Origin of the sequence: Planctomonas psychrotolerans (genome assembly GCF_008642235.1) — a bacterium.
Classification (GTDB): Bacteria; Actinomycetota; Actinomycetes; order Actinomycetales; family Microbacteriaceae; genus Planctomonas; species Planctomonas psychrotolerans.
The window spans coordinates 228631-286301 of sequence record NZ_SJEV01000002.1 but is presented as its reverse complement, the minus strand read 5'-3'; the positions used below and the strand labels follow the sequence as shown (position 1 = coordinate 286301).

Annotated in this window: 51 protein-coding genes and 1 pseudogene (2 of these 52 only partly in view); 33 read left to right on the top strand and 19 right to left on the bottom strand. The window is 68.2% G+C overall.

Going from position 1 to position 57671, the window contains the following annotated elements:
* From polA to rpsA, 5 genes are all read left to right on the top strand, one after another.
* A protein-coding gene (polA, locus tag EY822_RS14615; RefSeq protein WP_150309184.1) for a DNA polymerase I crosses the window boundary here: on the top strand, window positions 1-2333 show its 3' portion. Its footprint begins 352 nt before the window's first position; only the last 2333 of its 2685 coding nucleotides appear in the window; its start codon lies off the left edge, out of view; the stop codon is at window positions 2331-2333.
* A complete protein-coding gene (locus tag EY822_RS14610; RefSeq protein WP_150309183.1) occupies window positions 2333-2779 on the top strand; it encodes a PTS sugar transporter subunit IIA in 447 nt (148 codons plus the stop codon). The genes polA and EY822_RS14610 overlap by 1 nt, the downstream gene beginning before the upstream one ends.
* Before the next feature lie 44 nt (window positions 2780-2823).
* On the top strand, window positions 2824-4500 hold the full coding sequence (locus EY822_RS14605; RefSeq protein WP_150309182.1) for a DUF885 domain-containing protein: 1677 nt from the start codon (window positions 2824-2826) through the stop codon (window positions 4498-4500).
* Window positions 4497-5873, top strand: coding sequence for an LLM class flavin-dependent oxidoreductase (locus tag EY822_RS14600; RefSeq protein ID WP_227497376.1), 1377 nt, complete (start codon window positions 4497-4499; stop codon window positions 5871-5873). The genes EY822_RS14605 and EY822_RS14600 overlap by 4 nt, the downstream gene beginning before the upstream one ends.
* Before the next feature lie 385 nt (window positions 5874-6258).
* Window positions 6259-7716, top strand: a complete 1458-nt coding sequence (gene rpsA / locus EY822_RS14595; RefSeq protein WP_150309181.1) for a 30S ribosomal protein S1 — start codon at window positions 6259-6261, stop codon at window positions 7714-7716.
* Between the two features lie 148 nt (window positions 7717-7864).
* Here the strand turns inward: rpsA and EY822_RS14590 are convergent, their stop codons facing one another.
* Window positions 7865-8473: a DUF4126 domain-containing protein gene (locus tag EY822_RS14590; protein WP_150309180.1), complete on the bottom strand. Its 609-nt coding sequence runs from the start codon at window positions 8471-8473 to the stop codon at window positions 7865-7867.
* 69 nt (window positions 8474-8542) lie between these two features.
* On the opposite strand from EY822_RS14590, the gene coaE reads away from it, so the two are divergent.
* The 12 genes from coaE (at window position 8543) to EY822_RS14530 (ending at window position 22886) form a co-directional block, all read left to right on the top strand.
* Window positions 8543-9151 (top strand): dephospho-CoA kinase, encoded by a 609-nt coding sequence (gene coaE, locus EY822_RS14585; RefSeq protein ID WP_150309179.1) that lies wholly within the window; start codon window positions 8543-8545, stop codon window positions 9149-9151.
* A 176-nt stretch (window positions 9152-9327) separates the two neighbouring features.
* Window positions 9328-11394, top strand: coding sequence for an excinuclease ABC subunit UvrB (uvrB, locus tag EY822_RS14580; RefSeq protein WP_150309178.1), 2067 nt, complete (start codon window positions 9328-9330; stop codon window positions 11392-11394).
* Between the two features lie 62 nt (window positions 11395-11456).
* Window positions 11457-14354: an excinuclease ABC subunit UvrA gene (uvrA, locus tag EY822_RS14575; protein WP_150309177.1), complete on the top strand. Its 2898-nt coding sequence runs from the start codon at window positions 11457-11459 to the stop codon at window positions 14352-14354.
* A gap of 5 nt (window positions 14355-14359) precedes the next feature.
* Window positions 14360-16375, top strand: coding sequence for an excinuclease ABC subunit UvrC (gene uvrC, locus EY822_RS14570; RefSeq protein WP_150309176.1), 2016 nt, complete (start codon window positions 14360-14362; stop codon window positions 16373-16375).
* Window positions 16376-16379: 4 nt separating this feature from the next.
* Window positions 16380-17255, top strand: coding sequence for an RNase adapter RapZ (rapZ, locus tag EY822_RS14565; RefSeq protein WP_150309175.1), 876 nt, complete (start codon window positions 16380-16382; stop codon window positions 17253-17255).
* A gap of 28 nt (window positions 17256-17283) precedes the next feature.
* Window positions 17284-18261 carry a DNA-binding protein WhiA gene (gene whiA, locus EY822_RS14560; protein ID WP_150309174.1) on the top strand — a complete coding sequence of 326 codons (978 nt, stop codon included), beginning with the start codon at window positions 17284-17286 and terminating at the stop codon, window positions 18259-18261.
* A 92-nt stretch (window positions 18262-18353) separates the two neighbouring features.
* Window positions 18354-18980, top strand: coding sequence for a superoxide dismutase (locus EY822_RS14555; RefSeq protein ID WP_150309173.1), 627 nt, complete (start codon window positions 18354-18356; stop codon window positions 18978-18980).
* Between the two features lie 90 nt (window positions 18981-19070).
* On the top strand, window positions 19071-20078 hold the full coding sequence (gap, locus tag EY822_RS14550) for a type I glyceraldehyde-3-phosphate dehydrogenase (RefSeq protein ID WP_150309172.1): 1008 nt from the start codon (window positions 19071-19073) through the stop codon (window positions 20076-20078).
* A 10-nt stretch (window positions 20079-20088) separates the two neighbouring features.
* Window positions 20089-21306, top strand: a complete 1218-nt coding sequence (locus tag EY822_RS14545) for a phosphoglycerate kinase (protein ID WP_150309171.1) — start codon at window positions 20089-20091, stop codon at window positions 21304-21306.
* A complete protein-coding gene (gene tpiA / locus EY822_RS14540) occupies window positions 21303-22097 on the top strand; it encodes a triose-phosphate isomerase (protein WP_150309170.1) in 795 nt (264 codons plus the stop codon). The genes EY822_RS14545 and tpiA overlap by 4 nt, the downstream gene beginning before the upstream one ends.
* Window positions 22098-22196: 99 nt before the next feature.
* Window positions 22197-22448, top strand: coding sequence for a preprotein translocase subunit SecG (secG, locus tag EY822_RS14535; RefSeq protein WP_150309169.1), 252 nt, complete (start codon window positions 22197-22199; stop codon window positions 22446-22448).
* Window positions 22449-22517: 69 nt separating this feature from the next.
* A complete protein-coding gene (locus tag EY822_RS14530; protein ID WP_150309168.1) occupies window positions 22518-22886 on the top strand; it encodes an RNA polymerase-binding protein RbpA in 369 nt (122 codons plus the stop codon).
* Between the two features lie 270 nt (window positions 22887-23156).
* Here the strand turns inward: EY822_RS14530 and pgl are convergent, their stop codons facing one another.
* The 6 genes and pseudogenes from pgl to tkt all read right to left on the bottom strand — a co-directional run bounded on the left by pgl (window position 23157) and on the right by tkt (window position 30402).
* A complete protein-coding gene (pgl, locus tag EY822_RS14525; protein WP_227497375.1) occupies window positions 23157-23717 on the bottom strand; it encodes a 6-phosphogluconolactonase in 561 nt (186 codons plus the stop codon).
* A pseudogene (locus tag EY822_RS14520) lies at window positions 23671-23952 on the bottom strand (glucose-6-phosphate dehydrogenase assembly protein OpcA); the annotation flags it as partial. The gene pgl and the pseudogene EY822_RS14520, both read right to left, overlap by 47 nt.
* The gene (gene zwf, locus EY822_RS14515; protein ID WP_150309166.1) at window positions 23949-25490 is read right to left on the bottom strand and encodes a glucose-6-phosphate dehydrogenase; all 1542 of its coding nucleotides are present in this window, start codon (window positions 25488-25490) and stop codon (window positions 23949-23951) included. The pseudogene EY822_RS14520 and the gene zwf, both read right to left, overlap by 4 nt.
* A gap of 54 nt (window positions 25491-25544) precedes the next feature.
* Window positions 25545-27143 (bottom strand): glucose-6-phosphate isomerase, encoded by a 1599-nt coding sequence (locus EY822_RS14510; RefSeq protein WP_150309165.1) that lies wholly within the window; start codon window positions 27141-27143, stop codon window positions 25545-25547.
* Window positions 27140-28252: a transaldolase gene (gene tal, locus EY822_RS14505; protein ID WP_150309164.1), complete on the bottom strand. Its 1113-nt coding sequence runs from the start codon at window positions 28250-28252 to the stop codon at window positions 27140-27142. Before tal ends, EY822_RS14510 begins: the two co-directional genes overlap by 4 nt.
* A 56-nt stretch (window positions 28253-28308) precedes the next feature.
* The gene (gene tkt, locus EY822_RS14500; protein WP_150309163.1) at window positions 28309-30402 is read right to left on the bottom strand and encodes a transketolase; all 2094 of its coding nucleotides are present in this window, start codon (window positions 30400-30402) and stop codon (window positions 28309-28311) included.
* 263 nt (window positions 30403-30665) lie between these two features.
* Here tkt and EY822_RS14495 point away from each other — a divergent pair, with 263 nt between their 5' ends.
* A complete protein-coding gene (locus EY822_RS14495; protein ID WP_150309162.1) occupies window positions 30666-31589 on the top strand; it encodes a heme o synthase in 924 nt (307 codons plus the stop codon).
* Window positions 31590-31990: 401 nt separating this feature from the next.
* Here the strand turns inward: EY822_RS14495 and EY822_RS14490 are convergent, their stop codons facing one another.
* Entirely contained in the window at window positions 31991-33001 is a 1011-nt protein-coding gene (locus EY822_RS14490; protein WP_150309161.1) for a COX15/CtaA family protein, read from the bottom strand.
* A 274-nt stretch (window positions 33002-33275) separates the two neighbouring features.
* On the opposite strand from EY822_RS14490, the gene sufB reads away from it, so the two are divergent.
* The 5 genes from sufB to EY822_RS14465 are packed head-to-tail and all read left to right on the top strand — an operon-like array spanning window position 33276 to window position 37427.
* On the top strand, window positions 33276-34694 hold the full coding sequence (gene sufB, locus EY822_RS14485) for a Fe-S cluster assembly protein SufB (RefSeq protein ID WP_150309160.1): 1419 nt from the start codon (window positions 33276-33278) through the stop codon (window positions 34692-34694).
* A 35-nt stretch (window positions 34695-34729) separates the two neighbouring features.
* Complete coding sequence (sufD, locus tag EY822_RS14480) at window positions 34730-35998, top strand: Fe-S cluster assembly protein SufD (protein WP_150309159.1); 1269 nt, start codon at window positions 34730-34732, stop codon at window positions 35996-35998.
* On the top strand, window positions 35995-36315 hold the full coding sequence (locus tag EY822_RS14475; RefSeq protein ID WP_150309158.1) for a non-heme iron oxygenase ferredoxin subunit: 321 nt from the start codon (window positions 35995-35997) through the stop codon (window positions 36313-36315). Before sufD ends, EY822_RS14475 begins: the two co-directional genes overlap by 4 nt.
* A gap of 7 nt (window positions 36316-36322) precedes the next feature.
* Complete coding sequence (sufC, locus tag EY822_RS14470) at window positions 36323-37087, top strand: Fe-S cluster assembly ATPase SufC (RefSeq protein ID WP_150309157.1); 765 nt, start codon at window positions 36323-36325, stop codon at window positions 37085-37087.
* Between the two features lie 10 nt (window positions 37088-37097).
* On the top strand, window positions 37098-37427 hold the full coding sequence (locus EY822_RS14465; protein ID WP_150309156.1) for a metal-sulfur cluster assembly factor: 330 nt from the start codon (window positions 37098-37100) through the stop codon (window positions 37425-37427).
* Window positions 37428-37569: 142 nt separating this feature from the next.
* Here the strand turns inward: EY822_RS14465 and EY822_RS14460 are convergent, their stop codons facing one another.
* Window positions 37570-38187 (bottom strand): biotin transporter BioY, encoded by a 618-nt coding sequence (locus EY822_RS14460; protein WP_150309155.1) that lies wholly within the window; start codon window positions 38185-38187, stop codon window positions 37570-37572.
* A 137-nt stretch (window positions 38188-38324) separates the two neighbouring features.
* Between EY822_RS14460 and EY822_RS14455 the strand changes: the two genes are divergently transcribed.
* Window positions 38325-39923: an ABC-F family ATP-binding cassette domain-containing protein gene (locus EY822_RS14455; protein ID WP_150309154.1), complete on the top strand. Its 1599-nt coding sequence runs from the start codon at window positions 38325-38327 to the stop codon at window positions 39921-39923.
* A 145-nt stretch (window positions 39924-40068) separates the two neighbouring features.
* Here the strand turns inward: EY822_RS14455 and EY822_RS14450 are convergent, their stop codons facing one another.
* The 3 genes from EY822_RS14450 to EY822_RS14440 are packed head-to-tail and all read right to left on the bottom strand — an operon-like array spanning window position 40069 to window position 41470.
* Window positions 40069-40908 carry an SURF1 family cytochrome oxidase biogenesis protein gene (locus tag EY822_RS14450; RefSeq protein ID WP_150309153.1) on the bottom strand — a complete coding sequence of 280 codons (840 nt, stop codon included), beginning with the start codon at window positions 40906-40908 and terminating at the stop codon, window positions 40069-40071.
* Window positions 40905-41138: a hypothetical protein gene (locus tag EY822_RS14445; RefSeq protein WP_150309152.1), complete on the bottom strand. Its 234-nt coding sequence runs from the start codon at window positions 41136-41138 to the stop codon at window positions 40905-40907. The genes EY822_RS14450 and EY822_RS14445 overlap by 4 nt, the downstream gene beginning before the upstream one ends.
* Window positions 41135-41470, bottom strand: coding sequence for a DUF3099 domain-containing protein (locus EY822_RS14440; protein ID WP_264674013.1), 336 nt, complete (start codon window positions 41468-41470; stop codon window positions 41135-41137). The genes EY822_RS14445 and EY822_RS14440 overlap by 4 nt, the downstream gene beginning before the upstream one ends.
* 116 nt (window positions 41471-41586) lie before the next feature.
* On the opposite strand from EY822_RS14440, the gene fabG reads away from it, so the two are divergent.
* Both fabG and EY822_RS14430 read left to right on the top strand, forming a co-directional pair.
* Complete coding sequence (fabG, locus tag EY822_RS14435; RefSeq protein WP_150309150.1) at window positions 41587-42297, top strand: 3-oxoacyl-ACP reductase FabG; 711 nt, start codon at window positions 41587-41589, stop codon at window positions 42295-42297.
* A gap of 12 nt (window positions 42298-42309) precedes the next feature.
* Window positions 42310-43224 (top strand): phosphotransferase enzyme family protein, encoded by a 915-nt coding sequence (locus EY822_RS14430; RefSeq protein ID WP_227497374.1) that lies wholly within the window; start codon window positions 42310-42312, stop codon window positions 43222-43224.
* Between the two features lie 46 nt (window positions 43225-43270).
* On the opposite strand, the gene serB is transcribed toward EY822_RS14430, so the two are convergent.
* The gene (gene serB, locus EY822_RS14425) at window positions 43271-43924 is read right to left on the bottom strand and encodes a phosphoserine phosphatase SerB (protein ID WP_150309308.1); all 654 of its coding nucleotides are present in this window, start codon (window positions 43922-43924) and stop codon (window positions 43271-43273) included.
* An 11-nt stretch (window positions 43925-43935) separates the two neighbouring features.
* Window positions 43936-45177: a glucose-1-phosphate adenylyltransferase gene (locus tag EY822_RS14420; RefSeq protein ID WP_150309149.1), complete on the bottom strand. Its 1242-nt coding sequence runs from the start codon at window positions 45175-45177 to the stop codon at window positions 43936-43938.
* Between the two features lie 48 nt (window positions 45178-45225).
* On the opposite strand from EY822_RS14420, the gene glgA reads away from it, so the two are divergent.
* From glgA to EY822_RS14405, 3 genes are all read left to right on the top strand, one after another.
* Window positions 45226-46410, top strand: a complete 1185-nt coding sequence (gene glgA / locus EY822_RS14415) for a glycogen synthase (RefSeq protein ID WP_150309148.1) — start codon at window positions 45226-45228, stop codon at window positions 46408-46410.
* Between the two features lie 22 nt (window positions 46411-46432).
* The gene (locus tag EY822_RS14410) at window positions 46433-47215 is read left to right on the top strand and encodes an ABC transporter ATP-binding protein (protein WP_150309147.1); all 783 of its coding nucleotides are present in this window, start codon (window positions 46433-46435) and stop codon (window positions 47213-47215) included.
* 88 nt (window positions 47216-47303) lie between these two features.
* A complete protein-coding gene (locus EY822_RS14405; RefSeq protein ID WP_150309146.1) occupies window positions 47304-47555 on the top strand; it encodes a type B 50S ribosomal protein L31 in 252 nt (83 codons plus the stop codon).
* Window positions 47556-47676: 121 nt separating this feature from the next.
* On the opposite strand, the gene EY822_RS14400 is transcribed toward EY822_RS14405, so the two are convergent.
* The 3 genes from EY822_RS14400 to treS all read right to left on the bottom strand — a co-directional run bounded on the left by EY822_RS14400 (window position 47677) and on the right by treS (window position 52191).
* Window positions 47677-49623 (bottom strand): PKD domain-containing protein, encoded by a 1947-nt coding sequence (locus tag EY822_RS14400; protein ID WP_227497373.1) that lies wholly within the window; start codon window positions 49621-49623, stop codon window positions 47677-47679.
* Window positions 49624-49770: 147 nt separating this feature from the next.
* Entirely contained in the window at window positions 49771-50466 is a 696-nt protein-coding gene (locus EY822_RS14395) for a 3'-5' exonuclease (protein ID WP_150309144.1), read from the bottom strand.
* Window positions 50467-50475: 9 nt separating this feature from the next.
* Window positions 50476-52191 carry a maltose alpha-D-glucosyltransferase gene (gene treS, locus EY822_RS14390; RefSeq protein ID WP_150309143.1) on the bottom strand — a complete coding sequence of 572 codons (1716 nt, stop codon included), beginning with the start codon at window positions 52189-52191 and terminating at the stop codon, window positions 50476-50478.
* A 141-nt stretch (window positions 52192-52332) separates the two neighbouring features.
* On the opposite strand from treS, the gene EY822_RS14385 reads away from it, so the two are divergent.
* Both EY822_RS14385 and EY822_RS14380 read left to right on the top strand, forming a co-directional pair.
* Window positions 52333-53232, top strand: a complete 900-nt coding sequence (locus tag EY822_RS14385; RefSeq protein WP_150309142.1) for an alpha/beta fold hydrolase — start codon at window positions 52333-52335, stop codon at window positions 53230-53232.
* Window positions 53229-54317: a glycosyltransferase family 4 protein gene (locus EY822_RS14380; protein ID WP_150309141.1), complete on the top strand. Its 1089-nt coding sequence runs from the start codon at window positions 53229-53231 to the stop codon at window positions 54315-54317. Before EY822_RS14385 ends, EY822_RS14380 begins: the two co-directional genes overlap by 4 nt.
* Here EY822_RS14380 and EY822_RS14375 read toward each other — a convergent pair.
* Window positions 54314-54919 (bottom strand): histidine phosphatase family protein, encoded by a 606-nt coding sequence (locus tag EY822_RS14375; protein ID WP_150309140.1) that lies wholly within the window; start codon window positions 54917-54919, stop codon window positions 54314-54316. The two genes, EY822_RS14380 and EY822_RS14375, sit on opposite strands and share 4 nt — an antisense overlap.
* Window positions 54916-55776, bottom strand: a complete 861-nt coding sequence (locus EY822_RS14370; RefSeq protein ID WP_150309139.1) for a Sir2 family NAD-dependent protein deacetylase — start codon at window positions 55774-55776, stop codon at window positions 54916-54918. The genes EY822_RS14375 and EY822_RS14370 overlap by 4 nt, the downstream gene beginning before the upstream one ends.
* Window positions 55777-55878: 102 nt before the next feature.
* Here EY822_RS14370 and EY822_RS14365 point away from each other — a divergent pair, with 102 nt between their 5' ends.
* Window positions 55879-56694, top strand: coding sequence for a TrmH family RNA methyltransferase (locus EY822_RS14365; protein WP_150309138.1), 816 nt, complete (start codon window positions 55879-55881; stop codon window positions 56692-56694).
* A 9-nt stretch (window positions 56695-56703) separates the two neighbouring features.
* A protein-coding gene (locus tag EY822_RS14360) for a D-alanyl-D-alanine carboxypeptidase family protein (RefSeq protein WP_227497372.1) crosses the window boundary here: on the top strand, window positions 56704-57671 show its 5' portion. 280 nt of this gene lie beyond the right edge of the window; the window shows 968 of its 1248 coding nt (coding positions 1-968); it begins with the start codon at window positions 56704-56706; the stop codon falls past the right edge of the window.

Below are 57671 nucleotides of genomic sequence, written 5' to 3'. Positions count from 1 at the left end.
ACATCCTCGCCACCCTCGCCACGAAGGGACGCGAGCAGGGCTACCGGGTGCTCGTCGTCTCTGGCGACCGCGACACCATCCAGCTCGTCAACGACGACGTGACGCTGCTCTACCCGTCGGCCATGGGCGTGTCCCAGCTCACCCGCTACGACGCCGCGAAGGTGTTCGAGAAGTACGGGGTGGCGCCCGAGCAGTATCCGGACATCGCCGCCCTGGTGGGGGAGACGAGCGACAACCTCCCCGGCGTCGACAAGGTCGGCCCGAAGACCGCCGCCAAGTGGCTCACCCAGTACGGCAGCCTGGATGCCGTGCTCGAGCGCCGCGACGAGATCGGCGGCAAGGTCGGCGAGAACCTGCGCGCGCAGGCCGAGAACGTGGTGCGCAACCGCAAACTCAACCGCCTGCTCGTAGACGTCGAGCTGCCGGTCGGCCCGGACGACCTCGAGCGCCGCCCGATCGACGAGCCCGCCCTGCGCGAGATCTTCGGACGTCTTGAGTTCAAGACGCTGCTCGACCGCGTGCTGAAGCTCGAGGGCGCGGAGGAGTCCGTATCCAGCGCATCGACGGTCGAATCGCCGGTGAACGAGGACGTCACCGCGCGCACGCCGCATCCGGCGACGCAGACGCTGCTCGACGAGGAACTCGAGAAGTGGCTCACTCGATCGGCGGCAGCCACGCCGAACGGTCTCGGTCTCACCGTCGAGGTGCTCGACGGCCGCGCCGTGGGCTTCGGTGTCGCGAGCGCCACCGAGGCGGTGACACTGCCGTGGACGCCCGGACGCGCGGACTACGCGCCGTTCGAACGGTGGCTCGCCAGCGACGCCCCGAAGGTGATGAGCGACGCCAAGTATCAGGTGAAAGCCATGATCCGGTCGGAACTCGATTTCGCCGGCCTCGCCTTCGACGCCCACGTCGCGGGGTGGCTGCTGCGCCCCGGCACGCCCGACAAGACCCTCGCCGCCCTCGTGTCCCGCCACCTCAACGAGGACCTGCCGCAGCCCGACGCCAACCAGCTGCTGCAGCTCGACGACGTGCTCACCGCGCCCCTCGAGGCGTGGTTCACCCTCCGGGTGGCCGACGCCATGCGCGCGGAGTTCGACGAGAAGACCCTGTCGGTGCTCACCGACCTCGAACTGCCGATCATCGGCGTGCTCGCCCGCATGGAACTCCGCGGCGTGACCATCGATCGCCCCGGTCTCGCCGACCTCTCCGCCTCGCTCGCCGAGCGGATCTCCGATCTCGCCGCCCGCGCGTACGCCGAGGTGGGCCGCGAGCTGAACCTCGGATCGCCGAAGCAGCTGCAGGAAGTGCTCTTCGACCAGCTCGGCATGCCCAAGACCCGGGCGAACAAGACCGGCTTCTCCACGGATGCCGGTGCTCTCGCCGACCTGCAGGCGAGCCACCCGCATCCCTTCCTCGACCTGCTGCTCGAGCACCGCGACAAGAGCAAGCTCCGCCAGATCATCGAGACCCTCGAGCGGTCCATCGGCACCGACGAACGCATCCACACCAGCTACGTGCAGACCGGCACGAGCACCGGACGCATCTCGTCCACGGATCCGAACCTGCAGAACATCCCGATCCGCACCGAGGAGGGACGGCGCATCCGCACCACCTTCCGGGTGGGCGAGGGCTACGAGACTCTCCTCACGGCCGACTACTCGCAGATCGAGATGCGGATCATGGCGCACCTCTCCGGCGATGCGGGCCTCATCGAGGCGTTCCGGAGCGGTGAGGACCTGCACCGGTTCGTCGGGTCCCGCATCTTCCGGGTCGACCCGGCCGACGTGACGTCGGAGATGCGCAGCAAGGTCAAGGCGATGTCCTACGGTCTGGCATACGGACTCAGCGCGTTCGGCCTCTCGAAGCAGTTGCGCATCGAGTCGGGCGAGGCGAAGCAGTTGATGACCGACTACTTCACCCGGTTCGGCGCCGTGCGCGACTACCTCCGCAACGTGGTGGAGCAGGCGCGCGACGACGGCTACACCGAGACCATCTTCGGACGGCGGCGCCCGTTCCCCGAGCTGAAGAGCCCGAACCGCGTGCTGCGCGACAACGCCGAACGGGCCGCGCTCAACGCGCCGATCCAGGGCTCGGCGGCCGACATCATGAAGTTCGCGATGATGCGCATCGAAGCCGACTTCGCGCAGCAGGGCCTCGAGTCGCGCATGCTCATGCAGGTGCACGACGAGCTCGTCTTCGAGGTGAAGGCGGGGGAGTGGGATGCGGTCGAGGCCGTGGTGACCGACCGAATGGCGCACGCCGCGGAACTGACCGTACCGCTCGACGTGCAGGTGGGCCGCGGCTCCAATTGGGACGAGGCGGCCCACTGATGGCGACGCACCTCGGCGCCCTGCTCCACCGGGAGTCGGTCCAGCTCGATGCGCGGGCCGACGACCGGCTCGACGCGGTGCGGCAGGCCGGTGCCGCGCTCGTGGCCGCGGGCGCCGTCGAGGAGTCCTACGTCGACTCCATGCTGCGGCGGGAGAAGACGGTCTCGACCTACGTGGGCGAGGGCATCGCCCTGCCGCACGGCACGATCTCGGGCAAGGGCGCCGTGCTGGAGGATGCACTCATTGTGCTGCGCTTCCCCGACGGCGTGGACTGGAACGGCGAGACGGTCACGGTGGTCATCGGCATCGCCGCGGCCGAGGGCAGGCACATCGCGCTGCTCGCGCGCCTCGCCGACATCCTCCTCGACGAGACCCATGCGAGCCGGCTGCGCCGGGCGGAAACGGTGGACGACGTGCTCGCCGTGCTGGGCACCGAAAGCTCCTGACCCGGCCGTGTCGAGACGAGGGCGGGGCGAATAGTCTGGATCGCATGACCGGTTCCGACACCCCACGCACCCCCACGCCCATCGACGCGATCGCCGACGCATGGGTCGATACGCTTCTCGACCTGACACCGGAGCTGCGCGTATACCTCGGCCGGCCCGGCCGCGAGGGGGAGTACAGCGACTACTCGCCCGCCGGCGCCGAGCGGCGGACCGAGGAGTCGAAGCGGGTGCTCACCGATCTCGACGCGGCGACGCCCCAGGACGGGGTCGACGAGGTGACGAAGGCGGACCTGCGGCGCGACCTGCAGCTCGGGCTCGACCAGAACGCCGCCGGCTTTCCGCTGCGGGATCTGAACGTCATCGCGTCGCCCGCGCAGGAGATCCGCGAGATCTTCGACCTCATGGCCACCGGCTCCGAATCCGACTGGGTGCACATCGCCACCCGCCTCGACAACGTTCCCGGCGCCGTGGCCGGCTACATCGAGACGCTTCGGGAGGGCATCCGCACCGGAACCACACCCGCCAAGCGACAGGTACGCGAGGTGGCCGCGCAGGCCCGCAAGCACGCGGCCGGAAACGGGTTCTTCGATTCCTTCACCACCGGCGCCGCCGCGAGCGACGGGGAACTGCCCGACTCGCTCCGCGCCGACCTCGCCTCGGGTGCGGGCAGGTCGAGGGAGGCCTACGACGCGCTCGCGGGGTTCCTCGAGTCGGAGCTCGAACCGGCAGCACGCGAGGACGATGCCGTCGGACGGGACCACTACGCTCTCGCCTCCCAGAGCTTCCTCGGCGCCACGATCGACCTCGACGAGACCTACGAGTGGGGCATCGAGGAGCTCGCTCGCATGGTGGCCGAGCAGGAGGCCATCGCCCGGGAGATCCTGCCGGGCGCTTCCGTGCTGGAGGCGATCGAGTACCTCGACAACGATCCGAGCCGCAAACTGCACGGCACCGACGCGCTGCAGCGGTGGATGCAGGAGACCAGCGATCGCTCGGTGGAGGAGCTCGGGCGCACCTCGTTCGACATCCCGGAGGAGATCCGCGCGCTGGAGTGCAGGATCGCGCCCACCCAGGAGGGCGGCATCTACTACACCGGGCCCGCCGACGACTTCTCCCGTCCGGGCCGGATGTGGTGGTCGGTTCCCGAGGGCGTGACCGAGTTCGACACCTGGCGCGAACTCACGACCGTGTACCACGAGGGCGTCCCCGGTCACCACCTGCAGATCGGTCAGGCCACCTACAACAAGTCCCGCCTCAACAGCTGGCGACGCATCGCCGGCACGTCCGGCCACGCCGAGGGTTGGGCGCTCTACGCTGAGCGGCTCATGCAGCAGCTGGGCTACCTCGACGACCCCGCCGATCGGCTCGGCATGCTCGACGGCCAGCGGATGCGCGCCGCCCGTGTGGTGCTCGACATCGGAGTGCACCTGCGGAAGCCCCGACCCGACGGGAACGGCACCTGGGATGCCGCCTACGCGCTCGACTTCCTGCGCAGCAACGTGAACATGAACGACGGCTTCGTGCGCTTCGAGGTGAACCGCTACCTCGGCTGGCCGGGACAGGCGCCCTCGTACAAGGTGGGGCAGCGGATCTGGGAGCAGCTGCGCGACGACTACGAACGTCGCGCCGGTGCCGACTTCGACATCAAGGAGTTCCACCGCCGTGCCCTCGACCTCGGCGGCGTCGGCCTCGACACGCTGCGGTCGGCGCTCGCAGCGTGACGCGCCCGCTCAGCTTCAACCTGTTCGAGATGAACACGGTGGGGCACATCTCGCACGGCATGTGGCGTGCACCGGGCAACACCAGATCGCGGTACACCGATCTCGACTTCTGGACCGACGAGGCCCGGCTGCTCGAGGAAGGCCTGTTCGACGCGGTGTTCCTGGCCGACGTGCTCGGCGCATACGACGGGTACCGCGACGGACCGGAGACCGCCCTGCGCGAGGCCGTGCAGATCCCGAACAACGACCCGCTGCTCGTGATCCCCGCCATGGCGGCCGTGACCACGCGTCTCGGGTTCGTGGCGACGTTCTCCACCACCTACGAGCCGCCGTTCCCCTTCGCCCGCCGCGCCAGCACGCTCGACCACCTCACGAAGGGCCGGTTCGGCTGGAACGTGGTCACCTCCTACCTGCCGAACGCCGCCCGCAACTTCGGTCTCGCCGACGAGCTGAGCCACGCGGAACGCTACGCGCGGGCGGACGAGTACCTCGACGTGCTGTACCAGCTCTGGGAGGGGTCGTGGGCGGATGACGCCGTGCGCCGGGACGCGGACCGCGGCGTCTACAGCGATCCGGATCGGGTGCGCCGCATCGACCACGACGGGACGTACTTCCGTGTCGCCGGTCCTCACCTTTCCGAGCCGTCGGCCCAGCGCACTCCGGTGATCTATCAGGCGGGCAGTTCGCCCGCCGGTCGCGCGTTCGCGGCGAAGCACGCCGAGGCGGTCTTCGTCGGCGGGTCGTCGCTGGGCGACTTCGCCGCGAGCATCGCCGACATCAAGGGCCTCGCGGAACGGAACGGCCGCGGACCCGACGCGGTGCGCACCCTCGGGAGCGCCGTGCTCATCGCCGGCAGAACGCGGTCGGAGGCCGAGCGCCGCGCCGCCGAGTACGAGACTCTCGCGAGTGCCGAGGGGTACCTCGCCCACGCGGGTGGCGGCAGCGGGATCGACCTCGCCGCGTATCCGCCCGAGACGCCGATGTCCGACGTCCTGGCGAGCATCGGCGCCGGGCGCGACGCCTCCACGGCGGCCCGCTACGCGCCGGGATCCACCGTCGGCGACGCGCTCCGGGCCGTGACGCGGTTCGACCGCGGACCGTTCTTCGCGATGGGCACCGGCGACGACATCGCCGACGCGATCGATGGCTGGGTGCGCGACACCGGCATCGACGGATTCAATCTCCGCCAGTTCACCACGCCGGGCACCGTCGAGAACTTCGTGGAGTACGTCGTGCCCGCGTTGCAGGAGCGCGGCCTCTACCGCACGGCGTACGAGCCGGGCACGCTGCGCGAGCGACTGTTCGGCGAGGGCGTCGCGCGGCTGCCCGCGGCCCACCCCGGTGCCGCCCACCGCCGGCCCGCCACTCCCTGACGCCCCCGCGGTCTCTGCGGGGCCTGAGCTCGTCGAAGGGCCGTGACGTCGGTTCGCGTCCCTTCGACAGGCTCAGGGACCGTGGGCCGTGACGTCGCCTGGCGCTTGCGGTGCCCATACGGTCCCTGAGCTCGTCGAAGGGACGTGACGCCGCCTTGCGTCCCTTCGACAGGCTCAGGGACCGTGGGCCGTGACGTGTGACGTCGGTTTGGGTCCCTTCGACAGGCTCAGGGACCGTGCCGCGACTGGCGCGGTGTTGCAGCGGACGATAGACTTGAGAGTCGCAATTCTGCGGCATTCCTATTCGCCGTCACGGCGGAAGCATCCCCCAAGCACGATCCCGCTCGTGACCAACGACCATGTCCATCCTGGAGTAACCACTTTTATGACAATCGTAACGACCGACAAGGCGCTCAAGCAGGTAGCCGTGAACGACATCGGCTCCGCAGAAGACTTCCTCGCCGCGGTCGAAAAGACTATGAAGTTCTTCAACGACGGAGACCTCATCGAGGGCACCGTTGTGAAGATCGACCGTGACGAGGTGCTCCTCGATGTCGGTTACAAGACCGAGGGCGTCATCCCCTCCCGCGAACTCTCCATCAAGCATGACGTAGACCCGAGCGAGGTTGTTCAGGTCGGCGACAGCGTCGAGGCTCTCGTTCTCCAGAAGGAGGACAAGGAGGGCCGGCTCATCCTGTCCAAGAAGCGCGCGCAGTACGAGCGCGCCTGGGGTGACGTCGAGAAGATCAAGGAGTCCGATGGCGTCGTCACCGGCTCGGTCATCGAGGTCGTCAAGGGTGGACTCATCGTCGACATCGGCCTCCGCGGCTTCCTCCCTGCGTCGCTCATCGAGCTGCGCCGCGTCCGCGACCTCACGCCGTACCTCGGCCAGGAGATCGAGGCCAAGATCCTCGAGCTCGACAAGAACCGCAACAACGTAGTGCTGTCTCGTCGTGCCCTGCTGGAGCAGACGCAGTCCGAGAGCCGTTCGACGTTCCTCAACAACCTGCACAAGGGCCAGGTTCGCAAGGGTGTCGTGTCGTCGATCGTCAACTTCGGTGCGTTCGTCGACCTGGGCGGCGTAGACGGGCTCGTCCACGTCTCCGAGCTCAGCTGGAAGCACATCGAGCACGCCAGCGAGGTCGTCGAGGTGGGCCAGGAAGTCACTGTCGAGATTCTCGAGGTCGACCTTGAGCGCGAGCGCGTGTCGCTGTCGCTCAAGGCCACTCAGGAGGACCCGTGGCAGGTCTTCGCCCGCACGCACGCCATCGGGCAGGTCGCGCCGGGTAAGGTCACCAAGCTCGTTCCGTTCGGTGCGTTCGTTCGCGTCGCCGACGGCATCGAGGGCCTCGTGCACATCTCCGAGCTGTCGGGCAAGCACGTCGAGCTCGCCGAGCAGGTCGTCTCCGTCGCCGACGAGGTGTTCGTCAAGGTCATCGACATCGACCTCGAGCGTCGCCGTATCTCGCTGAGCCTCAAGCAGGCCAACGAGGGCGTGGACCCCGAGGGCACCGAGTTCGACCCGGCGCTCTACGGAATGCTCACCGAGTACGACGACCAGGGGAACTACAAGTACCCCGAGGGCTTCGACCCGGAGACCAACGAGTGGAAGGAAGGCTTCGAGAGCCAGCGCGAGAAGTGGGAGCAGGACTACGCTGCAGCCCAGGCTCGCTGGGAAGCCCACAAGAAGCAGGTCGCCTCGGCGTCCGAGGTCGAGAGCTTCGAGTCCGTCGCCTCGTCCGCTTCCAGCTCCGCTCCGTCGAGCGACGCCGGCGGTGCGGGAACCCTCGCCGACGACGAGTCGCTCGCGGCTCTGCGCGAGCGTCTCTCGAGCAACAGCTAGTTCCACCAGCATCACGGCACCGGCCGGGCTCCTTCGGGGGTCCGGCCGTTGCCGTCTGCCCGGTTGTCGCGGTTGAGCGGTGGAGCACTGCCTGCGGTCGGCGCGACGCGCGGTGCGCTTCGGTACAGCGGCGCAGGACGGAGGACGGTCAGGCGACCCGCGTCGCGACCGTGCGGCCGGCCCGCCGGCGCCGCAGCGCGCGAACGCCGAGCACGGCGACCACGATCAGCGCGGGGACGGCGATCACCACGAGGATGGGCACGACCAGGCCGAGGAAGGCGAGCAGAACGCTCGCGACATCCTCCGCCGCACTGACGACCGGGGCGGCGATGCCCGCGGTCACCGCGTTGAGCACCGGCCGCACCGACATCTTGATGAGGTGAACGCCGAGCGCGAGGAGGGCACCGACGGCGATCGGCACCCACGAGTCCGACGCGAAGAACTCGGCCGGATCCGTCACGGCGACGGTCTCCGCCGACGACCCCGAACCGAACACGAGACCACCGGATGCCGGTCGCACGAGCGTCTGGATCCAGTCGTTGACCGTGTCCACCGCGGGGATCTTGTCGGCCACGAACTCGATGACCAGCAGCACGGCGACGATGCCGAGCACCCACTCGTTCTCGAGCCACGCCCACCCACTGGGCAGCGACACCACATCGAGGAAGCGGGCGGCGAGACCCAGCGCGAGCAACGGGATGTACGCGTTCAGTCCGGCGGCCGCGGCCAGCCCCGTCCCGGTGAGTATCTCGAGCATCGGCATCCCTTCGCGGTTCGATGCTACGCGAGCGGCACAGGCGAGTCGGGCGCGGAATAGCATGGACGCGTGTTCCTCATCGGGCTGACGGGCGGTATCGCCGCGGGCAAGTCGGCGGTCGCCTCCCGGTTGGCCGAGCACGGCGCCGTGCACATCGACGCCGACGTGCTGGCCCGTGAGGTGGTGGAGCCCGGCACACCCGCGCTCCGTCGGATCGCCGAGGAGTTCGGCTCCGACGTGCTCACCGAGGACGGAGCGCTCGACCGCCGTGCGCTCGGCGATATCGTGTTCGCCGACGCGGGTCTGCGTGAGGTGCTGAACTCGATCACCCACCCTGCGGTGCGGGAGCGCACGCGCGAACTGATCGCAGAAGCGACCGCCGCGAACCCCCGCGCCCGCATCGTCTACGACGTGCCGCTCCTCGTGGAGGCCGCCGTCGACCACCCGTTCGACGCGATCGTGGTCGTGCACGCCACCGACCGCGTGCGGCTCGACCGTCTGGTGCGGTTGCGCGGAATGTCGCCGGGGGAGGCAGGACGGCGGATCGCGGCACAGGCCTCCGAAGAGGAGCGCCTGACCATCGCCGACGTCGTCATCGACGCCAACGGATCACTCGAGGAGACGCTCGCCCAGACCGATGCGTTCTGGTCGAGCATCCCGCGTTCCGCCTCGAGCTGATGCGGAACACACGTTGCGTTCGGCCTGAAGCTGCGTTCGGCCTGAAGCTGCGTTCGGCCTGAAGCTGCGTTCAGCCTGAAGCTGCGTTCAGCCTGAAGCTGCGTTCAGCCTGAAGCTGCGTTCAGCCTGAAGCTGAAAGGGGCTCGGATGTCGGTGGTCCCGCTTAAACTCGAAGCATGCAACCCACCCGCTCCGTTCACCCCTTCGAGGTTGTCAGCGAGTACACGCCGAGCGGTGACCAGCCGCACGCGATAGCCGAGCTCGCCGGTCACATCAACGCGGGCGAGACCGACGTGGTGCTGCTCGGGGCCACCGGAACCGGTAAGTCGGCGACCACGGCGTGGCTGATCGAGGCGGTGCAACGGCCGACCCTCGTGCTCGCCCACAACAAGACGCTGGCGGCCCAGCTCGCGACCGAGTTCCGTGAACTGCTGCCGAACAACGCGGTCGAGTACTTCGTCTCGTACTACGACTACTACCAGCCCGAGGCCTACGTTCCGCAGACCGACACCTTCATCGAGAAGGACTCGTCGATCAACGCGGAGGTGGAGCGCCTCCGCCACTCGACCACCAACTCGCTGCTGAGCCGCCGCGACGTTGTCGTGGTCTCCACGGTGTCGTGCATCTACGGCCTCGGCGCCCCCGTGCAGTACCTCAACGCGATGATGGCGCTGCAGGTGGGTCAGCGGGTCAACCGCGACGACCTCATCCGCAAATTCGTGTCGATGCAGTACCAGCGCAACGACGTGGACTTCTCCCGCGGCAACTTCCGCGTGCGCGGCGACACCATCGAGATCATTCCGATGTACGAGGAGCTCGCGATCCGCATCGAGATGTTCGGTGACGAGATCGAGGGCCTGTACACGCTGCATCCGCTCACCGGCGATATCGTGCGCAAGATGGACTCCGTGTCGGTGTTCCCCGGCTCGCACTACGTCGCGGAGCGCGACGTGATGAACCGGGCGATCGGCACCATCTCGATCGAGCTCGAGGAGCGGCTGAAGGTGCTGGAGCGCGAGGGCAAGCTGCTCGAGGCGCAGCGCCTCCGCATGCGCACGAACTTCGACATCGAGATGATGCAGCAGATCGGCTTCTGCTCCGGGATCGAGAACTACTCCCGGCACATCGATGCCCGCGGGCCGGGCGAGGCCCCGCACTGCCTGCTCGACTACTTCCCGGATGACTTCCTCGTCGTCATCGACGAGTCGCACGTGACGGTGCCGCAGATCGGAGCGATGTACGAGGGCGACTCCTCCCGCAAGCGCACTCTCGTGGATCACGGGTTCCGGCTCCCCAGTGCCCTCGACAACCGTCCGCTGAAGTGGAACGAGTTCAAGGAGCGGGTCGGCCAGACGGTGTACCTCTCCGCCACCCCCGGGAGGTACGAGCTCGGCATCACCGACTCGGTCGTCGAGCAGATCATCCGCCCGACCGGGCTCATCGACCCGCAGATCGTCGTCAAGCCCACCAAGGGGCAGATCGACGACCTGCTCGAGGAGATCACGAAGCGCACCGAGAAGGACGAGCGCATCCTCGTCACCACCCTCACGAAGAAGATGGCGGAGGAGCTCACCGACTTCCTCGCCGAGGCGGGTGTGCGCGTGCGCTACCTGCACTCCGACGTCGACACCCTGCGTCGGGTCGAGCTGCTGTCCGAGCTCCGCACCGGCGTGTACGACGTGCTGGTCGGCATCAACCTGCTCCGCGAGGGGCTCGACCTTCCCGAGGTGTCGCTCGTCGCCATCCTCGACGCCGACAAGGAGGGCTTCCTCCGGTCGTCCACCTCCCTGATCCAGACCATCGGGCGCGCGGCCCGCAACGTGTCGGGCGAGGTGCACATGTACGCCGACGTGCTGACCGATTCCATGCAGCGGGCGATCGAGGAGACCGACCGACGCCGCGAGAAGCAGGTGGCCTACAACCTCGAGCGCGGGGTCGACCCGCAGCCGCTCCGCAAGAAGATCGCCGACATCACCGACGCGCTCGCCCGGGAGGGAGCCGACACGAAGGAGCTGCTCGACGGTCGGCAGGGCGGCAAGCGCTCGCCCACGCCGAACCTGCGCCGCGAGGGCAGGGCGGCGTCCGGCGCCAACGAACTGGAGTCGATCATCCGCGACCTCAACGACCAGATGCTGCAGGCCGCGGCCGAGCTGAAGTTCGAGCTCGCCGGGCGCCTCCGCGACGAGTTGGGCGACCTGAAGAAGGAGCTGCGGCAGATGGAGAAGGCCGGTCACCTGGCTTAGCGACCGTCGCGCTCATCTGCCGGCGAGGGCCCCGGTTACGCCCTCGGGGAACCCGCCGGGGAATGTCGGGGGTGCCGCCTAAGATTCATAGAGTGTCAATTTCCGAGGTAGATGCGTCTGCCAAGCTCAGTGTCCGCGGTGCCCGAGTCCACAATCTCCACAACGTCGACCTCGATATTCCGCGGGACTCCCTCGTGGTGTTCACAGGACTGTCCGGCTCCGGCAAGTCGTCCCTCGCCTTCGACACCATCTTCGCCGAGGGCCAGCGCCGCTACGTGGAGTCGCTCTCGGCCTACGCCCGCCAGTTTCTCGGGCAGGTCGATCGCCCCGACGTCGACTTCATCGAGGGCCTGAGCCCTGCGGTGTCGATCGACCAGAAGTCGACGAACCGCAACCCCCGCTCCACGGTCGGCACGATCACCGAGATCTACGACTACATGCGTCTGCTCTGGGCGCGCATCGGCGTGCCGCACTGCCCGGTCTGCGGAGAGGTCATCAGCAAGCAGACGGTGCAGCAGATCGCCGACCAGCTCATGGAACTGGAAGCCGGTACCCGCTACCAGGTGATGAGCCCCGTCGTGTCGCAGAAGAAGGGCGAGTTCGTCGACCTCTTCAAGGAGCTCGCCTCCACCGGGTACTCCCGCGCGGTGGTCGACGGATCCGTGGTGCAGCTGAGCGACCCGCCCGTCCTCAAGAAGCAGTTCAAGCACGACATCGCGGTGGTGGTCGACCGCCTCGTCGCCGGACCGGATGTGCTCGGCCGGCTCACCGACTCGCTGGAGACCGCGCTGCGCCTCACCGACGGTGTGGTGGCGATCGACTTCGTCGACGTGGACGGCCCGGCCGGGCTCCGCACCTACTCGGAGAAGCTGTCCTGCCCCAACGACCACCCGCTGCAGCTCTCCGAGGTCGAGCCGCGGACCTTCTCCTTCAACGCGCCGTTCGGTGCCTGCCCGGAGTGCTCCGGCCTCGGCACGCGGATGTCGGTCGACCAGGACCTGCTGATCGGCGACGAGAACCTCAGCATCAAGAACGGCGTCATCCTGCCCTGGACCACGCAGGGCAAGGGCCTCTTCAACTACTACGAGAAGCTGCTCGCGGGTCTCGCCCGCGACCTGAAGTTCTCGCTGTCGACCCCGTGGAAGAAGCTCGACCCCTCCGTGCAGGAGGCGGTGCTGCGCGGCGACAACTTCGAGGTGCAGGTGCGCTGGAAGAACCGCTTCGGGCGCGAGATGACCTACTCGTCCGGTTTCGAGGGCGTCATGCCGTACATCGAGCGCCAGTACGCCCAGGCGGAGACCGACAGCCAGCGCCAGCGCTGGTCGGAGTACCTGCGGGAGATCCCGTGCCACGTCTGCGACGGACGCCGGCTGAAGCCCGAGGTGCTCGCCGTGCTGATCCACGGCACCAACATCGCGGAGGTCGCCGAGCTCAGCCTCACCGATGCGCAGGCTTTCATGGCGCAGCTCGAGCTGACCGACCGGGAAGCGACCATTGCGGCGCAGGTGCTGCGGGAGATCCGGGTGCGCCTCGACTTCCTCATCGAGGTGGGGCTCAACTACCTCAACCTGTCCCGCGCGGCGGCGACCCTCTCCGGCGGGGAAGCCCAACGCATCCGCCTCGCCACCCAGATCGGGTCCGGGCTCACCGGCGTGCTCTACGTGCTCGACGAGCCGAGCATCGGCCTGCACCAGAGGGACAACCGCCGTCTCATCGAGACCCTGGTGAAGCTGCGCGACCTCGGCAACACGCTCATCGTGGTCGAGCACGACGAGGACACCATCCGCACCGCCGACTGGATCGTCGACATCGGCCCCGGTGCCGGTGTCAACGGGGGCACGGTCGTGCACTCGGGGTCCTACGACGACCTCGTGCAGAACGAGCGATCGCTCACCGGCGACTACCTCGCCGGTCGCCGCTCGATCGAGATGCCCGCGAAGCGGCGGAAGATCGACAAGAAGCGGCAGATCCAGGTGGTGGGCGCCCGCGCCAACAACCTCAAGGACGTCACCGTCTCGTTCCCGCTCGGCACCCTGACCGCCGTCACCGGTGTGAGCGGGTCGGGCAAGTCGTCGCTCGTCAACGACATCCTGTACCGGGTGCTCGCCAACCAGTTGAACGGCGCCCGCAAGGTGCCGGGCAAGCACTCCCGGGTCACCGGGCTCGAGAATCTCGACAAGGTGGTGCACGTCGACCAGAACCCGATCGGCCGCACCCCGCGATCGAACCCGGCGACCTACACCGGCGTCTTCGACAAGATCCGCAACCTGTTCGCCGAGACGGCGGAGGCCAAGGTGCGGGGGTATCTCCCCGGCCGGTTCAGCTTCAACGTCAAGGGCGGGCGCTGCGAGGCGTGCTCGGGTGACGGAACCATCAAGATCGAGATGAACTTCCTCCCCGATGTCTACGTGGCCTGCGAGGTGTGCGGGGGAGCGCGCTACAACCGCGAGACCCTGGGCATCCACTACAAGGGCAAGAACATCGCCGAGGTGCTCGACATGCCGATCTCCGAAGCGGCCGACTTCTTCGAACCCATCTCGTCGATCCACCGCTTCATGAAGACCCTCGTCGACGTGGGCCTCGGCTACGTACGGCTGGGGCAGAGCGCCACCACCCTGTCGGGCGGAGAGGCGCAGCGCGTCAAGCTCTCCACCGAGCTGCAGCGGCGGTCGAACGGGCGCAGCGTGTACGTGCTCGACGAGCCGACCACGGGCCTGCACTTCGAGGATGTGCGCAAGCTCCTGCTGGTGCTCGGCGGGCTCGTCGACAAGGGAAACACCGTCGTGGTCATCGAGCACAACCTCGACGTGATCAAGTCGGCGGATTGGCTCATCGACATGGGTCCGGAGGGCGGGGCCGGTGGTGGCACCGTGCTCGCGACGGGCACACCGGAACAGCTCGCGAAGGTCGAGGCCAGTCACACCGGCACGTTCCTTCGCGAGGTGCTGGAGCAGCGCTAGCCGACATGGCGAACACCGTCTCCTACCGCCCGAAACCCGGCGAGATCCCCACCGACCCCGGCGTGTACCGGTTCCGCGATGCTCAGGGCCGCGTGCTCTACGTGGGGAAGGCGAACAACCTCCGCGCCCGACTCAGCAACTACTTCGCGCCGCTGCCGAGCCTGCACGAGCGGACGCGACGCATGGTGACCACGGCCAGCAGCGTCGAGTGGACCGTGGTGGCGAGCGAGTTCGAGGCGCTCCAACTCGAGTTCACCTGGATCAAGGAGTTCGACCCGCCCTTCAACGTGCGGTTCCGCGACGACAAGTCGTACCCGTATCTCGCCGTGACCCTCGGCGAACCCGTGCCGCGGGTCTTCGTCACCCGCAATCGCAAGATCAAGGGCGCCCGGTATTTCGGGCCGTACACGAAGGTATGGGCGATCCGGGAGACGGTGGACTCCATGCTCAAGGTGTTCCCGATGCGCAGTTGCACCGAGGCCACCTACAAGCGGGCGCAGCAGACGAACCGCCCGTGCCTCCTCGGCGACATCGGCCGGTGCGCTGCGCCGTGCGTGAACCGCGTGTCGGTGGACGAGCACCGGTCCATCGCGAACGACTTCGTCAGCTTCATGGCCGGCAACGACAGCACCTACATCACGCGCCTCGGGAAGCGGATGCGAGCCGCGTCCGACGAGCAGGACTACGAGGCCGCCGCGCGCTACCGCGACAGCATCGGGGCGCTCGAGGCGGCGCTCAGCAAGACCGCCGTGGTGTTCAACGACCGCGTCGACGCCGACGTGTTCGGAATCGCGGCGGACGAACTCGCGGCCGCGGTGCACCAGTTCCTCGTGCGCGGCGGGCGCATCCGCGGAACCCGCACGTGGGTCGTCGACAAGGAACTCGACATCGGCATCGGCGAGCTGGTGGAGACGGTGCTGCACAACGCCTACGACGAGGACTCCTACCCGCCTCGGGAGATTCTCGTGCCGGAGCTGCCCGAGGACGCCGCCGATCTCGAGAAGTGGCTGACGGAACGCCGACGCGAGGGCATCCGCGAGGAGCCGCGCGGCCCCGGCCGGGTGTCGCTCGGCGCCGTCGACCTGCGGGTGGCGCAGCGCGGGGACAAGAAGGCCCTCGCTGCGACGGCCGCGACGAACGCGCAGCACTCGCTGATGCTCTACAAGACCCGCCGCAGCTCGGACTTCGTCGCCCGGTCGCAGGCCCTCGCCGACATTCAGGAGGCGCTCGGCATGACCGAGGCGCCCCTCCGCATGGAGTGCTTCGACGTGTCGCACCTCAGCGGGACGAACATCGTCGCGTCGATGGTGGTGTTCGAGGACGGCCTCCCCCGCAAGGATCAGTACCGGCGCTTCAGCATCCCGGAGTCCACCGACGACACCGAGTCGATTCACCAGGTGCTCACCCGCCGCCTCGCCTACCTCGGAACCGAGCCCCAGCGCTCGGAGGAGGATCTGGCCGTCAAGAAGTTCTCCTACAGCCCGAACCTGCTGATCGTGGACGGCGGCCAGCCGCAGGTGCAGGCCGCGGCGCGCGCCCTCCGAGAATCGGGCGTCACCGGCATCCAACTGGCCGGCATCGCCAAGCGCCTCGAAGAGATCTGGCTGCCCGACAGCGACTACCCCGTCATCCTGCCGCGCAACAGCGACGCCCTGTTCCTCATCCAGCGCATCCGGGACGAGGCGCACCGCTTCGCGATCACCTACCAGCGCAGCCGGCGCAAGCGCGACATCGGGTCGCAGCTCAGCGAGATCCACGGGCTCGGACCGTCGCGCGTGCAACGACTGCTGAAGCACTTCGGGTCGGTGTCCCGGTTGAAGGCCGCCGGCCTCGACGACATCGCCTCGGTGCGCACCATCGGACCCGCCCTCGCCCGTGTGGTCTACGACAGCCTGCACGACGATCCGCGCGACTCCGACGGAGGCGCCTCCACTGTCGGGAACGACGGCAGCGGTGCGACCGACGAGTACGCGTCCGAACTAAGCTTGAACGGTCCCAGCGGCCCCGAACCGAAGGCGTGACTGCATGAATGCGGAGTCCGACCAACACCAGGTGCTGATCGTCACCGGAATGTCCGGAGCGGGCAGGTCCACCGTCGGCAACGCGCTCGAGGATCTCGGCTGGTACGTCGTCGACAACCTCCCGCCGCAGATGCTGCGCCCCCTCGTGGACCTGAGCGGCCGGGCGGGGGACACCCTGCCCAAGATCGCGGCTGTCGTCGACGTGCGCGGCGGTGACTTCTTCCTCGACCTCCGGGACATCGTGCAGAGCCTCCGCGGCGGCACCGAATTGCGCATGCTCTTCCTCGAGGCGACCGACGCTGCGCTCGTCCGCCGGTTCGAGCAGGTGCGCCGCCCGCACCCGCTGCAGGGCAACGGAACGCTGCTCGACGGCATCTCGGCGGAGCGGGAGCGGATGGTGGAGATCCGCGAGTCGAGCGACATCATCATCGACACGTCCGAACTGAACATCCACCAGCTCGCGACGAAGATCACCGAGGAGTTCAGCGCGGTCGACGAGGCCGGAGTGCGCGTCACGCTCTTGAGCTTCGGATTCAAGTACGGGCTGCCTACCGACGTCGACATGGTCGCCGACATGCGGTTCCTCCCGAACCCGTTCTGGGTGCAGGAGCTCCGCGCGCACAACGGCACCGACCCCGAGGTCAGCGACTACGTGCTCGGCCAGGAGGGCGCCGCCGAGTTCGTCGAACTGTACGGCCGCGCGCTCGATCCGGTGCTCGCCGGCTACCAGCGCGAGAACAAGAGACACGCTACGATCGCCATTGGTTGCACGGGGGGAAAGCACCGTTCCGTTGCCGTCGCCGAGGAGCTCGCGAAGCATCTGCGCGCCCTCCCGGGAGTGGCCGTGAGCGTGAAGCACCGCGATCTCGGACGCGAATGACTCCGCGAAGCGCAAGGGAGAATGTGGATTGGCTCTGACAGCCGACGTCAAGGACGAACTGGCCCGGATCGAGGTCAGCAAGACCACGGTTCGCGCCGCCGAACTGGCGACCATCCTCCGCTTCTCCGGCGGCCTCCACCTCATCTCCGGGCGCATCGCCGTGGAGTCCGAACTCGACACGGCGCAACTCGCCCGACGGGTGCGCAAGGACCTCGCCGAGCTCTACGGGGTGCGCAGCGACATCTCGGTGATCGCCGCGTCCGGGCTCCGCCGCACCAACCACTATCTCGTTCGTGTGCTCGAGGGGGAGACGCTCGCCCGCCAGACCGGGCTGCTCGACGCGCGTCGTCGCCCGATCCGCGGCCTCCCGAATCGTCTGACGACCGGATCGCGTGAGGAGATCGCCGCCGTCTGGCGCGGCGCATTCCTCGCCGCGGGCTCGCTGACCGACCCGGGACGATCCGCCGCCCTCGAGGTCGTGTCGCCCGGAAACGAGGCGGCCATGGCGCTCGTGGGCGCAGCGGGGCGACTGCAGATCGCGGCCAAGGCCCGCGAGGTGCGCGGTGTGCACCGCGTCGTCATCCGCGACGGCGAGTCCATCAGCGCGATGCTCGTGCACATGGGCGCCTCCGCGAGCGTCGCGTCCTGGGACGAGATGCGTCAGCGCCGCGAGGTTCGCGCGACCGCGAACCGGCTCGTCAACTTCGACGACGCGAACCTGCGCCGCTCGGCGCAGGCCGCCGTCGCCGCCTGCGCCCGCGTCGACCGCGCCATGGAGATCCTCGGCGAGGACATCCCCGACCACCTCCGCTACGCGGGGGAGCTTCGCCTCACGTTCCGCGATGCGAGCCTCGACGAGCTCGGCCACCACTCCGACCCGCCGATGACCAAGGACGCCGTCGCCGGACGCATCCGCCGGCTGCTCGCCATGGCCGACAAGAAGGCCGCCGATCTCGGCATCCCGGGCACCGATGCGAACCTCCCGCCCGACCTCGATGACGTGTGACCCGGTACGCCGGGAGCGCTCGGGTCTAGACTCGGAAGGTCACTGCGGGACCGGCAGTGTGCCGGCTTTCGTCCCGATAGAGGAGATATTCAATGGCTGACTACACGCTCATCGACCTGCCCTACGACTACTCGGCGCTCGAGCCGAACATCAGCGGTCGCATCATGGAACTGCACCACGACAAGCACCACAAGACCTACGTGGACGGCGCCAACACCGCACTCGCCAAGCTCGCCGAAGCCCGCGACAGCGAAGACTTCACCTACGTGAACAAGCTCGAGAAGGACCTCGCCTTCAACCTCTCCGGCCACGTGAACCACACGGTGTTCTGGAACAACCTCTCGCCCGACGGTGGCGACAAGCCCGACGGCGAGCTGGGAGCGGCGATCGACGAGTTCTTCGGCTCGTTCGACAAGTTCCGCGGCCACTTCACCGCCAACGCGCTCGGCATCCAGGGTTCCGGCTGGTCGATTCTGGCTTGGGATTCCCTCGGCCAGAAGCTCATCATCGAGCAGCTCTACGACCACCAGGGCAACATGGCCACCGGAACGGTGCCCCTCCTCATGCTCGACATGTGGGAGCACGCGTTCTACCTCGACTACGTGAACGTGAAGGCCGACTACGTCAAGGCGTTCTGGAACATCACCAACTGGTCCGACGTCTCGGCTCGCTTCGTCGCGGCCCGCGAGAAGACGAACGGCCTGCTGCTACTGTCGTAGCGCGCTCGTCGCGGGGACCCGACACGGGTCCCCGCACCCTCTCTACCCCGTCATCCGCGTCTTCCGACGCCACGAAGTAACTGGAGCACTGTGTCAGTCAAGATCGGAATCAACGGCTTCGGCCGCATCGGCCGCAACTACTTCCGGGCCGCACTGGCCAAGGGGAGCGACCTCGAGATCGTCGCCGTCAACGACCTCACCGACAACAAGGCGCTCGCGCACCTCCTGAAGTACGACTCCATCACCGGCCGACTCGACGCGACCGTCGAGCTCGAGGGTGACTCCATCGTCGTCAACGGCAAGCCGATCAAGGTGCTCGAGGAGCGCGACCCGGCCAACCTGCCGTGGGGCGAACTCGGCGTCGACATCGTGATCGAGTCCACCGGTCGTTTCACCAAGTCCGCCGACGCCCGCAAGCACATCGAGGCCGGCGCCAAGAAGGTACTTGTGTCGGCTCCCGCCACGGGCGACGACGTGGCGACGCTCGTGCTCGGCGTGAACGAGGGCACCTACGACCCCGCCACGCACGACGTCATCTCCAACGCGTCCTGCACCACCAACTGCCTCGCGCCGCTCGCCAAGGTGTTCATGGACGAGTTCGGCATCGAGCGCGGACTGATGACCACGGTGCACGCCTACACCGCGGACCAGAACCTGCAGGACGGCCCGCACAGCGACCTCCGCCGTGCGCGCGCCGCTGCGCTGAACATCATCCCCACGTCGACGGGTGCCGCCAAGGCGCTCGGCCTCGTCATCCCCGAACTCGTCGGCAAGCTCGACGGCTACGCCCTGCGCGTGCCGGTGCCGACCGGTTCCATCACCGACCTCACGATCGAGACCTCCGCGTCCGTCACCGTCGAGCAGGTCAACGCTGCCTACAAGGCCGCCGCCGAGGGACCCCTCAAGGGCGTCCTCAAGTACACCGAGGACCCGATCGTCTCGAGCGACATCGCCGGTGACCCGCACTCCTGCATCTTCGACGCCGGGCTCACCAAGGTGATCGGCACCCAGGTGAAGGTGGGCGGCTGGTACGACAACGAGTGGGGATACTCGAACCGCCTCGTCGACCTCACCGAGTACGTGGCCGAGCGCCTCTAACCGCCGACCCGTGGCCCTCCGCACGCTCGACTCGCTCGGGTCGCTGTCCGGCAAGCGCATCCTGGTGCGCTGCGACCTCAACGTCCCGATGAAGGGGGGCGCGATCACCGACGATGGTCGGGTTCGCGCCTCCCTCCGCACGATCAATACCCTGCTCAACGCCGGCGCGCAGGTGATCGTGCTCTCGCACCTCGGTCGCCCCGACGGGGCACCCGATCCGCAGTACAGCCTCGCCCCGGTGGCGCAGCGGCTCTCCGAGCTGCTCGGCAAGCGCGTCACCTTCGCCTCGGACACCGTGGGCGGAGCTGCCGAAGCCGAGGTGAACCGCCTCACCAACGGCGACGTGCTGGTGCTCGAGAACCTCCGGTTCAACCCGGAGGAGACGAGCAAGGACGAGAACGAGCGGCGCGGGTTCGCCCAGAAGCTCGCCGACTACGCCGATGCCTTCGTGTCCGACGGGTTCGGTGTGGTGCACCGCAAGCAGGCGAGCGTGTACGAACTCGCCACGCTGTTGCCGAGCGCCGCCGGCCTCCTCATCGCGTCGGAACTCGGCGTGCTCGAACGGCTCACCAGCACGCCCGAGCGGCCCTATACGGTGGTGCTCGGCGGCTCGAAGGTCTCCGACAAGCTCGGCGTCATCGAGCACCTGCTGCCGAAGGTGGACTCGCTACTCATCGGTGGAGGAATGCTGTTCACGTTCCTCGCCGCGCAGGGGCACAGTGTGGGCAAGAGCCTGCTCGAGTCCGACCAAATCGAGGCCGTCCGCGGTTACCTCGAGGCGGCCGACCGGCACGGGGTGCGCATCGTGCTGCCCACCGACATCGTGATGGCGAGCGAGTTCGGCGCGAAGGCGAAGACCGCCGTGCGACCCGCGGACTCGCTCGAGGACACCCCGTTCGGCGACTCCGGTCTCGGACTCGACATCGGACCGGACAGCGCCGCGGCCTTCGCGGAGATCATCCGCTCGTCGAAGACGGTGTTCTGGAACGGCCCCATGGGCGTCTTCGAGCTGGAGCCGTTCGCCGACGGCACCAGACGGATCGCCGAGGCCCTCACCGAGGTGGACGGCCTCAGCGTGGTCGGCGGCGGCGACTCCGCCGCCGCGGTGCGCGCGCTCGACTTTTCGGACGACCGTTTCGGTCACATATCGACGGGTGGGGGTGCGAGCCTCGAATTCCTCGAGGGCAAGCGCCTGCCCGGACTGGAGATCCTCGGATGGCAAGCATGACCGACGGCGCAGGCCGCACCCCGCTCATCGCCGGCAACTGGAAGATGAACCTCGATCACCTCCAGGCGATCGCGTTCGTGCAGAAGCTCGCGTGGAGCCTCAAGGACGCGCGGCACGACTTCGCGGCCGTCGAGGTCGCCGTCTTCCCGCCGTTCACCGATCTCCGTTCCGTGCAGACCCTCATCGCGGCCGACAAGCTCCCGCTGGAGTACGGTGCGCAGGACATCTCGGAACACGACTCCGGCGCGTACACCGGAGAGGTCTCGGGCGCACTGATCTCGGCGCTCGAGTGCCGCTACGTGCTGATCGGCCACAGCGAGCGACGCACCCTGCACGCCGAGACGGACGAGCAGGTCGCGGCGAAGGTCGACGCGGCGCTCCGCAACGACCTGGTACCGATCATCTGCGTGGGCGAGACGTCGGAGGACCTCGAGAAGCACGGCCCGAGTGCCGTGCCGGTCGCGCAGCTCCGGGCGGCACTGGCCGGGGTCACGACCGCCGCGGACATCGTCGTCGCCTACGAGCCCGTGTGGGCCATCGGCTCCGGTCAGGCGGCAACCCCCGATCAGGCCGAGCAGGTCGCCGCCCAGCTCCGCAGCACCCTCGCCGAGCTGCTCGGAGCGGATGTCGCCGGCAAGACCCGCATCCTGTACGGCGGATCGGTGAAGGCCAACAACATCGCCGGGTTCATGCGCGAGCCGAACGTGGACGGCGCCCTCGTCGGCGGCGCGAGCCTCGACCTCACCGAATTCGCCAGCATCGTACGCTTCCGCAACCACGTCGGGGTGTAGCTCGGGCCGCGCGCCGCGTGACCGGCGTGCGCACGTTTGTTATGATCGATGACGGTCCCCGTGGCCTCCGACTGTTCACAGCTTTTCGAAAGGCCCCGTGTGGAAATCCTTCAGGTGATCGTGCAAGTGATGCTCGGTGTCACGAGCCTCCTGCTCACCATGCTGATTCTGCTGCACCGCGGCCGCGGCGGAGGGTTGTCCGACATGTTCGGTGGCGGCGTCACCTCCAACCTCGGCGCCTCGGGAGTCGCAGAACGCAACCTGAACCGCATCACGGTGATCCTCGGCCTGGTCTGGATCACCTGCATCGTCGTCCTCGGCCTCATCACCAAGTTCGACGCCGGGGTCTGACCCTTTCCCACAGGGGCGCAGACCGCACCTTTCGACAACCAACCCGACTAGCACAATAGAGGACTTTCAATGGCATCTGGAGGAAGCGCGATCCGCGGATCGCGAGTGGGCGCTGGCCCCATGGGCGAGCAGGACCGCGGCTACCACGCGGAGCGCATCACGGTCTCGTACTGGGACGCACTCGGTAACGAGACCGTGCGTCACTTCGCCGCCAACCTGCCCGAGGAGGAGATCCCCGAGACGATCGACTCGCCGCAGTCGGGTCTCCCCGCCGGCCGTGACCGCGAGAACCCGCCGTCGGTCGCCAAGCTGGAGCCGTACAAGACGCACCTCGCGTACGTGAAGGAACGACGCACCGAGGAAGAGGCTGCCCAGCTGCTCGAGGAAGCCCTTCAGCAGCTCCGCGCCCGTCGCGGCAAGCTGAGCGCGCAGAACTAGACGCGACCCGAACGACGAAGAGCCCCGACCGCACTGCGGTCGGGGCTCTTTCACATAACGAGCACGGTGCCTGAGCTCGTCTCAGAGACGCACCGATACGGTCCCTGAGCTCGTCGAAGGGGCGCGCCCCACGGTCCCTAGACCTGTCGAAGGGGCACACCCCACGGTCCCTGAGCCTGTCGAAGGGGCGTAAGCGATCTCCCTTCGACAAGCTCAGGGAGCGTGGTGCAGCTCAGGGAGCGTGGTGCAGCTCAAGGAGCGTGAAGCGGCTCAGTACGCGCTGAGGAAGAGGTTTTCGGGCACGTCGGCCGCGGCTTCGCGGTCCACGAAGAAGACGGTGCGCTTGCGGCCCTTCACGCCCGCGACAGGCACGCCCGCGCGGTCGGCGCCGGCCAGTGCCAGACCGAGAGCGGAGGCCTTGTCGGGGCCCGCGAGGACCATCCACACCCGCTGCGATGCGTTGATCACCGGCAGGGTGAGGCTGATGCGCTCCGGCGGCGGCTTCGGCGAGTCCGCGACCGCGAGCACGGTTTCGTCCTTCACGTTCACGCTGTCGTGGTCGGGGAACAGGGACGCGATGTGCCCATCCGGGCCGACGCCCAGGATGGTGATGTCGAAACGCGGTGCGGCGAAGTCGCCGTCGGAGTGTTCCGCGAGCTCGGCGGCGTACGTCCGCGCCGCCTCCTCGAGGGTCTGCCCGTCGTCGGTCGACGGCATCGGATGCACGTTCTCGTCCGGCACATCGATGTGTCGCAGCAGCGCCTCGCGCGCCTGCCCCTCGTTGCGCTCCGGCGTCACCGCCGACGCGGATCTCGGCGTCGAGCCGGGCACGGGAACCAGCCGCGGAGTGATCGCCGCTCAGGTCGCTCGACACCACAATGACCCGCATGGGGTGCTCGCGGGACGCGTCGTTGGCGGCCTCGATCGCTTCCTCCTCGCTCCCGAGGGAGGTGGAGATCACGAGGGTGAGCACGCGACCCAGAGCGACGGCTCCGCCCTCCTCGCGGATCTTGACGAGGGTCTTCGAGATCTTACTGGTGGTCGTGTTGGGCAGGTCAACTCTCATGGTCGCCTCCAGGTTCTTCCGTCGCGGGCGAGAAGGTCATCGGCGGAGGGCGGCCCCCAGGTACCGGGCCGGTACTGCTCGAGCGGACCCTGCTCCGCCCAGAACTCCTCGATCGGATCGAGGATCTTCCACGACAGTTCGACCTCGCGGTGCCGGGGGAACAGGGGCGGATCGCCGAGCAGAACGTCGAGAATGAGGCGTTCGTACGCCTCGGGGCTGGCCTCGGTGAACGCGTGCCCGTACCCGAAGTCCATGGTCACGTCACGCACCTGCATCCCGGCGCCGGGCACCTTCGATCCGAACCGGATCGTCACGCCCTCGTCGGGCTGCACCCGGATCACGAGGGCGTTCTGCCCGAGCTGCGACGTCTGGCTCTCGGCGAACAGATGCTGGGGGGCCCGCTTGAACACCACGGCGATCTCGGTGACCCGGCGACCGAGGCGCTTGCCCGCGCGCAGGTAGAACGGCACACCGGTCCAGCGGCGGGTGCCGATGTCGAGTCGCATCGCTGCGTAAGTCTCCGTCGTGGACTCGGGGTTCATCCCCTCCTCCTCGAGGAACCCGATGACGGACTCGCCACCCTGCCAGCCGGACGAGTACTGGCCGCGCGCGGTGGCCGTCGACAGGTCCTTCGGCAGGCGCACCGCGGAAAGCACCTTCTCCTTCTCGTCGCGCAGGGCCTCGGCGTCGAACGACACCGGTTCCTCCATCGCGGTGAGGGCGAGAAGCTGCAGCAGGTGGTTCTGGATGACATCGCGGGCGGCGCCGATGCCGTCGTAGTACCCGGCTCGGCCGCCGACGCCGATGTCCTCCGCCATGGTGATCTGCACGTGATCGACGTAATTCGCGTTCCAGATGGGCTCGTAGAGCTGGTTGGCGAAGCGCAGAGCGAGGATGTTCTGCACCGTCTCCTTGCCCAGGTAGTGGTCGATGCGGAACACCGAGTCGGGCGGGAACACCGACTCGACGACGTCGTTCAGCTCACGAGCCGTCTTCAGGTCGCTGCCGAAGGGCTTCTCGATCACGACACGGCGCCAGCGCCCATCCTTCTGCTCCGCGAGACCCGACCGGCGCAGCTGCTCGGTTACGAGGGGGAACGACTTCGGTGGAATCGACAGGTAGAACGCGTGGTTCCCCATCGTGCCCCGCTCGCGGTCGAGCTCCTCGGTCACCTTCTTCAACTGGGCGAACGCCTCGTCGTCGTCGAACGTTCCCTGCACGAACCGGATGCCCTGCGCCAGCTGGTGCCAGACATCCTCGTCGAATTCGGTGCGCGCGTACTGCTTCACCGAGTCATGCACGACCTGCTCGAAGTCCTGGTCCTCCCAGTCCCTCCGGGCGAACCCGACGAGGGCGAACCCCGGGGGGAGGAGGCCGCGGTGGGCGAGGTCGTACACCGCCGGCATCAGCTTCTTGCGCGCGAGGTCACCGGTCACGCCGAAGATGATGAGGCTGCTGGGTCCGGCGATGCGATTGAGTCGACGATCCGACGCGATGCGCAGCGGGTTGTTATCCGGGGTGATTTCCACCGGCGACATGAAGCTCCTTGTATTGGGCCGGGGATCCCGACACGAATGATGCGGCGGCGCCTGCTAGCGCAGCGCGCTCACGAGCGTGACCGCGCCGCCCTCAGGATCGGTGAGGTGCAGGCGCAGCACCGGCCGACCGTGATCGGCGAGCACGCTCGCGTCGCCGGTGGCCTGTGCGGCGATGAGCTGACCGAAGGTGAACGGACGGTCCGGCACCTCGAGGTCGCCCGACGGCTCGGTCGTGAGCTGCAGGAACACTCCGACGGCGGGCCCGCCCTTGTGGTACTGCCCGGTGGAGTGCAGGAAGCGAGGTCCCCACCCGAAGGTGACCGGCCGTTTGGCCCGCTGCGCGAGGAGGTCGCGGAGCTCGGCGAGCTGGGGCAGCGCGACGCGGTCCGCATAGGCCTGCACCGACACGTACCCGTTCTCCGGTAGAGCCGCGAGCAGGGCGTCGACGGCGCCGGTGAGCGTGGTCGCGTTCGCGACGACAGAATCCGTTCCGCGCACCTCGATGTCGTCCGCGGTGAACGCGGGTTCGGTCGGCTCGGGTCGCGCGTCGAGGAGGCCTCGGGCGGCGACCTTGGCCGACTCGACGTCGGGCTGGTCGAACGGGTTGATGCCGAGGAGGCGGCCCGCGACGGCGATGGCGTACTCCCAGGTCAGCATCTGAGCACCCAGGGTGCCGCTGACCAGGATGTCGCCCTCGTGCCCGCTGCCGGCGGCGTCCGCGTCCTCGACGAGGCGCACCACCTGCAGGTCGGGGAGGTCGAGCGTGAGCTCCGGTGCATCCACGTCGAGCACGACGGGAAGCAGGCCGGTGCCGTTCTTCCCGGTGGACTCGGCGATGAGCTGCTCGGCCCAGTCCGGGAAGCCGAGAATGTGCGTTCCACTCGCGACGAGGGCGAGCTTGTCGCGGAGCGGCGAGGTGCCGGCGATCGCGGCTCCCAGGATGAGGCCGGGGTTCTCCTCGGAGTCGGACGCGAGGAGGTCCTGCACGACCTCGGCCTCGTCGAGGAGCTGCTGGATGTCCACGCCGGCGAGCCCGGACGGCACGAGACCGAAGGCGGTGAGCGCGGAGAACCGTCCACCGACGTTCGGGTCGGCGGTGAAGAACCGATAGCCGAGGTCGCGCGCGAGCTCCTCGAACGGGGAGCCGGGGTCGGTCACCACGATGATGCGCTCGCGCGGGTCGATGCCCGCGTCGCGGAAGGCCTGCTCGTACACCCGACGCTGGCTGTCGGTCTCGACCGTCGATCCGGACTTGGACGACACGACGAGCACCGTCGACGCCAGGCGATCCGCGAGTGCCGCGGAGACCTGGCCGGGGTCGGTGGAGTCGAGCACCGTGAGGTCGACGTCGGCGGTGCGGGTGATCACCTCGGGCGCGAGGGAGGATCCGCCCATCCCGCCGAGCACGACGTGGTCGATGCCCTTGGCACGCAATTCGTCGCGCAGGGCGACGATCTCCGGCACGAGGGGCGCCGAGACCGTGACCGACTCGGTCCAACCGAGTCGCTTCGCGGACTCCTCCTCGGCGTCCGGCCCCCACAGGGTGGCATCGAACGACGCGATGCCGGACGCGACCTTGTCGGCGATCAGGGTGGGGAGGACGCGGGATACCGCGTCCTCCGCGTCGCCGCTCACGCGGACGCGCACGCTCACTTGGCGCCGTCCAGAGCCGCCTTGACCGTTTCGAGGAGTTCGTTCCAGGACACGACGAACTTCTCGACGCCCTCCTTCTCGAGCAGCTCGGTCACCTCGCGGTAGGAGATGCCCTGCGCGGCGATCGCGTCGAGCACCTCGTTCGCCTCGGCGTAGGAACCGCTCACGCGGTCGCCCTCGATCTCGCCGTGGTCGAAGGTGGCCTCGAGGGTCTTCTCCGGCATGGTGTTGACCGTGTCGGCGACCGCGAGTTCGGTCACGTACAGGGTGTCGGGGAGCGACGGGTCCTTGACGCCGGTGGACGCCCAGAGCGGTCGCTGCTTGTTCGCGCCGGAGTCGAGCAGGAGCTTCGCCCGCTCGCTCTCGAAGGACTGCGTGAAGACCTCGTAGGCGAGGCGGGCGTTCGCGAGGCCGGCCTTGCTCTTCAGGGCGAGAGCCTCGTCGGTTCCGATGGCCGTCAGGCGCTTGTCGATCTCGGCGTCGACCCGGGAGACGAAGAACGAGGCGACGGAGTGGATGGTCGACAGGTCGATACCCGCCTCCTTCGCCTTCTCGAGTCCGGAGAGGTAGGCGTTGATGACCTCGCGGTACCGCTCGAGGCTGAAGATGAGGGTGACGTTCACGCTCGTGCCCACGGCGATCGCCGCGGTGATGGCTTCGAGGCCGGCGAGGGTCGCCGGGATCTTGATCATCACGTTGGGCTTCTCGATGCGCTCCCACAGCTTCTTCGCCTCGGCGATGGTGGCGTCCGCATCGTGCGCGGCGGTGGGGGAGACCTCGATGGAGACGCGTCCGTCGAAGCCGTTGGTCGCGTCGTAGAGGGGACGGAAGATGTCGGCGGCGTGGCCGACGTCGGCGGTGGTGATCTCGAACACGGCGCGGTCCACGTCGGCGCCGTCGGCGGCGAGCTCACGAACCTGCTGGTCGTACGCCTCGCCGTTCGACAGGGCGCTGGCGAAGATCGTGGGGTTCGTGGTGACGCCGACCACGTTCTTCTCGTCGATGAGCTTCTGCAGCCCGCCCGACTGGATGCGCTCGCGCGACAGGTCGTCGAGCCAGATGCTGACGCCGAGGTCGGACAGCTGTGCGGTGGGGGTGTTGTTCGTCATTGTTCTGTTGTCTCCTTGTGGGAATCGCTCGGGGATGGTCGTTCCGTGCGGTGCGACTACACCGCGGCGATCGAATCCTTTGCCGCCTGCGTCACGGCCTCGGTGGTGAGGCCGAACTCGCTGTAGAGACGCTCGTACTCGGCCGACGCACCGAAGTGCTCGATCGACACGTTACGTCCGGCGTCGCCGACGTAGGGGTACCAGGTGAGGGCGATGCCGGCCTCGACCGAGACCCGTGCGCGGACCGCGGCGGGCAGCACCGACTCGCGGTACTCGACGCTCTGCTCGTCGAACCACTCGAGGCTCGGAGCGCTGACGACGCGGGCGTTGATGCCCTCGTCACGCAGTGCTGCGCGGGCCTCGATGGCGATCTGCACCTCGGAACCGGTCGCGATCAGGATGACGTCGGGAGTGCCGTTCGGCGCCTCGGCGAGCACGTAGGCGCCCTTCGAGACGTTCTTCGCCGACGCCAGGGTGTCGCCGGACGCGTCGCCGTCGCCGCGCTCGAACACGGGCAGGTTCTGGCGCGAGAGCGCGATGCCCGCCGGTCCGCGCCGACGGCCGAGAACGGCCAGCCAGGCGTAGGCGGTCTCGTTGGCGTCGGCCGGGCGTACCACGTCGAGGCCCGGGATGGCCCGGAGTGCCGCGAGGTGCTCGACCGGCTGGTGCGTGGGGCCGTCGGCGCCGAGGGCGACCGAGTCGTGCGTCCACACGAAGATCGACGGCGCCTGCATGAGCGCGGCGAGACGCACGGCCGGGCGCATGTAGTCGCTGAAGATGAGGAAGGTGCCGCCGAAGGGACGCGTGTTGCCGTGCAGCACGATGCCGTTCAGGATCGCGGCCATCGCGTGCTCGCGGATGCCGAAGTGCAGCACGCGGCCGCGCTCGTTGCCGGTCCAGGCTCCCGTGGAGCGCTCCGCGGGAACGAAGGAGTCGGCCGATTCGATGGTCGTGTTGTTCGACTCGGCGAGGTCGGCGGAGCCGCCCCAGAGCTCGGGGATGAGGTCGGCGATGGCGTTCAGCACCTTGCCGCTCGCGGCACGGGTGGAGACGTCCTTGCCCGCGGGGAACACGGGAAGGGCGTCCTCGAGTCCGTCGGGCAGGTCGCCGGCGAGCACCCGGTCGAGCAGTGCCTTCTTGTCGGGGTTGGCCGAAGCCCACGCCTCGAACTTCTCGTTCCACTCGGCGTGCTGCGCCTGACCGCGGGTCACCGCCTCACGGGTGTGGGCGAGCACGTCCTCGTCGACCTGGAAGGTGCGCTCGGGGTCGAAGCCGACGACCTCCTTGACGGCGGCCAGCTCCTCGGCACCCAGCGCGGACCCGTGGATCTTGCCGGTGTTCTGCTTCTTGGGGCTGGGCCACCCGATGATGGTCTTCAGCACGATGAGCGAGGGCTTGCCGGTCTCGGCCTTCGCGGCCTCGACGGCGTCGTGCAGCTCCTGCACGTCCTCCACGTAGTCGCCGGTCTTCTTCCAGTCGACCGTCTGCACGTGCCAGTTGAGTGCTTCGTAGCGCTTGGCGACGTCCTCGGTGAACGCGATGTCGGTGTCGTCCTCGATCGAGATCTGGTTCGCGTCGTAGATGACGACGAGGTTGCCGAGTTCCTGGTGGCCGGCGAGGGAGGACGCCTCGTTGGTGATTCCCTCCTGCATGTCGCCGTCACTGGCGATCACGTAGACGAAGTGGTCGAAGGGGCTCTCGCCGGGTGCGGTGTCCGGGTCGAACAGTCCCCGCTCGAAGCGGGAAGCGTAGGCGAACCCGACGGAGGAGGCGAGGCCCTGGCCGAGCGGCCCGGTGGTGATCTCGACGCCGTCGGTGTGGCCGTACTCGGGGTGTCCGGGGGTCTTCGAACCCCACGTGCGGTACTGCTGCAGGTCCTCGATCTCGAGGCCGTAGCCACCGAGGAAGAACTGGGTGTACTGCGTCAGCGAGCTGTGCCCGGCCGACAGGATGAACCGGTCGCGGCCGAGCCACGTCGCGTCGGACGGGTCGCGTCGCATGACCTTCTGGAACAGCAGGTACGCAGCGGGAGCGAGGCTCATGGCCGTGCCGGGGTGTCCGTTCCCTACCTTCTCCACAGCATCAGCGGCGAGGATCCTCGCCGTGTCCACTGCCCGGTTGTCGATGGAATCCCATTGCAAAGCTGCCACTGGTGAATGCCCTTCCGAAGATGCAAAATCAGGCCCAGTCGGACCTCGACCAGTATAGGGAACGGCGCAAGCGGGGGCGCGGGGTTGCCGACATCACGCGTCATGGGTACGTGACAGCCGGGCTCGGACCGCGTCCGAGCCGCGTCCCAGCCGGTCGGGATCGCTCGGACGGGGGCGACGCCGGTACCCGACCGGGCATGACCTAGACTGGGGTTCCCGGAAGAGTTTCGTTAGTGCGAGGTGCGGTGTCTGTTCGAGCTGGAGTGGACGTAGCATCCACCCGAGGCCACGTCGACCGGGAACGGTCGACCGTCTCGCGCAAGGCGAAGGCCTATCTCGCCCTCACCAAGCCTCGCGTGATCGAGTTGCTGCTGGTCACGACGGCGCCGGTCATGATCCTCGCCCAGGGCGGCATCCCGAACCTCTGGCTCGTGCTCGCAACGCTGATCGGCGGATCGCTGAGCGCCGGATCGGCGGGCGCCTTCAACTGCTACATCGACCGCGACATCGATCGCGTTATGAAGCGCACGCAGGGTCGACCGTTGGTCACCGGCGAGTTGAGCGACCGGGAGGCCCTCGTCTTCGCGTGGGTCATCGGGGTGGCGTCCGTGCTGTGGCTGGGCGTCTTCACGAATTGGCTCGCCGCCGGGCTCTCCGTCGTCGCCGTTCTCTTCTACGTGTTCGTCTACACGCTTTGGTTGAAGCGCCGCACGCCGCAGAACATCATCTGGGGCGGTGCCGCCGGATGCATGCCGGTGCTGATCGGCTGGGCCGCGGTGACCGGCTCGCTCAGCTGGACGCCGGTCATCCTGTTCATGATCGTGTTCCTCTGGACCCCGCCGCACTACTGGCCCCTGTCGATGAAGTACCGGGACGACTACCAGTCGGTGAACGTGCCCATGCTCGCCGTGGTGCGGGGCCGGGCTCAGGTCGGGCTGCAGACCATCCTCTACGCCTGGGCCACGGTCGCCTGCTCGCTCCTTCTCGTGCCGGTCGCCGAGATGGGCCTCCTCTACACGGTCACGGCCCTCGCCGCCGGCGGCTGGTTCGTCTACGAGACGCACCGTCTGTACGGCGCGGCGATCCGTCACGAGCAGGTGCGGCCCATGCGGGTGTTCCACGCGTCGATCAGTTACCTGTCGCTGCTCTTCCTCGCCATCGGTGTCGACCCGCTCCTCCCGTTCTAGCCGGTCACGGGCGCTGCCCCTGACGAAGCGACGCTCCTACGGTCGCTGAGCTTGTCGAAGCGGCGTGAGGTGCGTTGCGTCCCTTCGACGAGCTCAGGGACCTTGGGGGTGAGTCCCGCCGTCGGCTTGCCTTGGGAGGAGCGGCGCGTCGAGTCCGTAAGTGCACGGTCGCTGAGCCTGTCGAAGCGGCGTGAGGTGCGTTACGTCCCTTCGACAAGCTCAGGGACCGTGGTGGTGCGTCCCGCCGTCGGCTCGCCTCAAGAGGAGCGGCGCGTCGGGTTCGCAAGTGCACGGTCGCTGAGCCTGTCGAAGCGATGTGAGGCGCGTCGTGTCCCTTCGACAAGCTCAGGGGCTGTCGGGTGCGTCGCGGCCCTCCGACGGGCTCAGGGATCGAGAGGGCCCTAGTCGGCGATGGATGCCTCGGGCTGGCGCTCGACGACCAGTCCCTCGGCGGCGGGGGAGCCGCGCAGGCTCAGCAGCACGGCCGTCATCGCCGAGGTGAGCACGCAGGCGAGCACCATGTGGGTGCCGACGAGGATGCCGGGAAGACCCAGGCGCGCCTGAGCGAGGCCTACAACGATCTGCAGGGCGAGTACGACAAGCAGCAGTCCGGTGTACCGCACCGTCCGGGGGAGCCGCTCCCGCCGCGCGCTCAGGTACAGGGCGATCGTCAGCACGAGGAGCGCGTAGGCCGGCCAGCTGTGCACGTGCTGCAGGAACTCGGAGTCCAACCCGTTCCGCGCCGCACCGCTATCGCCGGCGTGCGGACCGGAACCGGTGGTGACGATGCCGACGAGGATCGTGACCGAAGCGAAGACCGCCGTCGTCAGGGTCAGCCCGCGCACCCACCGAGGCGCCAGGTTCGCTCGGGGCTCCCGTGGGTTGCAGGCCCGCCAGACCAGCACCGTGGACAGCGCGACGAGCACCACGGACACCACGAAGTGCAGCCCCACGACATACGGGTTCAGCTGGGTGCGCACCGAGATGCCGCCGATGATCGCCTGAGCCGGGATGCCGAGCCCGATGGCGAGCGCCAACGAGAACAGACCGTAGCCGCGATTGCGGAGCCGCAGCACGGCGAAGAAGGTGAGGATCGCCACGATCACCAGCAGGAACGTGAGGAGGCGGTTGCCGAACTCGATCACCCCGTGAATGCCCATCTCGGGCGTGTTCACGAACGAGTCGGCCGTGCAGCGCGGCCAGGTCGGGCAGCCGAGCCCCGATCCGGTGAGTCGGACCGCGCCTCCGGTGCCCACGATGAGCGTCTGCACCGCGAGAGTCGTCCAAGCGAGAGCGCGCACGCGCCGGTTCGCGTCGATCGGCAGGCGGTCGTGGATGCGTCGCCACACGAGGGCGAGTTGCCCGAGGAAGCCGCCACTGGGAGAACGCCCGGTATCGACGCTGTTGGACACGCGGTGCCTTTCGATCGAGGGGGATCTGACATAGAATTGGGCGGTTCACGAACACAGCCCAGCCGAATCTCGGCGCGTCATCGTCGACAGCGGGAAGATCCGTCACCCGCCAGGTGTCAGTCTAAGAAGTGTTCGTCATCGTTGAGTGAACGTCCACTCGGATTCCGCAGCCCCGCGTCTCATCCTGAGATCAGGCTGTGCATGAGCACCAAGCCCGCAAACTGGGAACAACCATAAGACGCTAATCGTTGAGATGGTGAGGAAAGAGGTACACATGTCAGATGTCCTGATCGACCGCCCCGAACTCGAAAGCCTCGGCCAGTACGAATTCGGCTGGTCCGACTCGGACGTCGCGGGCGCCTCCGCCCGCCGCGGCATATCCCCCGAGGTCGTCGCCGACATCTCCCAGCTCAAGAACGAGCCGGAGTGGATGCTGAAGAACCGGCTCAAGGGCTACCAGCTGTTCGGCAAGAAGCCGATGCCCACGTGGGGTGCCGACCTCTCCGGGATCGACTTCGAGAACATCAAGTACTTCGTTCGCTCGACGGAGAAGCAGGCGCAGACCTGGGAAGACCTCCCCGACGACATCAAGAACACCTACGAGCGACTCGGCATCCCCGAGGCCGAGCGCCAGCGCCTTGTGTCCGGTGTGGCCGCGCAGTACGAGTCCGAGGTGGTGTTCCACTCGATCCAGAAGGATCTCGAGGAACAGGGTGTCATCTTCATGGACACCGACACCGCGCTTCGCGAGCACCCCGAGTTCTTCACCGAGTACTTCGGCACCGTCATCCCGGCCGGCGACAACAAGTTCGCCGCGCTGAACACGGCCGTATGGTCGGGCGGATCGTTCGTCTACGTGCCGAAGGGCGTGCACGTCGAGATCCCACTGCAGGCGTACTTCCGTATCAACACCGAGAACATGGGCCAGTTCGAGCGCACGCTGATCATCGCCGATGAGGGCAGCTACGTTCACTACATCGAGGGCTGCACCGCGCCGATCTACAAGTCGGACTCCCTCCACTCCGCCGTGGTCGAGATCATCGTGAAGAAGAACGCTCGCGTTCGCTACACGACGATCCAGAACTGGTCGAACAACGTCTACAACCTGGTCACGAAGCGGGCGATCGCGCACGAGGGCGCGACCATGGAGTGGATCGACGGCAACATCGGTTCCAAGGTGACGATGAAGTACCCGTCCATCTACCTCATGGGCGAGCACGCGAAGGGCGAGACCCTGTCCGTAGCCTTCGCCGGCCCGGGACAGCACCAGGACGCCGGCGCCAAGATGGTGCACATGGCGCCGTACACGCAGTCGTCGATCGTCTCCAAGTCGATCGCCCGCGGCGGTGGCCGTGCCGGATACCGCGGTGAGATCCGGGTGGACGCCAACGCGCACCACTCCGCGAACACCGTGCGCTGCGACGCTCTTCTCGTCGACACCATCTCCCGCTCCGACACCTACCCGGCCATCGACATCCGGGTGGACGACGTGCAGCTCGGGCACGAGGCGACCGTCTCCCGCGTGAGCGAGGAGCAGCTGTTCTACCTCATGTCCCGAGGGATGCCCGAGGACGAGGCCATGGCCATGATCGTGCGCGGCTTCATCGAGCCCATCGCCCGCGAGCTTCCCATGGAGTACGCGCTCGAACTCAACAAGCTCATCGAGATGGGCATGGAAGGCAGCGTCGGTTGACCTCCCTTCCCCCGACGAAAGGATCTGTCGCCTAGATGACGACACCCATCGCCACCAACACCACTCAGTCGATCGACACCGTTTCCCCCGACGCAGCCCCCGCTCAGCACGGCGCCAAGGCGCACACTGACGGCGGCTGGTCGGGTGTACCGGTGCAGACCCGCTCGGCACGTTTCGCGTCCGCCGACGTCGCCGACTTCGGTCCGGTCACCGGACGCGAGATCGTGTGGAAGTACACGCCCGTCGCGCGCCTCGGTCATCTCATCGACGGCGACCTCGACGGCTCGTCCTACGACGTGGGTTTCCCCGCCGTCGACGACGTCTCGGTCGAGTGGGTGCCGCGCACCGATTCCCGGATCGGTTCCGCTGGTCTGCCGGAGGAGCGGGCGTCGGCCAACGCGTGGAGCTCGTTCGACGAGGCGCTCGCCGTGACGATCACGGGCGAGGATGAGAAGCAGGTCGTCGTGGCCCGGTCCTCCCTCGGCGAGACGGCCCGGGCCGCTCACACGGTGATCACGGCGGCGCCGTTCAGTCGCGCCCTCGTGATCCTGGAGAACGCCGGCTCGGCGAACCTCACCGAGAACATCGAGTTCGTCATCGGCGACTCCGCCGACATCACCGTCGTGAGCCTCCAGGAGTGGGCGGACGACGCCATTCACCTGGCCAGCCACTTCGCCGTCGTGGGCCGGGACGCCCGCTTCAAGCACGTGGTGGTCACGCTGGGTGGCGACATCGTGCGCGTCAACCCGTCGGTGCACCTCGCGAACGAGGGAGGGGACGCGGAACTCCTCGGCCTCTACTTCGCCGACTCCGGTCAGCACCTCGAGCAGCAGGTGTACGTCGATCATGACGCCCCGCACACCAAGAGCCGCGTCAACTACAAGGGCGCGCTGCAGGGCGTCAAGGCCCGCACCGTCTGGATCGGCGACGTGCTCATCCGGCACAGCGCCCCCGGCACCGACAGCTACGAGCAGAATCGCAACCTCGTGCTCACCGAGGGCACGCGCGCCGATTCGGTGCCGAACCTCGAGATCGAGACCGGGGACATCCTCGGTGCCGGTCACGCCAGCGCGACCGGGCGCTTCGATGACGAGCAGTTGTTCTACCTGCAGGCCCGCGGCATCCCCGAGCAGGAGGCGCGGCGACTCGTCGTGCGCGGCTTCCTGATCGAGATCGTGCAGAAGATCGGCTCCGCCGAACTGCAGGAGCACCTCGCTGTCCGCATCGAGGAGGAACTCCTCCGCAGCGCCACGGTGTCGGGTGCCGCGCCGCTTGCTTCGGCCACGGAAGGGGCTTCCGCATGACCGCCGTCCGCATCCTCCCCGAGGTCGAGCTCGAGCCCAACCAGGCCTTCAAGATCACGATCGACGGGGTCGACATCGCCCTCGTCAAGGACTCCGCCGGCGTGTGCCACGCCATCGGGGACACCTGCACCCACGGCGACATCTCCCTCTCCGAGGGATTCGTCGAGGACGAATCACTGGAGTGCTGGGCGCACGGGTCGAAGTTCGACCTGAACACCGGCAAGCCCCTGACGCTGCCGGCCTACGAGCCCGTGCCCGTCTACCCCGTGACAATCGTCGATGGTGACATTTACATCGACCCCACCCCCATCAGCTAGGACGAACATGTCAGTACTAGAGATTTCCGACCTGCACGTCAGCGTCGAGACCGACCAGGGCACCAAGCAGATCCTGCGCGGCGTCGACCTCACCATCAACGAGGGCGAGATCCACGCGATCATGGGCCCGAACGGGTCGGGCAAGTCGACCCTGGCCTACACGATCGCCGGTCACCCGAAGTACCACGTCGAAGGCGGATCGGTGAAGCTCGACGGCGAAGAGGTGCTCACCATGAGCGTCGACGAGCGCGCCCGCGCCGGTCTCTTCCTCGCCATGCAGTACCCGGTGGAGATCCCCGGCGTCACCGTGTCGAACTTCCTCCGCACCGCGAAGACCGCGCTCGACGGCGAGGCCCCCGCCATCCGCGGCTGGATTAAGGATGTGCGCGAGTCGATGACCCGCCTGCGCATGGACCCGACGTTCGCCGAGCGCAACGTGAACGAGGGCTTCTCCGGTGGCGAGAAGAAGCGCAACGAGATCCTGCAGCTCGAGCTTCTGAAGCCGAAATTCGCGGTGCTCGACGAGACCGACTCGGGTCTCGACGTCGACGCGCTCAAGATCGTCTCCGAGGGCGTCAACCGCGCCAAGGAAAACACCGGCCTCGGGTTGCTGCTCATCACCCACTACACCCGCATCCTCCGCTACATCCGTCCCGACTTCGTGCACGTCTTCGTCGCGGGCCGGGTGGCCGAGCAGGGCGGGCACGAACTGGCCGACCGGCTCGAGGACGAGGGTTACGACCGCTTCCTCGCCGGCGCGCCCCTCAGTTAGGACCGACGACATGGTATCGACCCTCGCACCCGACCGGTTCGACGAGATCTCCGAGGCGCTGAAGGATGTCGTCGACCCGGAGCTCGGCATCAACATCGTCGATCTCGGGCTCATCTACGACCTCGGCTGGGACGACGAGCACGACGCCCTCGTGGTGAGCATGACGCTGACCAGCGCCGGGTGCCCGCTCACCGACGTGATCGAGGAGCAGACCGCCGAGGCGCTCGACGGTCACGTGGAGGCGTTCCGCATCAACTGGGTGTGGATGCCGCCGTGGGGACCCGACAAGATCACCGAAGACGGTCGCGACATGATGCGCGCGCTCGGTTTCTCGATCTGACGAACACGCAGCGAGAAGGGCCGGTCGACGATGTCGACCGGCCCTTCTCTGTGCTATACGGTCCCTGAGCTTCGTCGAAAAGATGCGCGTCGTCCCTTCCACAGGCTCAGGGACCGTGGGGCGTCGTAGAGACGTCGCCCGGCTACTCGCCCTTGCGGGCGTCGAGGGCGCGGACGCCCTTCCAGGCCAAGGGGAGCGCGGCCGCCGCGATCAGCCACTTGGCGATCCCGCCGATGATGAACGGGTAGACGCCGAACGCGAGCACCGTGCCGAGGTCGTTGGCCACGCCGAGGTTGCCGAGCACGATGGCCATGTACGGCAGACCGAAGGCGAACGGCACGAGGCTCGCGAGGAAGAACCCGGCGAGGGCGGGAAGGGCCTTCCGGTCCCAGTTGCGCTCGGCGAGCCAGCCGATGAGGGCCGCGGCGAAGACGAAGCCGATGATGAAGCCGAAGCTCGGCTTCAGCACTGCGAGCGGACCGCCGGTGAAGCCAGCGAAGATCGGCAGGCCGATCACGCCCAGCACGAGGTACAGTCCCAGCGACATCGCGCCGCGCTTGGCGCCGAGCGACGCGCCGACGAGCATCACCGCGAGCGTCTGGCCGGTGATGGGTACCGGCCACATCGGCACCTCCACCTGGGCGAGGCCCGCGGTGAGCGCGGCGCCAGCGACCACCAGGGTCACGTCGGTGGTGACGCTCCGGGACAGGATTCGATCGGCCAGTACGGTGGGCGAACCGAGGGCTGCGGCGGTTGTCATGCGCTATCTCCTAGAATAGGGAGGTTGATCGGAGGGATTCCGATTCGATACGTCGGGCTATGTAGCCGAACTCATCCTATGGGCCGCCCCTTCCTTCGCTTGTTGTGGACACCCGACCAAGGAAAAGGACTTTCACTGTGCTCGCTGTTTCCGACCTGGAGCTCCGCGTGGGGGCGCGCCTCCTCATGGACGGGGTCACCTTCCGGGTGAGCCCCGGTGACAAGATCGGCCTCGTCGGCCGTAACGGCGCCGGAAAGACCACCCTGACGAAGGTGCTGTCCGGGGAGCTCCCGCCCACCGGTGGTCGCATCGAACGCTCCGGCGAGATCGGCTACCTCCCTCAGGATCCCCGGTCCGGCAACCCCGAGGATCTCGCGCGCACCCGCATCCTGGACGCCCGCGGGCTCGGCAGCATCGGCATCAAGATGCAGCAGGCGATGCTCGACATGGCCTCGACCGACTCGAAGGTCAGCGACGCCGCCATGAAGACGTACGGGCGGCTGGAGGAACGCTTCTCCGCGCTCGGCGGATATGCGGCGGAGGCGGAGGCGGCGTCGATCGCCAGCAATCTCAGCCTGCCGGACCGCATCCTCGACCAGCCGCTCAGCACCCTCTCCGGCGGTCAGCGCCGACGCATCGAGCTGGCCCGCATCCTCTTCTCGGGTGCCGACACGATGCTGCTGGACGAGCCCACCAACCACCTCGACGCCGACTCGATCGTGTGGTTGCGGGAGTTCCTGCGCAACTACCAGGGCGGGCTGATCGTGATCAGCCACGACATCGAGATCGTCGGGGAGACCGTGAACCGGGTCTTCTACCTCGACGCGAACCGCACCGTGATCGACATCTACAACATGGACTGGAAGAACTACCTGCGTCAGCGGGCGTCCGACGAGGAGCGGCGCAAGAAGGAACGCGCGAACACGGAGAAGAAGGCGTCGGTGCTGCAGATGCAGGCGGCGAAGTTCGGCGCCAAGGCGTCCAAGGCCGCCGCCGCGCACCAGATGGTGCGGCGGGCCGAGAAGATGCTGTCCGGACTGGACGACGTGCGCACGGTGGACCGGGTGGCGAAGCTGCGCTTCCCGGAGCCGGCACCGTGCGGTCGCACGCCGCTCATGGCGAGCGACCTCAGCAAGAACTACGGGTCACTCGAGATCTTCACGGCGGTGGACCTGGCGATCGACCGCGGCTCGAAGGTCGTCATCCTCGGCTTCAACGGTGCGGGCAAGACGACGCTGCTGCGCATCCTCGCCGGCGTGGACCAGCCCGACACCGGCCAACTCGAGCCGGGTCACGGCCTGCGGATCGGCTACTACGCGCAGGAGCACGAGACCCTCGACGTGAAGCGGTCGGTGTTGCAGAACATGGTCTCGGCGTCGCCGAACATCACCGAGACCGAGGCGCGGCGCGTGCTCGGCTCGTTCCTGTTCACCGGCGACGACTCGTCGAAGCCCGCGGGCGTGCTGTCCGGTGGGGAGAAGACCCGTCTCGCCCTCGCGATGATCGTCGTGTCCGGCGCCAACGTGCTGCTGCTCGACGAGCCCACCAACAACCTCGACCCTGCGAGCCGCGAAGAGATTCTCGACGCCCTCGCGAACTACTCCGGCGCCGTGGTGCTCGTGAGCCACGACGAGGGCGCCGTGGAGGCCCTGAACCCCGAGCGCGTGCTGCTCATGCCCGACGGCACCGAGGACCACTGGAACCCGGACTACTTCGACCTCATCACGCTCGAGTAGCGCGTCGCCCGACCCTGCGCCATCCGGTCCCTCAGCCGCACACGGTTCCCCAACCATACGGTCCCTGAGCCTGTCGAAGGGACGTGGGTGAAGTTGCGTCCCTTCGACAAGCTCAGGGACCGTGTGGGACGACCTGCGAGAGGCGCTAGCGGTCCGCGAGGATGCGGTCCTCGATCTCCGCGTCGTCCGGCGCACGCGCGGCCCGCTTGCGCTCGCGCTTGCGTGCCCGCTCCTGCTCCTCCGGCTCGTCGGCGTTGCGGATGCGGTACTCGTTGCGGATCGCGTAGCCGAGACCGAGGAAGCCGAGGATGCCGAACACGATCCACTGGAACGCATAGGAGAGGTGCGACCCCTCGTCCTCGGCCGGGCGCAGCGCGGCGAGCGGGCGCGTGTCGGGCGCCGGGTCCTCTGACACCAGCAGACCGTATGCTTCGCTGTACAGAGGCGCGTCGAGGGTCTCGGCGATCTTCGGAAGGTGCACCGTGGCGATCTGGCCGTCGGGCGCGAGCCGCCCGGGCAGCACCGGCTCGCCGGGCTTCAGTCGCACCACCACGTCCACCTCGCCGACGGGCGGTGCGGGCACGTCGTCAGGATAATCCTGCTCGTTACCGACCGGCAGCCAGCCTCGGTCGACCACGAACACGCTGCCGTCGTCGAGCTGCAGGGGAGTCAGAACCTCGAACCCGGGCCGCCCGTTGAACGGCCGGTTGCGAGCGAGCACCTGCTCGTCCGTGAGGTAACTGCCGCGAAGTTCGACCGGCGTCCACTTCTGATCGTCGTCGAACGAGTCGACGGTCGGCAGCACCTGCTCCAGGGGAACAGGCTCGCGGTCCCAGTTCTCCGTCACCTTGCGGATCTCCGCCAGCGCCTGCTCCCGGCGGTCGAACTGCCAGTTGCTGAGCAGTCCGCACGCCACGGCGAACAGGACCGTCACCGCCAGATACGCCGCCCAGCGCAGATTGACGACGAAGCGCCAGCCCTTCACGGCAGCGGCTCCGTCGCGGTCGGTGCATCGGCACCCACAACCCGCAGCGGGAACTCCCGCGCGCCGAGGAACTCCCGCAGGTAGTCGACGTGGTCGTCGCACGCGAGCCACGCCTTCACCCGGTCGGGCGAGTGCAGGCGCGGATTGCGCCACTCGATGCGGAAATCAGCCTTCGTGCGGCAGCCGGCACGCGAGCAGGTGAGGTCGCCCGCCGTCGTACCGGGGATCACGCCGCAGAGCCGGAGGACGACCTCGGGTCGGTGCCGCCGGTGTCCCGCGCCGGCATGGCCTGGGTCGGAACCGGCTGAGCCCGCACCGCCACCACGCCACCGGGCCGCTCGACGTGGCCCGCGGGTCGCGCGCCCACGTTCGCGAGCACGACGGCGAGGTAGGGGAGCGCGATCGCCCCTACGGCGACGACGAACAACCACCAGCCCTGAACGAAGAGCAGGAGCACGATGCACACCATACGGATGCTCATGGCCAAGGTGTACTTGAGCATGCGCGCCCGGCGGTCATCGGCCGGAGCCATGGGCAGGGAGGTAATTGACGAATTTTTCACTGGGACACCGTCTTGCAGGGGGTCGGATGCCCTGCTCCGTATAAGCCTACGACTAGGCTTGTACTCGCTTTATCAGCCGGCTCACATGACGAGTGCGCCGAGGGAGAACGGAACGCATGACGACCACACGGACCGTTCTCATCACCGGTGGGAACCGCGGCATCGGCTACGCCATCGCCGAGGCATTCATCGCCTCGGGCCACCGCGTGGCGGTGACCGCGCGATCGGGCGAGGGACCGGCCGGCAGTCTCACCGTGCGCGCCGACGTGACCGACTCCGAGTCCGTCGACCGGGCATTCAGCGAGGTCGAGGCGGAACTCGGACCGGTCGAGGTGCTCATCGCCAATGCGGGCATCACCCGCGACACGCTGCTCATGCGCATGACGGAGGACGACTTCACCTCGGTCGTGGACACGAACCTCGGTGGAGCGTTCCGGGTGGTCAAGCGCGCGTCGAAGGGCATGCTGAAGGCCCGCTTCGGCCGCATCGTGCTCATCTCCAGCGTGGTGGGCCTGTACGGCTCCGCCGGTCAGGTGAACTACGCTGCATCGAAGAGCGCGCTGGTAGGCCTCGCCCGCTCGGTCACCCGGGAGCTCGGCGCGCGCGGCATCACGGCCAACGTCGTAGCGCCGGGGTTCATCGAGACCGACATGACGGCGGAACTGTCGGAGGCGGTCACGGCCGAATACCGCAAGGCCATTCCCGCGGGTCGGTACGGCACCGCGAGCGAGGTGGCGGAAGTGGTCGAGTGGATAGCGGGGGATTCCGCCGCATACATCTCCGGTGCTGTCATCCCGGTCGACGGTGGGCTCGGAATGGGACATTGAGCGTGGCGTTCCGTGTTGCCGAAGGCTGACCGCGCGTCGGACACTGAACTACTGAGCGCCTGGGACATCGGCCCGCACTCCCTCGAACGGCTCGGCGCGACCCAGAATCACGCCTACCGCGTCGACGCGGCGGATGGTCGCCGCTACCTCCTGCGCATCCATGTCTCGCATCGCCTGTCCGCCGAGATCGACGCTGAACTCGCCTGGCTCGAACTGCTGACGGCGTTCGGTGAGGTCGCGGTGCCAGGGCCCGTGCGTCCCCGGGGCGGGGGCTGGACCGCGGACACCGAGGAGAACGGGGTGCGGCGCAGCATGTCGTTGCTGCGCTGGATCGACGGCACGATGTTGAGCGCTCTGCCCCCGACCGCCGACGTGCAGCCCTTCGCCCGAGCGCTCGCGGCGCTGCACCGCCGGGGCTCCGACCCGGATGCGGCCGGGCTCGGCCGGTCGCGGCGCGCCTACGACATGGACTACGTGCGTCGCCGCCTCGCGGTGCTCGAGCGTTCCTGTCCGGAGGAGCTCGCCCGGGGAAGCACACGCCAGGATCTGTCGAACGGTGCATCGGCGCTGGAGGCCGCGCTCCGCGAATCCGGGGACGCCATCATGGTGCACGGCGACTATCACCCCGGCAACCTCATTCTGGGGAACGGCCGAGCAGCGGTGATCGACTTCGACCGCTGCGGCCTCGGCCCCGCCGCGATGGACGTGGCGTCGGCCATCCTCTACCTGTTGCCGCGCCAGCGCATCCGCTTCCACGAGGCCTATGCCGACGCCGGCGGCCCCGCGCGGGTGGAAAAGGCGACCTTCGGCACGTTCCTGTTCCTCGCGTACCTCGACAACGTGGCGCACCTGTCGAAGGTGGCGGGGGAGCGTGCGACCATGGCGGGGAACGTCGCGCAGCTTGCGGCGTTCGCCCGGGCGCTGTAACAAATCCGTCCGTCGAGGCCCTCCGGCGATGCGGTCGTCGAGCCGGTCAGCCGCTGAGGCCGACGAGCGCGAGGACCGACCCGAGGTCCCGCCGGTCGACGATGACATCGGCCTGCGCCCGCACCAGCGGCTTGGCGTCGAACGCCACGGACAGACCGCCCGCGTCCATCATCGCGAGATCGTTGGCACCGTCACCGACGACCACCACCCGCGCATGCGGCACCGAGTGCTCCGCCGCCCACTCGACGAGCGCCTCGCGCTTCGCCGCGGCGTCGATGATCGGTCCCACGAGACTACCGGTCAGCACGCCGTCCACGACCTCCAGCCGGTTGGCGCGCCAGTGGTCGAGGTCGAGGTCCGCGGCGATCGGGTCGAGCAGTTCGTGGAACCCGCCGGAGACGACCGCGACCACGCACCCGGCCGTGTGTGCCTCGGCGACGAGGCGTCGCGCGCCGCGCGTGAGCTCGATCTTCGCCGACACCTCCGCGAAGACGGAGACCGGGAGATCCTTCAGCGTGCCCACCCGCGCGCGCAGGCTCGCCTCGAAGTCGAGGGCACCGGCCATGGCCAAGTCGGTCAGGCGCGCGACTTCGTCGAGGCTGCCCGCCGCCTCGGCGAGCAGCTCGACGGCCTCGTTCTCGATCAGTGTCGAGTCGACATCGAGGAGGATGAGGAATGGCGCTTCGGCACGGGGTGTCATGGCGCCGCTAATCATGGAACGACGCGTACTCCCTTACCCACGACGGTGATGCCGCTGTCGGTCACCGTATATCCCCGAGCGCGGTCGCGTTCGTGATCGATGCCGATGTTCGCACCCGCCTCGACCACGACATCCTTGTCGAGGATGGCGCGCGAAACCACGGCGTTCGGCCCGATGTGCGCCTTGTCGAAGATGATCGAATCGACGACCCGGGCACCCGACTGGATGACGGCCCACGGCCCGAGCACGCTCCGCTCGATGTGCGCTCCGGAGATGAGCGAGCCGAGGGAGACGATCGAGTCGTTCATGGTGCCGTTGTTGCCGTGCGCGTCGCGCACGAACTTCGCCGGCGGGGAGTTGAGCGCCTGACTGAAGATCGGCCAGTCCTGGTTGTACAGGTTGAACACCGGCAACGCCGCGATCAGGTCCTGGTGGGCGTCGAAGAACGAGTCGATCGTTCCCACGTCGCGCCAGTAGTAGCGGTCACGATCCGTGGCGCCGGGCACCTCGTTGCGGTTGAGGTCGTACACCGCCGCGTTCCCCTGCGACACGAACCACGGCACGATGTCGCCGCCCATGTCGTGGTTGGAGTCGGCCAGTTCACCGTCGCGGATGACCGCGTCGATGAGCTGGTCGGCGTTGAAGACGTAGTTGCCCATCGACGCGAGCACCTCGTTCGGCGAGTCGTCGAGCCCCTGCGGGTTCTTCGGCTTCTCGAGGAACTCGCGAATCTTGGTGGGATTCGACGGCTCGACGTCGATGACGCCGAACTGATCGGCGAGGGAGATCGGCTGCCGGATCGCGGCCACCGTTACGCCGAGGCCGGAGGCGATGTGCGCCTCGATCATCTGACTGAAGTCCATGCGGTACACGTGATCGGCGCCGACCACGACGACGATGTCGGGCTTCTCGTCGCGGATGAGATTGAGGCTCTGCAGGATGGCGTCGGCCGACCCGCTGAACCACCGCTTGCCCAGACGCTGCTGCGCGGGTACGGATGCGATGTACGCGTTCAGCATCCCGGAGAGCCGCCAGGTCTGCGACACGTGGCGGTCGAGCGAGTGCGACTTGTACTGGGTGAGCACCACGACCTGGCGAAGACCCGAGTTGATGAGGTTGGACAGCGCGAAGTCGATGAGGCGGTACTGGCCACCGAATGGCACTCCGGGCTTGGCCCGGTCGGCGGTCAACGGCATGAGCCGCTTGCCCTCACCGCCCGCGAGGACGATTGCGAAGATCTTCTTTGATGCCATGCGACCCAGCGTAGAGGGAAACGAAGCACGTGTACTAGCGTTCGTACCGTGCGAGTAGATCTGATCACCAAGGAGTATCCGCCGGAGGTTTACGGCGGTGCCGGCGTCCACGTCACCGAGCTCGTCCGCGCACTGCGCCGCGACACGGAGGTCGTCGTCCGCGCTTTCGGAAAGCCGCGGGACGAGCCCGGCACCTTCTCCTACGCCGTGCCGGCGCAGCTCGAGGGGGCGAACGGCAGCCTCTCCACGCTCGGCGTCGATCTGCAGATCGCCGAGGACGCCCGCGGTGCCGACCTCGTGCACTCCCACACCTGGTATGCGAACGGTGCGGGGCACCTCGCGCAGATGCTGCACGGCATCCCGCACGTCGTGACCGCGCACAGCCTCGAGCCCCTGCGCCCCTGGAAGGCCGAGCAGCTCGGCGGCGGGTACCGTATCTCCAGCTGGATCGAACGCAACGCCTTCGCCGACGCCGACGCCATCATCGCCGTGAGCGACGGGATGCGCCGCGACATCCTGCGCTCCTACCCGTTCCTCGACGAGAGCCGGGTGACGACCGTGTACAACGGCATCGACCTGGAGCGGTGGAAGCCGCTCCACGACGAGGCCCTCGTGCGATCGCTCGGCATCGACCCGAACCGCCCATCCGTCGTGTTCGTCGGACGAATCACCCGCCAGAAGGGCCTGCCGTACCTGTTGCGCGCCGCGGCGATGCTCCCCAAGGACGTCCAGCTCGTGCTCGCGGCCGGCGCCCCGGACACCCCGGGCATCCTGGCCGAGGTCACCGCGCTCGTGCGCGAGCTGCAGGAGCAGCGGGACGGCGTGGTGTGGCTCGATCGCCTCCTCAGTTTGGAGGAGCTCTCCGGCGCACTCAGCGCGGCGACCGTGTTCGTCTGCCCGTCGGTGTACGAGCCGCTCGGAATCGTGAACCTCGAGGCGATGGCGTGCGGCGCGGCCGTGGTCGGCACCGCGACGGGCGGCATTCCGGAGGTCATCGACGACGGTGTGACCGGTCGACTGGTTCCCATCGACCAGGCCACCGACGGCACCGGTACTCCGCTCGACCCGGAGAAGTTCGTGGCCGATCTCGCCCGCACACTGACCGAGGTCGTGGCCGACCCCGACAGCGCGCGAAGGATGGGCGAGGCAGGGCGTAAACGAGCCGAGACGCAGTTCAGCTGGACCACGATCGCGGAGCAGACGCGCGGGATCTACGCGGCGCTCACCGGCTGATCGCTCCCGGTAGGCTCGCAGCATGACCACCGTGCTTGAACTGACCGATGTCTCCCTCGTCCGAAACGGCACCAGGATCCTCGACTCGGTCAGTTGGACGGTGGACAGCGACGACCGCTGGGTCATCCTCGGACCGAACGGTGCCGGTAAGACGAGTCTCCTGCAGGTGGCCGCCGCCTTCCTCCACCCCTCGAGCGGGACCGCCCGCGTGCTCGACGACACGCTCGGGCGGGTCGACGTGTTCGAGCTTCGACCCCGAATCGGCTTCGCGTCCACCGCGATGGCGCGGCGCATCCCGCCGCAGGAGAAGGTGCTCGACGTCGTCATGACGGCGGCGTACTCGGTGACGGGTCGCTGGAACGAGGACTACGAGGGCTACGACCTCGAGCGCGCCCGTGAGGTGCTGGGCGACTGGAAGCTCGACCACCTGGAGTCCCGCCGATTCGGCGACCTGAGCGACGGCGAGCAGAAGCGGGTGCAGATCGCACGGTCGGTCATGACCGATCCCGAGCTGCTCCTGCTCGATGAGCCGGCTGCGAGCCTCGACCTCGGCGCGCGCGAGGAACTCCTCGGGCTGTTGGGCGGGTACGCCAGCGCACCGGAGGCACCCGGCATCGTCATGGTCACCCATCACGTGGAGGAGATCCCGGTGGGCTTCACTCACGCGCTGCTCCTGGCCAACGGTGGCGTCGCGGCCGCCGGTCCCATCGACGAGGTGCTGGTGTCGGACACGCTCTCGGACGTGTTCGGTCTGCGCCTCGATGTGCAGAACTCGGACGGGCGTTTCCTCGCCCGGGCAGCGTAGCGGTCTGCTAAACTCTCTAGTTGGCCCGCGGGCCCACGGATTGAGCATCACCCACCACTCGACCGCAATTCCCTGAGGAAAGTAACCGATGAAGACTGACATCCACCCCAAGTACGAAGCAGTGGTCTTTCGCGACCTCGCCTCCGGCGCGACGTTCCTGACCCGCTCGACGGTGGGCAGCGCGAAGACCATCGAGTGGGAAGACGGCAACACCTACCCGGTCATCGACGTCGAGATCTCGTCCGAGTCGCACCCGTTCTACACGGGCAAGCAGCGCATCCTCGACTCCGCCGGCCGCGTGGAGAAGTTCAACACCCGCTACAAGGGCTTCGGCTCCTAAGCAACCACTCCAAACAGCAACCGTCAGCGACAACAGGGCGACCGGCCTCGGCCGGTCGCCCTGTTATGCGTTCACAGGGTTGGCACCGGTGCGCGGTAGTGCGCCGGTGCCGACCCTCTCGTCACGGCCTGCGGGCGATGAAGTCCCCGAACCCGACCTGCTTCGGTCCTCCCGTGGCACCCGCCGACAGGTAGGCGTTGACCGTCGGGAACCCGCTGACCTGCAGTCCGGGAGTCGCATCGGTGACGGTGGTCTGCCAGCTCGGTTCGACGCTTCCACTCGGCCACAGCTTGGCGCGCAGCACGGTCGGGTGCGCGCCCACCGCATCCACGCGGAGCTGCAGTTCCGTACCGACCTCGTACCGGGTCGGGCCCAGCGGGATCGCCGCCCCCAGCGTCGACTGGGCGCCCGACGGGTCCGTGCGCACCAGTTGAACAGACGCACCCTCCTCGGGCGTCACCCGCACCTTCGCCCCGTACGCACCGACGCCGGGGACCGTTCTCGGGGAGATCGACGAGTACAGCCGGCTGCCCGGATCCAGCTCGTCGAAGGTCAGCGAGGTGCTCACCGCGAGGGATGCGGTGGAAGCGTCGGCGAGCCGCACCTCCGGTCCGCGACTCGCTGGCACGATGAGGCGCCCGGATCCGTTCGATGTCGCGAAGTACGACGCGCTCGACCCGCTCGTCCACCGACCGCCGGTCGCGGCCGCGCCCCAGGTGCCCGTCAGCTCCCGCGAGAAGTCGTCGGCCGCCACCGGGGTGAGCCAGCTCGTCGGGGCGGTGATGCGTCGGGTGTTCGAGGCGACCGCTCCTTCGTTGTCGGTGACCGTGAGGGTCACCTCGTGGCTGCCCGCGGTGTACCGGTGGGCGACATTGCGCCCGACGGCCGTGCTGCCGTCGCCGAACTCCCACTCGTACCGGGCGATGTACCCGTCGGTGTCGGTGGAGGGCGAGGCGTAGAAGGTGCAGCTGAGCAGCGGGCAGCTCGACGTGTACCCGGCAACGGGAGGGGAATTTGGCTTCTCTCGTGTTACCGAGAAGCGATCCGTGAAGGTGCCACCCGACGTGCGTGTGAATGCCCCGGTCAGTGCATCCTCCGTGGCCGTCATGTCGAGGAAGCCGAACGTGGGGTTCACGTTCCGTCCGGACCAGGCGGCGAAGTACCCGATCTCGCTGTCGGCCAGGTTGATGTCCCGGAACTCCACTCCTCCCGTGCCGATGGTGGTGAAGACGGTGCCCGCCCCCGCGGTCACGTCGGGGTCGCGGTCGGCGATGCACGCCTCGTTCACCGTTCCCGCCGAGAGGCGGCTGCAGTTCGTGCCCGTGGCCAGTTGCTGGGAACGCTGGTAGATGTGCTCGTGACCGCCGAGCACGAGGTCGACCTTCTTGTCGACGAGTAGGTTCATCATGTCCTCGCCGGCGCCGCACGGGTAGCGACCGATGGTGAGACACGGATTGTGCATGCCGACGACCACCCACGGGATCTCGGCATCCCGGGCTCCGTCGATGGCGTCGGCGGTCCACTCGTAGCGGGCGCTACCCGCCGGGTAGGTCCACACGCCGTCGTCGAACGGCATGCCGGGGGAGATCATGACGTAGCGCACCAGCGGGTCCTCGGCCGGGACGTCCACGTAGTACTCGCGACCGTAGCTTCCGACGAGTCCGGGCAGCCGGTTGGGCAGGCAGCCGGCGAAGCTGTCGATGTGTCCGTTGCGCCCGTTGCTCTCGTGGTTGCCCGCGAGGAGCTCGAACGGGAGATCGGTGCCGACGCGACTGGTCACGAGGTCGCACCAGGCCTGCTCCTCACCGGTCACACCGTAGGAGAAGTCACCGAGCGCGAAGTGCACGTCGGGATCGGCCGCGCCGATACCCTCCAGCACCTTCCGGGCGCCGTAGCTGGACGAGTAGTCCCCCGCGGCTGTGAAGCGGACCGAGCGCTCCTCGGTCGTGGTCGACGTGGTCGTCGTAGTCGTCGCGGTCGACGCGGTCGACGCGGTCGCCGGTGAGGCGACCACGGAACCGGTCAGAAGTGCGACCACCGTGGTGGTGATCGCGGTTATTGTGCGCAACGCGGACACGTGCCCCCCAAGGCCTCATTCCGCACCCCGCGGCACCCCCGTGCGCGTGAATACATCGATCCGGAACGATGCGGTCAGGTCACTGTACCGGGCGGGGGAGCATCGGGTGGGCGGGGAGACGCCCCAAGACGGGTTCGCTTAGACCCCGCGCTCCGGCCAGGCGCCCGACGACGTGAACAGGGGATCGCGCGTGCGGCGCATGTAGTCCTGGAAGTTCTCGGACTGCTGGCGGCACCAGCCCACCTGCATCGCATGCAGTGACTCCGGTGCCACGTCGAGCTCCTCCGCGAACGCGCGGGCGAGCGCCTGCGCCACCCGGCCGGCGGCCACGGCATCCGCACTCGCCTCATGGGCATCGGTGAGACGCACGCCGTAGTGTTGGGCGGCGACCGCCAACGTGCGCTTGCCCTTGCGGTACCGATCCACCGCGCGGTCGATCACCAGCGGATCGATAACCGGCAGCGGGTTCTCCAACGGCCGGATGCCGTTCCGCAGGGCCTCGCGGTTCAGCAGCGTGAGGTCGTACGGCGCGTTGTAGATGGTCAGCGGCAGACCGCGCTCGAGGAGCATGCGCAGGGTGGCGATGATCTCCGTCACCACGTCGGCCGTCGGCCTGCCCTCGGTGCGCGCCCGCGACGTGCTGACGCCGTGCACGGCTGACGCCTGCGCCGGAATGTCGATACCGGGATCCGCCAGCCAGTCCCAGCGCTCCACGCAGGCACCCGTCACGTCGAGCACGCCGATGCTCGCCGTGACGATGCGCGCCGTCTCGACGTCTATCCCCGTGGTCTCGAGGTCGAATACCGCCAGTTGCTCAAACCATCTGCTGCTCACGCGGGCAGTCTAGGAACGACCACCGGCACTTCCGATGTGCAGCCAGTAGAAGCTCTGCGTGCCGAGCGTGAGGGTGAGCGTGCCGTCCTCGTTGATCGTCGGGAACACACCGCCGCCGAACAGGTCGTACAGGGCCGCGCCCTCGTGTCCGGTCACATCGATCGTCACCGACACCGGGTTGTGCGCGAAGCTGAACACGCAGAGCACATCCTCGGCCTGATCGCCGAAGTGGGTGCCGCTGCCCTCGTAGGAGCGGACGAACGCGAGCACCGACTCGTGATCGGTCGAGAGCACGCGCATGGTGCCGAGTCCGAACACGGGATGGGCCTTGCGCACGTGGATGACGTTGCGCACCCAGTGCAAGAGCGACCGGGACTGGGCGAGCTGCGACTCCACGTTGATCTGGGCGTAGTTGTAGACGAGTGACTGCACCACCGGCAGGAACAGTTTGCCCGGGTCGGCGGTCGAGAACCCGGCGTTGCGGTCGGGCGTCCACTGCATGGGCGTACGCGAGGAGTCGCGGTCGGGCAGCCAGATGTTGTCGCCCATGCCGATCTCGTCGCCGTAGTAGAGGAACGGGCTGCCGGGGAGGGAGAAGAGGATGGCGTGGGCCAGTTCGAGCTCGGCCCGCGAGTTGTCGAGCAGCGGGGCGAGCCGGCGGCGGATACCGATGTTCGAGCGCATCCGCGGGTCGTACGCGTACCAGCCGTACATCGCCTGCCGGTACTCCTCCGACACCATCTCGAGCGTGAGCTCGTCGTGGTTCCGGAGGAACACGCCCCACCCGGCACCGTCGGGGATGTCGGTGGTCTCGCTGAGAATGCGCACGAGCTCGTCCGACTGCTGGGAACGCAGGGAGTAGAAGATGCGGGGCATCACGGGGAAGTCGAACGCCATGTGGCACTCGGGCTCCTCCTCGGTGCCGAAGAACGCGGCGACCTCACGCGGCCACTGGTTCGCCTCGGCGATGAGGATTCGGCCGGGGTACTCCAGGTCGACCATCGACCGGAGCTCCTTGATGAACTCGTGGGTGGGCGGCTCGCCCTCGCCGTTGCCCTCCTCGGACTCGAAGAGGTAGGGGATCGCGTCGAGACGCACGCCGTCGACGCCCATGTCCATCCAGAAGCGCACGATGTTCGCGACCTCTTCCCGCACGGCGGGGTTCTCGAAGTTGAGGTCGGGCTGGTGCGAGAAGAAGCGGTGGAAGAAGAACTGTCGGCGGATCGGGTCGAACGTCCAGTTCGACTCCTCCGTGTCGACGAAGATGATCCGGATGTCCTTGTACTTGTCGTCGGTGTCGCTCCACACGTAGTAGTCGCCGTACGGACCCTCGGGGTCGCTGCGGGACTGCTGGAACCAGTCGTGCTGGTCCGACGTGTGGTTGAGCGGGTAGTCCATCACGATGCGCATGTTGCGCTCGTGCGCCTTGGTGACGAGCTCGCGGAACTCGTCGACGGTGCCGAACTCGGGGAGCACGGCCCGGAAGTCGGAGACGTCGTATCCACCATCGCGGAGCGGCGACTGGTAGAACGGCGGCAGCCAGAGCGCATCGACACCCAGCCACTGCAGGTAGTCCAGTCGGGAGATGAGTCCCTGAAGGTCACCCGTGCCATCACCGTTGCTGTCGACGAACGACCGGATCATGACCTCGTAGAACACCGAGCGCTTGTACCAGTGCAGGTCGAGGGTGAGACCCGGCAGGGTGATGGGGGCGGTGAAGCTCACAGAGTGCTCCTTCTGACCCGCGAGGGTCCGTATTGGCAGACGTGGGTAAAAGTCTAGAGGTGCCGGGAACGACTCGGCCCGCACGCGCTGCGGCAGTTCACGGCGGCTTCGCTCGTCCCCAGTACCTAGACTTGTCGGCAAATGACTGTCGTTCCCTCACCCTACGCAGCCGAGCTCGCCCGTGTCCCCGTCACCGAGAACGAGGTGGAGGTGCTCGGGAGTACCACCCGGTACTGGGAGTACGGGGAGGCGAACAGTGCGACGACCCTGGTGGTGGTGCACGGCTTCCGAGGAGACCACCACGGGCTGGAACCGGTCATCGCGCAGCTGTCCGGGTTCCGCATCCTCTCTCCCGACCTGCCGGGGTTCGGGGCGTCGTCGCCGCTGACCGGTGCGGCGCACGACATCGACGGGTACGGCCGTTGGCTGCGCGGGTTCCTCGACGCTCTCGACCTGCACGACGCCGTGCTGGTCGGTCACTCCTTCGGATCGATCGTGGTGGCCGCGGCGGTCGCCGACGGCGTGCCGACGCCTCGGATGGTGCTGATCAACCCCATCGCCGCGCCCGCTCTGTCCGGTCCTCGCGGCGTCCTGACCCGTTTCGCCGTCTTCTACTACTGGCTCGCAGCCGTGCTGCCCGAGGGCGCGGGATTCGCCCTGCTGCGCAACCGCATCATCGTCCGGGGCATGAGCCTCGCCATGGTGAAGACGCGCAGGCCTGCGCTGCGGCGGTGGGTGCACGAACAGCACGACCGGTACTTCAGCGCGTTCGCCGACCGGCGTGTGGTGCTCGAGGCGTTCCGGGCCTCGGTCGGCAGCGACGTGAGCGAGTTCGCCCCGGGGATCGACCAGCCCACGCTGCTGGTCGCGGCCGAGCGGGACGACATCACCACCGTGGCTCAGCAGCAGCGCCTGCGGGACCTCTTCCCGTCCGCCGAGCTGCACGTCATCCGCGGCGTCGGCCACCTCATCCACTACGAGACGCCGCACACCGCGGCGGCGCACATCACGCGCTTCGTGGCGCGGGGGCAGCGCTCGTGAGGCTCGTGTTCGACTGCCGGTACACCCGGGTGGGGCGGCACGATGGCATCAGCCGGTACACGGCCGGGTTGGTGGCGGCCGTGGCGCGGCGCCACGACCTGACCATGCTGATCAGCGATCACCGCCAACTCGAGATGCTGCCCGACCTGCCGTGGGAGCTGGTTCCACCGCCCACGAGCGCCAGGGAACCGCTGCTCGCCCTCCGCGTCAACCGCATCCGCCCCGACGTCGTCTACAGCCCGATGCAGACCATGGGCACCCTGGGTCGCCGCTACCGGGTGGTGCTCACGATGCATGACGCCATCTACTACACCCATCGCACTCCGCCGCGCGACCTGCCCACCGCCATCCGACTGCTCTGGCGGCTCTACCACCTCTCCTGGGCGCCGCAGCGCGCACTGCTCAACCGTGCCGATGCGGTGGTGACGGTCTCGGAGACCACGGAGCGGCTCATGCGCGAGCACCGCCTCACCCGCCGCCCGATCACGGTGGTGCGGAACGCCGCCACCCTCGCCGGAATGGCCCCGCCGGCGGATGGGACGCGGGAGCGGGTGCTCGTCTACATGGGCTCGTTCATGCCCTATAAGAACGTCGAGACGCTGGTCGCGGGGATGCGGCACCTGCCCGACTACGAGTTGCATCTCATGAGCGGCATCAGCGCCGCCGACCGGGCGCGCCTCACCCGGGTCGCGCCGGACGCCCGGGTCGTGTTCCACGACGGCGCGAGCGACGAGGAGTACGCGACGCTGCTCGGACGGGCGACCGCCCTCGTGACCGCGTCCCGTGACGAGGGATTCGGCATCCCGCTCGTCGAGGCGATGAGTCTCGGCACCCCCGTCGTGGTCAGCGACATCCCCATCTTCCGGGAGATCGGCGGGGATGCGGCGCTCTATTTCGAGGCGAGGAACGCTCGGAGCTTCGCCGATGCGGTGCGATCCCTCGAGGGGTCGGACCAGTGGCAGCGGCGATCCGCGGAGGCGCTGCGGCAGGCGGACCTGTTCAGCTGGGAGCGCTCGGCCGACGCCCTGCTCGACCTGCTGCTCCGGGTGGCGGACGACGACGAACGCGGAACGGCGACGACCTAGTCGACGGTGCGCTCGGCGACGAGATCGAGGTCCTCCGCGGTGCCGGCCAGCTCGACGAGCGTCAGCGCACCACCGGAGAAATCGAAGGCGTGCGCCGAACCGTTCCCGATCCGGTGCCGCCCGCTGCCCTCCGGGAGCAGGTCGCCCTCGACGGAGCGCACGAGTGCGCCGATCACCCCGCCGTGCGTGACGGCGAGAACCGGCTCGTCACCCGCGTGCTCGGCGAGCCGGGAGATGGCCCGGAGCGCACGCTCGGTGAGGGCGTCGGTCGACTCCTTGCCGGGAACGATGCCGTCGGGGTAGCGCTCGTGCGCCTCGTCGCCGGTGAGGCCCTCCGCCGCGCCGTACGCCCGCTCGGCCAGGTCGGGAACGGCCACCGGTTCCGGCAGGCCCAGGCATTCGGCGAGGATCGCCGCGGTCTCCGCGGCGCGGGAGAGGGGACTGGTGTACACCCGGCTCCAGGTGCGGTCGGCCAGGGCATCCGCCGCAGTCCGCGCCTGGCGTCGCCCCACGTCATTGAGGGCGATGTCGCTGGAGCCCTGAATGCGGCGCGCGAAGTTCCAGTCGGTCTGCCCGTGTCGCACGAGCACGATGCGCGTCACGATGCGAGCAGGGTGGCGAGCGAGCGGAGCGTCTCCGACGTCCCGCCGTTCAGTCGCATGGCAGCACGTCCGTCCCCCTTGGTCACGCCGCGGTTGATGATCAGCACGGGTAGGCGGCGACGGGTCGCCTGTTCGAGCAGTCGGATGCCCGAGTTGACGACGAGGGACGATCCGGCGATCAACAGTGCGTCCGCGCTCTGCACCATCGCCGACGCCTCCGCGAACTTCTCGACGGGGATGAACTCGCCGAAGTAGACGATGTCGGGCTTCAACATGCCGCCGCACACCGTGCAGTCGGGGATGACGAATTCGTCGGCCCGCGCGATCTCGGCATCGCCGTCGGGGTTCAGCACCACCGACTCGGGCTGCTCGAGCCACGGGTTCTCGGCCGCGATCCGGTCCGCGATGCTGGACCGGGCGAACGCCTGACCGCAGGTGAGGCAGATCACCCGGTGCATCGACCCGTGCAGGTCGACGACCCGGCCTGAACCGGCCTTCAGGTGCAGGCCGTCGACGTTCTGGGTGATCACCCCGTTGACGATCCCCGCGCCCTCGAGGTCGGCGAGTGCGCGGTGGCCGTCGTTGGGCTGGGCGGCATCGAACCGCCGCCATCCGACGTGGCTGCCCGCCCAGTAGCGCCGGCGGTACGCCGTGTCGTCGCGGAACTGCTGGAACGTCATCGGGGTGCGGCGCGGGGCGCCCTCACCGCGGTAGTCCGGGATACCGGAGTCCGTGCTCATGCCCGCCCCCGTGAGCACCGCGGTGATCCGGTCGCGCATGACGTCCGCGAGATCCTCCACCGTGCCGGTGGACGGAGCGGCACGTCCGGTCGGCGCAACCGTGACCACCGTGACCATGTTCCCTCCCGAGTGCAGGCGTTACTGTTCTCTGAGTCTAAACAGCGGCGGAGAGCGGAGTGTTCCCGGGCGGATGCGCGCGACGCGAGAAACGGAACAGTCATGCACGTATGTCGGATCACGGACCTCGACGCTCCCGATCTCGCCGACTACTCCCGCCTGACCGACGTGGCGCTCCGCCGGGTGCGCGAGCCCGAGGGCGGTCTCTACATCGCGGAGTCCACCAAGGTGATCACCCGCGCCCTCTCCGCAGGTCACCGACCGCGTTCGGTTCTCCTCCAGGAGCAGTGGCTTCCCGACGTGGAGCCGCTGCTGGCGGACCACCCGGACGTCCCGGTGTACGTGGGGGAGGCGGCCGTGCTCGAGTCGCTCACCGGCTACAACCTGCACCGGGGAGCGCTCGCGGCCATGCACCGCCCCCCGCTCCCGCCGGTGGAGGACGTGGTCGCCGGTGCCCGCCGCATCGTCATCCTCGAGGACATCGTCGACCACACCAACGTCGGCGCCATCTTCCGAGCGGTGGCCGGCATCGGGGCGGATGCGGTGCTCATCACCCCGAGGTGCGCCGATCCGCTCTACCGCCGGAGCGTGCGGGTGAGCATGGGAACCGTGCTGCAGGTGCCGTGGACACGACTGCCCGAGTGGCCGATTGCGGCGCCGCTGCTGCACGACCTCGGCTTCACCCTGGCGGCCCTCGCGCTCGCCGAGAACGCCGTGACGCTCGACGACTTCGCAACCAACGCCCCCGAGCGCATCGCGCTGGTGCTCGGTACGGAGGGCGACGGGCTGAGTAGAACCGCCCTTGAGGTGGCCGACACCACCGTCGTGATCCCGATGCTGCACGGTGTGGACTCGCTCAACGTGGCGGCCGCGAGCGCGGTCGCGCTGTACACCCTCCGCGTTCCGGCCGCTGGCTAGACTGCCGAGGTGCCACGGACCCGCCGCAGAAACCCCCGCCGTCGGCGGGTGTGGGCTGGTGTCCTCGGCACCATGCTGCTCACCGCCGGGGTGTACACGCCCGCGGTGCTGCTCGCACCGCTCCCGGCGGCGGAGTCGGTCCTCGCGGCCCCGGTACCGACCCCGTCAGCAGCCGTCGACCTCGACTGGCCCGACTACGGCGGCAGCGCTGTCGGCGCGGTCGGCTTCGACGGTGTGCTCGCGGCGTCGGGGGAGCAGGGGCGCATGCCCATGGCCAGCCTCACCAAGGTGATCACGGCACTGGTGGTGCTCGACGAGCGACCGCTCGGGACGGGCGAGGAGGGTCCGAGCATCACCTTCACGGCGGAGGACGAGGCCGCCCGCATCGACATCCTGGCGCAACTGGGGTTGGTGCAGCCCGCTGAGGTCGGCACCGCGCTGTCGCAGCGAGACCTTCTGGAGGGCATGCTGCTCGCCTCGGCCAACAACTACGCCGCGGTGCTCGCGCGATGGGCGTTCGGGAGCGAAGCGGCCTTCCTGGCGGCGGCGGACGCCTGGCTCGACGAGAACGGGCTCTCCGACACGGTCGTCGCGGATGCGATGGGTCTGTCACCCGATACGGCGAGCACGCCCGCCGAACTCGTCGACCTCGCGAAGATCGCCCTCGAGAACCCGGTCGTGTCGACCATCGTGGCCGCCGACCGGCTGGAGATCGCGGGGATCGGCGCGCTCTCGAACCGCAACCTGCTAATCGGTTCACCGGGTTTCCGGGGAATCAAGACCGGGACGCTCGACGCGGCGGGGAAGTGCCTGCTGTGGGCGATCGACGTGCCGGTGGACGACGAGACGGTGACCGTGGTGGGCGTCGTGCTCGGCGGGGCGGACCACACCCAGGTTGCGGGGGATGTGCAGGCGCTGGCCGGTGGAGTGCGAGCGGGGTTCTCCGACGTGTCGCTCAGCACGGAAGGGCAGTCGGT

Bases quoted from the DNA above. Each gene is read 5' to 3' on its own strand.
- EY822_RS14610 (WP_150309183.1), top strand. From the start codon at position 2,333: ATGGCGACGCACCTCGGCGCCCTGCTCCACCGGGAGTCGGTCCAGCTC.
- EY822_RS14605 (WP_150309182.1), top strand. From the start codon at position 2,824: ATGACCGGTTCCGACACCCCACGCACCCCCACGCCCATCGACGCGATC.
- rpsA (WP_150309181.1), top strand. From the start codon at position 6,259: ATGACAATCGTAACGACCGACAAGGCGCTCAAGCAGGTAGCCGTGAAC.
- EY822_RS14590 (WP_150309180.1), bottom strand. From the start codon at position 8,473: ATGCTCGAGATACTCACCGGGACGGGGCTGGCCGCGGCCGCCGGACTG.
- uvrB (WP_150309178.1), top strand. From the start codon at position 9,328: ATGCAACCCACCCGCTCCGTTCACCCCTTCGAGGTTGTCAGCGAGTAC.
- uvrA (WP_150309177.1), top strand. From the start codon at position 11,457: ATGTCGGGGGTGCCGCCTAAGATTCATAGAGTGTCAATTTCCGAGGTA.
- uvrC (WP_150309176.1), top strand. From the start codon at position 14,360: ATGGCGAACACCGTCTCCTACCGCCCGAAACCCGGCGAGATCCCCACC.
- rapZ (WP_150309175.1), top strand. From the start codon at position 16,380: ATGAATGCGGAGTCCGACCAACACCAGGTGCTGATCGTCACCGGAATG.
- EY822_RS14555 (WP_150309173.1), top strand. From the start codon at position 18,354: ATGGCTGACTACACGCTCATCGACCTGCCCTACGACTACTCGGCGCTC.
- tpiA (WP_150309170.1), top strand. From the start codon at position 21,303: ATGACCGACGGCGCAGGCCGCACCCCGCTCATCGCCGGCAACTGGAAG.
- EY822_RS14530 (WP_150309168.1), top strand. From the start codon at position 22,518: ATGGCATCTGGAGGAAGCGCGATCCGCGGATCGCGAGTGGGCGCTGGC.
- zwf (WP_150309166.1), bottom strand. From the start codon at position 25,490: ATGTCGCCGGTGGAAATCACCCCGGATAACAACCCGCTGCGCATCGCG.
- tal (WP_150309164.1), bottom strand. From the start codon at position 28,252: ATGACGAACAACACCCCCACCGCACAGCTGTCCGACCTCGGCGTCAGC.
- sufB (WP_150309160.1), top strand. From the start codon at position 33,276: ATGTCAGATGTCCTGATCGACCGCCCCGAACTCGAAAGCCTCGGCCAG.
- sufD (WP_150309159.1), top strand. From the start codon at position 34,730: ATGACGACACCCATCGCCACCAACACCACTCAGTCGATCGACACCGTT.
- EY822_RS14475 (WP_150309158.1), top strand. From the start codon at position 35,995: ATGACCGCCGTCCGCATCCTCCCCGAGGTCGAGCTCGAGCCCAACCAG.
- sufC (WP_150309157.1), top strand. From the start codon at position 36,323: ATGTCAGTACTAGAGATTTCCGACCTGCACGTCAGCGTCGAGACCGAC.
- EY822_RS14465 (WP_150309156.1), top strand. From the start codon at position 37,098: ATGGTATCGACCCTCGCACCCGACCGGTTCGACGAGATCTCCGAGGCG.
- EY822_RS14460 (WP_150309155.1), bottom strand. From the start codon at position 38,187: ATGACAACCGCCGCAGCCCTCGGTTCGCCCACCGTACTGGCCGATCGA.
- fabG (WP_150309150.1), top strand. From the start codon at position 41,587: ATGACGACCACACGGACCGTTCTCATCACCGGTGGGAACCGCGGCATC.
- serB (WP_150309308.1), bottom strand. From the start codon at position 43,924: ATGACACCCCGTGCCGAAGCGCCATTCCTCATCCTCCTCGATGTCGAC.
- EY822_RS14420 (WP_150309149.1), bottom strand. From the start codon at position 45,177: ATGGCATCAAAGAAGATCTTCGCAATCGTCCTCGCGGGCGGTGAGGGC.
- EY822_RS14410 (WP_150309147.1), top strand. From the start codon at position 46,433: ATGACCACCGTGCTTGAACTGACCGATGTCTCCCTCGTCCGAAACGGC.
- EY822_RS14405 (WP_150309146.1), top strand. From the start codon at position 47,304: ATGAAGACTGACATCCACCCCAAGTACGAAGCAGTGGTCTTTCGCGAC.
- EY822_RS14385 (WP_150309142.1), top strand. From the start codon at position 52,333: ATGACTGTCGTTCCCTCACCCTACGCAGCCGAGCTCGCCCGTGTCCCC.
- EY822_RS14370 (WP_150309139.1), bottom strand. From the start codon at position 55,776: ATGGTCACGGTGGTCACGGTTGCGCCGACCGGACGTGCCGCTCCGTCC.
- EY822_RS14365 (WP_150309138.1), top strand. From the start codon at position 55,879: ATGCACGTATGTCGGATCACGGACCTCGACGCTCCCGATCTCGCCGAC.